This is a genomic window from uncultured Jannaschia sp. (assembly GCF_947494055.1).
Classification (GTDB): domain Bacteria; phylum Pseudomonadota; class Alphaproteobacteria; order Rhodobacterales; family Rhodobacteraceae; genus Jannaschia.
This window is the reverse complement of the sequence record NZ_CANLTR010000005.1, coordinates 223,642-265,321: the sequence shown is the minus strand read 5'-3', so window position 1 is coordinate 265,321 and position 41,680 is coordinate 223,642. Positions and strand designations below refer to the sequence as shown.

Annotated in this window: 41 protein-coding genes and 1 pseudogene (1 of these 42 cut by a window edge); 8 read left to right on the top strand and 34 right to left on the bottom strand. The window is 68.2% G+C overall.

The features are described 5' to 3' along the window. Nucleotides 1–255: 255 nt before the first annotated feature. The 9 genes from Q1A87_RS07725 to Q1A87_RS07685 are packed head-to-tail and all read right to left on the bottom strand — an operon-like array spanning nt 256 to nt 7,083. Nucleotides 256–1,053 (bottom strand): ABC transporter permease, encoded by a 798-nt coding sequence (locus Q1A87_RS07725; protein ID WP_299649242.1) that lies wholly within the window; start codon nt 1,051–1,053, stop codon nt 256–258. Continuing rightward, entirely contained in the window at nt 1,050–1,790 is a 741-nt protein-coding gene (locus tag Q1A87_RS07720; protein ID WP_299649240.1) for an ABC transporter ATP-binding protein, read from the bottom strand. Before Q1A87_RS07720 ends, Q1A87_RS07725 begins: the two co-directional genes overlap by 4 nt. A 39-nt stretch (nt 1,791–1,829) precedes the next feature. Beyond that, nucleotides 1,830–2,420 carry an ABC transporter ATP-binding protein gene (locus tag Q1A87_RS07715; RefSeq protein WP_299649237.1) on the bottom strand — a complete coding sequence of 197 codons (591 nt, stop codon included), beginning with the start codon at nt 2,418–2,420 and terminating at the stop codon, nt 1,830–1,832. Then, nucleotides 2,417–3,163 carry an ABC transporter permease gene (locus tag Q1A87_RS07710; protein WP_299649235.1) on the bottom strand — a complete coding sequence of 249 codons (747 nt, stop codon included), beginning with the start codon at nt 3,161–3,163 and terminating at the stop codon, nt 2,417–2,419. Before Q1A87_RS07710 ends, Q1A87_RS07715 begins: the two co-directional genes overlap by 4 nt. Before the next feature lie 16 nt (nt 3,164–3,179). Beyond that, entirely contained in the window at nt 3,180–4,154 is a 975-nt protein-coding gene (locus Q1A87_RS07705; RefSeq protein ID WP_299649233.1) for an ABC transporter substrate-binding protein, read from the bottom strand. A gap of 51 nt (nt 4,155–4,205) precedes the next feature. Next, nucleotides 4,206–4,463, bottom strand: coding sequence for a PepSY domain-containing protein (locus Q1A87_RS07700; RefSeq protein WP_299649230.1), 258 nt, complete (start codon nt 4,461–4,463; stop codon nt 4,206–4,208). Between the two features lie 11 nt (nt 4,464–4,474). After that, on the bottom strand, nt 4,475–4,909 hold the full coding sequence (locus Q1A87_RS07695) for a hypothetical protein (protein ID WP_299649228.1): 435 nt from the start codon (nt 4,907–4,909) through the stop codon (nt 4,475–4,477). Nucleotides 4,910–4,919: 10 nt separating this feature from the next. After that, nucleotides 4,920–5,891, bottom strand: coding sequence for a YVTN family beta-propeller repeat protein (locus Q1A87_RS07690; RefSeq protein ID WP_299649225.1), 972 nt, complete (start codon nt 5,889–5,891; stop codon nt 4,920–4,922). Nucleotides 5,892–5,895: 4 nt separating this feature from the next. Then, complete coding sequence (locus tag Q1A87_RS07685) at nt 5,896–7,083, bottom strand: ABC transporter substrate-binding protein (RefSeq protein ID WP_299649223.1); 1,188 nt, start codon at nt 7,081–7,083, stop codon at nt 5,896–5,898. Between the two features lie 132 nt (nt 7,084–7,215). Between Q1A87_RS07685 and Q1A87_RS07680 the strand changes: the two genes are divergently transcribed. Beyond that, nucleotides 7,216–7,737, top strand: coding sequence for a DUF3280 domain-containing protein (locus tag Q1A87_RS07680; RefSeq protein WP_299649221.1), 522 nt, complete (start codon nt 7,216–7,218; stop codon nt 7,735–7,737). 62 nt (nt 7,738–7,799) lie between these two features. Then, complete coding sequence (locus Q1A87_RS07675) at nt 7,800–8,624, top strand: quinoprotein dehydrogenase-associated SoxYZ-like carrier (protein WP_299649218.1); 825 nt, start codon at nt 7,800–7,802, stop codon at nt 8,622–8,624. 4 nt (nt 8,625–8,628) lie between these two features. Here Q1A87_RS07675 and Q1A87_RS07670 read toward each other — a convergent pair whose 3' ends face one another. The 7 genes and pseudogenes from Q1A87_RS07670 to Q1A87_RS07640 form a co-directional block, all read right to left on the bottom strand. Beyond that, nucleotides 8,629–9,168, bottom strand: a complete 540-nt coding sequence (locus Q1A87_RS07670; protein ID WP_299649215.1) for a PQQ-dependent catabolism-associated CXXCW motif protein — start codon at nt 9,166–9,168, stop codon at nt 8,629–8,631. Next, nucleotides 9,168–10,007 (bottom strand): substrate-binding domain-containing protein, encoded by an 840-nt coding sequence (locus Q1A87_RS07665; protein WP_299649212.1) that lies wholly within the window; start codon nt 10,005–10,007, stop codon nt 9,168–9,170. The genes Q1A87_RS07670 and Q1A87_RS07665 overlap by 1 nt, the downstream gene beginning before the upstream one ends. Then, nucleotides 9,991–10,419, bottom strand: a pseudogene (locus tag Q1A87_RS07660) (c-type cytochrome, methanol metabolism-related); the annotation flags it as partial. The gene Q1A87_RS07665 and the pseudogene Q1A87_RS07660, both read right to left, overlap by 17 nt. 718 nt (nt 10,420–11,137) lie before the next feature. Then, nucleotides 11,138–12,946: a methanol/ethanol family PQQ-dependent dehydrogenase gene (locus Q1A87_RS07655; protein WP_299649209.1), complete on the bottom strand. Its 1,809-nt coding sequence runs from the start codon at nt 12,944–12,946 to the stop codon at nt 11,138–11,140. A gap of 114 nt (nt 12,947–13,060) precedes the next feature. Next, nucleotides 13,061–13,486, bottom strand: a complete 426-nt coding sequence (locus Q1A87_RS07650) for a cytochrome c family protein (protein ID WP_299649206.1) — start codon at nt 13,484–13,486, stop codon at nt 13,061–13,063. Nucleotides 13,487–13,537: 51 nt separating this feature from the next. Beyond that, nucleotides 13,538–14,383 (bottom strand): S-formylglutathione hydrolase, encoded by an 846-nt coding sequence (gene fghA / locus Q1A87_RS07645; protein WP_299649202.1) that lies wholly within the window; start codon nt 14,381–14,383, stop codon nt 13,538–13,540. Then, nucleotides 14,383–15,495 (bottom strand): S-(hydroxymethyl)glutathione dehydrogenase/class III alcohol dehydrogenase, encoded by a 1,113-nt coding sequence (locus tag Q1A87_RS07640; protein ID WP_299649199.1) that lies wholly within the window; start codon nt 15,493–15,495, stop codon nt 14,383–14,385. Before Q1A87_RS07640 ends, fghA begins: the two co-directional genes overlap by 1 nt. Nucleotides 15,496–15,657: 162 nt before the next feature. On the opposite strand from Q1A87_RS07640, the gene Q1A87_RS07635 reads away from it, so the two are divergent. Beyond that, nucleotides 15,658–16,269, top strand: coding sequence for a hypothetical protein (locus tag Q1A87_RS07635; RefSeq protein ID WP_299649196.1), 612 nt, complete (start codon nt 15,658–15,660; stop codon nt 16,267–16,269). A gap of 4 nt (nt 16,270–16,273) precedes the next feature. Here Q1A87_RS07635 and Q1A87_RS07630 read toward each other — a convergent pair whose 3' ends face one another. Further along, nucleotides 16,274–17,308 carry a quinoprotein relay system zinc metallohydrolase 2 gene (locus Q1A87_RS07630; protein WP_299649193.1) on the bottom strand — a complete coding sequence of 345 codons (1,035 nt, stop codon included), beginning with the start codon at nt 17,306–17,308 and terminating at the stop codon, nt 16,274–16,276. Between the two features lie 99 nt (nt 17,309–17,407). On the opposite strand from Q1A87_RS07630, the gene Q1A87_RS07625 reads away from it, so the two are divergent. Then, complete coding sequence (locus Q1A87_RS07625; protein WP_299649190.1) at nt 17,408–18,208, top strand: quinoprotein dehydrogenase-associated SoxYZ-like carrier; 801 nt, start codon at nt 17,408–17,410, stop codon at nt 18,206–18,208. A gap of 69 nt (nt 18,209–18,277) precedes the next feature. Here Q1A87_RS07625 and Q1A87_RS07620 read toward each other — a convergent pair whose 3' ends face one another. The 10 genes from Q1A87_RS07620 to glgC form a co-directional block, all read right to left on the bottom strand. Beyond that, nucleotides 18,278–18,622: a hypothetical protein gene (locus Q1A87_RS07620; RefSeq protein ID WP_299649187.1), complete on the bottom strand. Its 345-nt coding sequence runs from the start codon at nt 18,620–18,622 to the stop codon at nt 18,278–18,280. Beyond that, a complete protein-coding gene (locus tag Q1A87_RS07615) occupies nt 18,619–19,290 on the bottom strand; it encodes a hypothetical protein (protein ID WP_299649184.1) in 672 nt (223 codons plus the stop codon). Before Q1A87_RS07615 ends, Q1A87_RS07620 begins: the two co-directional genes overlap by 4 nt. 46 nt (nt 19,291–19,336) lie before the next feature. Then, a complete protein-coding gene (locus Q1A87_RS07610) occupies nt 19,337–21,553 on the bottom strand; it encodes a PAS-domain containing protein (protein WP_299649181.1) in 2,217 nt (738 codons plus the stop codon). Then, nucleotides 21,550–22,701: an FIST N-terminal domain-containing protein gene (locus Q1A87_RS07605; protein ID WP_299649178.1), complete on the bottom strand. Its 1,152-nt coding sequence runs from the start codon at nt 22,699–22,701 to the stop codon at nt 21,550–21,552. Before Q1A87_RS07605 ends, Q1A87_RS07610 begins: the two co-directional genes overlap by 4 nt. A gap of 7 nt (nt 22,702–22,708) precedes the next feature. Further along, nucleotides 22,709–23,440 carry a response regulator transcription factor gene (locus Q1A87_RS07600; protein ID WP_299649175.1) on the bottom strand — a complete coding sequence of 244 codons (732 nt, stop codon included), beginning with the start codon at nt 23,438–23,440 and terminating at the stop codon, nt 22,709–22,711. 110 nt (nt 23,441–23,550) lie between these two features. Beyond that, nucleotides 23,551–24,192 carry an S-(hydroxymethyl)glutathione synthase gene (gfa, locus tag Q1A87_RS07595; protein WP_299649171.1) on the bottom strand — a complete coding sequence of 214 codons (642 nt, stop codon included), beginning with the start codon at nt 24,190–24,192 and terminating at the stop codon, nt 23,551–23,553. A gap of 114 nt (nt 24,193–24,306) precedes the next feature. Further along, nucleotides 24,307–26,274, bottom strand: a complete 1,968-nt coding sequence (locus Q1A87_RS07590) for a tripartite tricarboxylate transporter permease (protein WP_299649168.1) — start codon at nt 26,272–26,274, stop codon at nt 24,307–24,309. A 69-nt stretch (nt 26,275–26,343) separates the two neighbouring features. Further along, complete coding sequence (locus tag Q1A87_RS07585) at nt 26,344–27,294, bottom strand: tripartite tricarboxylate transporter substrate binding protein (protein ID WP_299649165.1); 951 nt, start codon at nt 27,292–27,294, stop codon at nt 26,344–26,346. Between the two features lie 102 nt (nt 27,295–27,396). After that, complete coding sequence (gene glgA / locus Q1A87_RS07580; RefSeq protein WP_299649162.1) at nt 27,397–28,803, bottom strand: glycogen synthase GlgA; 1,407 nt, start codon at nt 28,801–28,803, stop codon at nt 27,397–27,399. Beyond that, a complete protein-coding gene (gene glgC / locus Q1A87_RS07575) occupies nt 28,800–30,059 on the bottom strand; it encodes a glucose-1-phosphate adenylyltransferase (RefSeq protein WP_299649159.1) in 1,260 nt (419 codons plus the stop codon). The genes glgA and glgC overlap by 4 nt, the downstream gene beginning before the upstream one ends. A gap of 194 nt (nt 30,060–30,253) precedes the next feature. On the opposite strand from glgC, the gene Q1A87_RS07570 reads away from it, so the two are divergent. Next, nucleotides 30,254–31,252 (top strand): LLM class flavin-dependent oxidoreductase, encoded by a 999-nt coding sequence (locus Q1A87_RS07570; protein WP_299649156.1) that lies wholly within the window; start codon nt 30,254–30,256, stop codon nt 31,250–31,252. 51 nt (nt 31,253–31,303) lie between these two features. Here Q1A87_RS07570 and Q1A87_RS07565 read toward each other — a convergent pair whose 3' ends face one another. From Q1A87_RS07565 to Q1A87_RS07545, 5 genes are read right to left on the bottom strand one after another with little or no spacing between them, the layout of a single operon-like run. Continuing rightward, nucleotides 31,304–32,248, bottom strand: coding sequence for an oligopeptide/dipeptide ABC transporter ATP-binding protein (locus Q1A87_RS07565; RefSeq protein WP_299649257.1), 945 nt, complete (start codon nt 32,246–32,248; stop codon nt 31,304–31,306). A 47-nt stretch (nt 32,249–32,295) separates the two neighbouring features. Continuing rightward, nucleotides 32,296–33,285 carry an oligopeptide/dipeptide ABC transporter ATP-binding protein gene (locus tag Q1A87_RS07560; protein ID WP_299649153.1) on the bottom strand — a complete coding sequence of 330 codons (990 nt, stop codon included), beginning with the start codon at nt 33,283–33,285 and terminating at the stop codon, nt 32,296–32,298. Beyond that, nucleotides 33,285–34,199 (bottom strand): ABC transporter permease subunit, encoded by a 915-nt coding sequence (locus Q1A87_RS07555; RefSeq protein WP_299649150.1) that lies wholly within the window; start codon nt 34,197–34,199, stop codon nt 33,285–33,287. Before Q1A87_RS07555 ends, Q1A87_RS07560 begins: the two co-directional genes overlap by 1 nt. Next, nucleotides 34,199–35,122: an oligopeptide ABC transporter permease OppB gene (gene oppB, locus Q1A87_RS07550; RefSeq protein ID WP_299649147.1), complete on the bottom strand. Its 924-nt coding sequence runs from the start codon at nt 35,120–35,122 to the stop codon at nt 34,199–34,201. The genes Q1A87_RS07555 and oppB overlap by 1 nt, the downstream gene beginning before the upstream one ends. Nucleotides 35,123–35,165: 43 nt before the next feature. Then, nucleotides 35,166–36,788: a peptide ABC transporter substrate-binding protein gene (locus Q1A87_RS07545; protein ID WP_299649144.1), complete on the bottom strand. Its 1,623-nt coding sequence runs from the start codon at nt 36,786–36,788 to the stop codon at nt 35,166–35,168. Between the two features lie 334 nt (nt 36,789–37,122). On the opposite strand from Q1A87_RS07545, the gene Q1A87_RS07540 reads away from it, so the two are divergent. The 3 genes from Q1A87_RS07540 to Q1A87_RS07530 are packed head-to-tail and all read left to right on the top strand — an operon-like array spanning nt 37,123 to nt 39,976. Then, the gene (locus tag Q1A87_RS07540) at nt 37,123–38,106 is read left to right on the top strand and encodes a TRAP transporter substrate-binding protein (protein WP_299649141.1); all 984 of its coding nucleotides are present in this window, start codon (nt 37,123–37,125) and stop codon (nt 38,104–38,106) included. A 56-nt stretch (nt 38,107–38,162) separates the two neighbouring features. Then, complete coding sequence (locus Q1A87_RS07535; protein ID WP_299649138.1) at nt 38,163–38,672, top strand: TRAP transporter small permease; 510 nt, start codon at nt 38,163–38,165, stop codon at nt 38,670–38,672. Next, nucleotides 38,672–39,976, top strand: a complete 1,305-nt coding sequence (locus Q1A87_RS07530) for a TRAP transporter large permease subunit (protein WP_299649136.1) — start codon at nt 38,672–38,674, stop codon at nt 39,974–39,976. The genes Q1A87_RS07535 and Q1A87_RS07530 overlap by 1 nt, the downstream gene beginning before the upstream one ends. A gap of 15 nt (nt 39,977–39,991) precedes the next feature. Here Q1A87_RS07530 and Q1A87_RS07525 read toward each other — a convergent pair whose 3' ends face one another. Next, the gene (locus Q1A87_RS07525; protein WP_299649133.1) at nt 39,992–40,729 is read right to left on the bottom strand and encodes a sulfite exporter TauE/SafE family protein; all 738 of its coding nucleotides are present in this window, start codon (nt 40,727–40,729) and stop codon (nt 39,992–39,994) included. Between the two features lie 34 nt (nt 40,730–40,763). Next, on the bottom strand, nt 40,764–41,680 hold the 3' portion of the coding sequence (locus tag Q1A87_RS07520; RefSeq protein WP_299649130.1) for a trehalose-6-phosphate synthase. It continues 490 nt past the right edge of the window; 917 of the gene's 1,407 nt are visible here — the last part of the coding sequence; its start codon lies off the right edge, out of view; it ends in the stop codon at nt 40,764–40,766.

Genomic DNA, 41,680 nt, shown 5'->3' with positions numbered 1-41,680 from the left:
CCCTCTTCAATGTACTTCTGAAACCGTGTCCGAAGCGCTGACGGCAAAGGTGCTGACATGGTCCATCCTCCTCAAAAAGATGAATCACACCGCCTCCCTCATGGGAATCCCCACGATTCAAGTTTCGGCCGAAAAGCTCTAGGAGGGCAGTCCCCGACCTGGGGGCGGCCGGGGGCTGCCCGGCGTGCCGCCGGGCGGGACGTGCATGGAGTATACAGAACTGACAATTTCCACAGCTCCGACTGCGGCCGAGCGTCAGGGCGGACCGCGGCGCATCCGCAGGCCCTTCGCGGGATCGTAGCCGAGTAGCGCCAGACCGAAGAACGCGACGAAACCGAGGATCACCCATAACAGCGGCCAGAGCGCGAGCTGGCCGTAGAGCGCGAAGCGGATCAGCTCGACCGCCTGGGTGAACGGATTGACGGCGCAGATGTCGCGCAGGAGGTCCGAGCTCTCCGCCATCTTCCATAGCGGGTAGAGCGCGGTGGACAGGAAGAACATCGGGAAGATCACGAAGTTCATCACCCCCGCGAAGTTCTCGAACTGCTTCACGGTGGAGGAGACCAGCAGCCCGAGCGCGCCGAGCATCAGGCCCGACAGGACGAGCGCCGGGAACGCGGCGACGTAGCCCCAGAGCGGCATCTCGATCCCGAAGGCCGCCGCGATGGCGAGGAACACGTAGACCTGCAGCAGCGACACCGCGACGCCGGCCGCGAGCTTGCAGAACAGAAGCCAGCCGCGCGGCAGGGGCGAGGTGAGCAGGAGCCGCATCGAGCCCATCTCCTGATCGTAGACGAGGCTCAGCGACGACTGCATCCCGTTGAAGAGCTGGATCATGCCGCAGAGGCCGGGGACGATGTAGACCTCGTAGGTGATGTAGGTCTGGTAGGGCGGGATGATCGACAGGCCGAGCGCGGCGCGGAAGCCCGCGGCGAAGACCACGAGCCAGACGAGTGGGCGCACGAGGGCCGACAGGAACCGGCCGCGCTGATGCACGAAGCGCTGCGCCTCGCGGAGCGTGATGGCTTGCAGCGCGACGAGGTAGCCCTTCACGGAACGCCTCCGACGCTCGGCGGCGCCTCGGCGGCGGTCATCGCCATGAAGGCGTCGGTCAGGCTGCCTTCGCCGGCCAGCGACCCGGCGGTCTCGCGGGCGCGGACTCGACCGCGATGCAGGACGACCACGTCGTCGGCGGGCCGGATCTCGTCGACGAGATGGGTCGCCCAGAACACGGTGAGCCCCGCCTCCGCCAGATCGTGGACATGGCCGGTAATGGCCAGCCGGGCCGCCGTGTCGAGGCCGACGGTCGCCTCGTCCAGCAGCAGCACCTCGGGCTCGTGGACCAGCGCGCGGGCGATCTCCATGCGCCGCCGGTGGCCGCCGTTGAGCGACCGGACCTTCTCCCCCGCCCGCTCGCGCATGTCGAGACGGTCGAGCGCGGCGTCGATCCGGGTCTGGACCGCGCGCCCGGAGATGCCGTGAAGCGCGGCGAAGTAGCTCATGTTGCGGGCCACGCTCATGTCGAGGTCGAGCGTCGATTGCTGGAAGATCACGCCGATCTTCGACAGCGCGGAACGGGGGGAGGTGGCGATGTCGTGGCCCGCCACCGCGATCCGGCCGCGCCGCGTGACGAGGAGGCGGGTGAGGAGCGCGAAAAGCGTGGACTTGCCCGCGCCGTTCGGCCCCAGCAGCGCACAGAACCGCCCGGCCCCGACCTCGAAGCTCACGTCGTCGAGCGCGGTCTTCGGCCCGTAGGCGTAGCTGACGTTCTGAACGGAGAGCGCGGTCATGGCCTCACCATGCGCGCGCGAGGAACGGGCCGCAACGCGTCACGCGAGCGTGGCGGGCTGGCCGCCGAGGCGCAGGATGCGGTCGGCGAGGCGGGTGGCCTCGGATTCGGCATGGGTGACGAGGAGGGTCGCGGGCCGGGTCTCGGCGATGAGGGCCTCGGTGAGCGCGAGCATCCGGTCGGCGGTCCCGGTGTCGAGCGAGACGAAGGGCTCGTCCATGACCAGCCCCTCAGGGTTGCCGGCGAAGGCGCGAGCGAGGGCCAGCCGGCGCTGCTGCCCGAGCGAGAGCTGGCCGGGGAAGTGGTCGGGCCGGTCGCCCAGTCCCACACGGTCGAGCATGGCGTGGACCTTCATGCGGGAGAGGTCGGGATGGACGAGGCGGATGTTGTCGGCGGCGCTGCGCCACGGCAGCAGGGTCGGCTCTTGCAGGACGATGGCCATCCGCTCGGGCCGCGCGACGCTGCCCTCGAAGCGCGGGTCGATCCCGGCGACGATCCGCAGCAACGTGGACTTGCCCACGCCGGACGGCCCGAGGATCGCGACCGTCTCGCCCGGGCGCACGGTGAAGCGGACAGGGCCCAGCACGCGGCTCGTCCCGAAGGACTTGGACCGGATGTCGGCCTCGATCACGCCAGGCGCCAGCGCCGCACGCGCCGCTCCCACGGCTGCAGGAGGGCCCATTCGATCAGGAGCATCACCGCGATGAAGGCCAGCGCGTAGACCAGCACCATGCCCACGTCGAAGAGCTGGAAGTAGAGGTGGATCTGGAAGCCCACCCCGGAGGAGCGGCCGAGGAACTCCACCACCAGCACGATCTTCCAGATCACTGCGATGCCGGACCGCGCCGCCGCGGTGACGAAGGGCGCGAGCTGCGGCAGAACGACGTGGCGAAGGCGGGCCCAGGTGGACATGCGGAACACGCCCGCCATCGCGTCGAGATCGGGGGAAAGCGACCGTGCGCCCTCGCGGATCACGGTGGTGACGTTCGGGACCTTGTTGAGCGTGACGGCGAGGATCGCGGCGGTCTCGTTGAGCCCGATCCAGAGGTAGCAGAGGACAATCAGGACGAGCGCCGGCAGGTTCAGGAACACCACGAGCCACGGATCCAGCCAGCGGTCGAGGCGCGGGTAGCGCCCCATCGCGTAGCCGAGCGCGATGCCGAGCCCCATCGCGAGCACGAAGGCCGCGATCACCCGCAGGAGGGTGGCGGTCAGGTGATGGAGAAGCTTTCCGTTCTCGATCTCCTGCGCGTAGCGCGGGAGGAGCGTCCAGGGGGCCGGCAGGATCGTGGGATCGTCGGAGATCAGCGCGGCGGCGGACCAGAGCGCGAGCAGGCCCAAGATCGAGAGCCCCCGCGTGGCCGCCGCCGACATCGCGGACCGGCTCCGCTCAGAAGGAGAGGTCGTAGAACACCCCTTCCGGCAGCGTCTCGGCCGCGCCGACGAGCTCCGGCCCGCCAAGCTCTGCCATCAGGTCGAACATCCGCGCGGCCGCCGCCTCGTCGACGGGGCCTTCAGGCGGGATGCCGGCGATCCAGCCCTCCTTCAGCGCCTCGAACTCCGCATCGTCGGCCGCGTTCATCTGCGGCCGCAGGTCCTCCCAGACGGCGTCGTCGGAGGCGAGCAGGTCCTTGGCGGCTCGGGAGGCGCGGGCCAGCCCCTCGACGACCTCCGGGTTCTCGCGCGCGAAATCGCCGGTCACGACGTAGCCCAGGAGCGGCGTGTTCGGGTCGAGGCCCAGCACCTCGGCAGCGGTCGCGACCGAGATCAGCTCGCGCATCCCGGCGGCCTTCATCTTCGCCATGAAGTGCCAGTAATTGATCGCGCCCTGCGTCTCGCCCTGCATTGCGGTCTTCATGATGAGCGGCGGGGCGCCGTAGACCTGCTCCGTCTCGGCGGCGAGGTCCATGTCGTATTCCCGGTGCGCGTAGGCCCTCAGGATCAGCCAGGACTTGTCGACCGGCCCGCCGGCGATGCCGATCTGACCGCCCGCGAGATCCTGGAGTGTTTCCGCCGCACTGTCCCCGGGCACCATCACGCCGCCCACGGCGGTGGAATAGGGGATGAACACGTAGTCGCGGCCGGCGGCGCGCTGGGTGGCGACCCAGAGCCAGTCGGCCACGACCATGTCGGCCTCCCCGCCCGCCAGCGCGACACGGGTGGCGCCGTTGTCGGCATATTCCTGGATCACGAGGTCGAAGCCGTTCTCGGTGTCGAGACCCCGGTCCTCGATCGTCGCCAGCTCCCAGTTCACCGTGCCGATCTGCAGCGTCGCCGCGCGGAGTTCCGGCACGTCCTGCGCGAGCGCGGGGACGGCGAGCGCGGCGGCGAGAAGGCCGCCGGCGAATCGCGTGTTGATGCCCATGTCGTCTCTCCCTTGTCTGCGGCCGCCGTCCCTCCCGGAGACGGCGCCGTGTCACTCGGCGCGGCGGCTGACCTCGTTGAACGCCTGGTCGAGTTCGATGTCGTATTGCTGTCCGCCCTCGCAGATCACGTCGTCGAGCTCGTAGCCTTCGGTCTCGGTCACCTCGATGTCGTCGGGGTCCATCTGGCAGTTCATGTCCGCGAGAACCTCGGTGATCGTCGCGACCACCTCCTCGGACACCTCGTCCTGCGCGAGGACGGGTCCGGTGAGGGCAAGGCTCAGGGCCGATGCGACAAGAAGCCTGTTCATGGCGAAGTCTCCTACTGGATGTTGAAGGTCACGCTCTGCGCATCGCCGGTGGAGCCCGGGATGCGGAGCGTGTGGCTGCCGGGCTTGATGGCGATGAAGGAGATCTCGGCCGTGCCGGCGGCGTCGAATTCGAGGCTGTCGACGGCCATCGGCCGGATCTCGATCTGGTTGATGACGATTTCGTTGATCCAGATCGCACGGAAGAAGTCCGGCCCGGAGATGGCCAGTTCGGCCGAGCCGTCGGCGGTCACGTTGAGCTTGTAATAGGCCCCCGATTGCAGCGTCTGATCCTCGCCCAGCGGCTGGCCCGAGGCCAGGGTGAGCTCGATCGGCTCGCCGCGGTTGCAGGACGCAAGCAATCCCGCGAAGCCGAGGTCGTCGCAGAGCGGTGCGGCGGCGGCCGGGACCGCAAGGGTCAGCAGGGCGGCGGTTGCGATGTGTTTCATGTCGTCTCCCTCAATCCGGCGTGACCGCGACGCCCCAGGGCTGTTGCCCGACCTGGATGGAGCGGATCACCTCCTCCGCCTCGACGTCGATCACGCTCACGTCGTTCGAATTGCCGTTCGTGGTGATGAGATACCGCTCGTCCGGGGTGAAGGCCATCTGCCAGACGCGCTGCCCGACGAGGAGGTAGTCGAGCACCTCGTCCGTCTCGCCGTCGATCACCGCGACCCGGTTCGCGGGGCCGAGCGCCACGAAGACGCGGCTGCCGTCGTTAGTGACCTTCACGCCGACGGGTTGCAGCCATTCCGGCAGGACGCCCGCCACCTCGAAGGTGATCTTGTCGACGATCTCGCCGGTGCGGTCGTCTGAGAGGTCGATGACGCTGACCGTGCCGCCGATCTCGGCCGAGACGTAGAGCTTGGTGCCGTCGTGGTTGTACTCGGCGTAGCGGGGGCGCTGGTCGACGAGGACGTTGTGGACGATCTCGAACGTCTCGGTGTCGATGAAATGCGCCATGTTCGTCGTTTCGGAGGTGTTGATGACGATGCCCGCATCGGGGCTGATCGCCATACCCTCCGGCTCCACGCCGACGGGGATCTCCTCGAGGACGGTGCGGGTCTCGACATCGGTCACGGTGACGAGGTTGTCGTCCTCGTTGGCAATGTAGAGCGGGTTGCCCGACGGGTGCAGCACGAAGAGCTCCGGGTCCGGCCCCGAAGGCAGCGAGGGCAGCTCCTCGTAGGTCTCGGTGTCGAAGACGCGGATCAGGTTGTCGTCCGACGCGCAGACATAGAGATGCCGACCGTCGGGCGAGATGGTGATGCCGCGCGGGCGGTTGCCGGCGTCGAACTCGGTCAGCACCTCCCAGCTGTCGGTGTCGATCACGGTGACGGTGTTGCCACGCTCGTTGGAGACGAACGCCTTGCCCGCGAAGGCGGGACCGGCGAGGAGCGGCAGGATCAGGGCGGTGGTCAGTGTCTTCATGTCGTCATCCCTCGAAGGCCGTGCAGGCCGATTCCGGTCGGTCGATGCCGAGCGAGTCCAGCGGCGAGACCTGATGCAGGAACCCCTCCTGCGGCGAAACGCTCACGGTGATGCGCCCGTCGTAGAGCAGGATGGGCTGTCGGAGCTGTCCGTTCCAGTCCCGGATCGTGACCGGCACGCCCTTGAACGCGGCGAGCTCGAACGCGTCGGAGAGCACGTAGTCGCGCACCTCCGCCACGTCCGCCGCGCCGGTCCGCGTCACCGCCTCGCCCAGCACGCGCAGCGCCAGCCAGGCGTCGTAATCCGCCTCCTGCATGTAGCGGCCGGTCAGCGCTTCGAAGCGGCGCTGGAACTGCGTCGCGCCCCAGGCCTCGTGCGCGGCGTGGAAGCTCACCGGGCGCAGGCCGGCGGAGCCCATCGTCGGCCGGGGCGTCCAGAGATGGAATGGCAGGTAGGGGGCGAACACGTCCGACGCGTCGGCGGCGACGACCACGTCGTGATCTTCCGTGTCCTGCGTGAAGACCGGCAGCTGGCGTTGCACGAGGACGTGTCCGGTATCGGTGCGCCGCGAGCCGCCGGTATCCTCGAACTCGCGTTCCTCGACGATTTCTGCGCCGAACTTGGTGGCGGCGCGGCGGTAGTCGTCGGCCAGCGCCAGGTCGTCGGGGTTGGAGCCGTGGATCAGGAACCAGTCCGGCCAGCGTTTCCAGACCGCGAACTGCGCCACCGCGTCGGTCAGCATCGCGCGGCTCGGCGTGATGTGCAGGACGTTGGCGCGGCAATCGGCGTCGCGGAGCCGCGTGTCGCGCGCGCCGACATTGTAGATGAGCGCCCGGTCGCCCGCCGCATCCGCCAGCCGCAACAGGTCGTCGGCCCGGGCGTGGATGGCGATATGGCCATGGCCCGCCGCGATCAATTCCTCCAGCGCGGCCTCCGCTTCCTCCGGCGGGACGGCGCGGGCGGTCGTCTCGAAGGTATGTCCGAGGAAGCCACCGGTCGTGGCGTTGTCCTCCGTCGCTAGCGCGGCGCCGGCGAAGGCCAGATCGTCGGGCACGAGGTCGTAGCGCGAGATCGGGGCCAGCGTCGGGTAATCCAGCCGCAGCACCGCGGCCGTCACGTCGACGGCCCACGCGGCCCCGGCCACGTGGAGCATCGTCAGGCCGAGGGCCAGCGCATGCGCCAGACGTTTCATTCTTCCTCCCATGCGGCTCCTCCGGCCCCGAAAGGCAGCGAGCCTGCCAAAACAAGATGACAGATGAAATGGCAGCCGGAACCGATACTTTCGGCGTATTGCGAGGCCGCGGACGGGCGCTATCCTCCGGTCATGTCTGCCAGACACGTGTTCCTCGCCGCGCTCCTCGCATGCCTGCCTTTGGCCGGGATGGCGCAACCCGTGACCGATCGCGATCTCCCGGAGGACGCGACGGTGGCGTTCCTCGGGATCACGCTGATCGACACGTCCACGGAGGGCGACTATTTTGGCGCTCGGGAAGACGAGGCGGCACGGATCGATCTGATCGAGCAGGAGGTGCGCGACAGGTTCGAGGCCGAGGGCTATACCTTCGTCGACACTGCCCCCGTGGCCGAAGAGCTTTCGCGGACCCGGAATCCCGCGCATTGCAACGGCTGCGAAATCCGCATGGGCGAGACGCTCGGTGCCGATCTGGTGCTGGTGGGGCAGGTGCAGAAGGTATCGAACCTCATCCTCGCGATCGACCTGGCGCTGCGCGAGGTGGAGACTGGGAATTTCCTTCGCGGGCAATCGGTCGATATCCGGTCCAATACCGATGAAAGCTGGCGGCGCGGGATCGACTACATCCTCAAGTACAACGTGTTCGCGGAGTAGGCCATGCAAGCCCGGCCCTGCTCGCGATCAGTCACGACGTTCGGATATCGGAGCCTGCGCCCATGAAATTCGCAATCCTCGCCGCGCTTCTCGCCGCGACCGCCCTTCCCGCCTCCGCGCAGGCGAACCGCGATCCGGCCTGGCCAGACATCCGCGCGGCGGTCTGGGGCGAGACGACTTTGCAGGACGGGGCGCACCTGATCGCCATCGACAGCCCGACGCGCACGATGGACGATGCCCGCGCGCAGATTGCGGCCCGGATCGTGGCGCCCCAAGGCGATGCCCTGACCCGGGTGTCGCTGGTGCTGGACGAGAACCCGATGCCGGTCTCCGCCGTGTTCGACTTCGACGCACCGCAGCCCGGCTTCTTCTTCGACGTGACGATGCGGGTGAACGGGCCGACGCCGCTCCATGTCGTGGTCGAGACGGCGATGGGCGACAGCTTCGTGGCCGAGACCTTCGTGAAGACGTCCGGCACGGGCGCGTGTTCGGCCCCACCGGGCACCGACCCGAAGGCCGCGCTGGCGACGCTGGGCGACATGGACCTGACGATCTCGCAGGTCGGCGGCGATGCGGCCGACCCGATGCGGACGCTGCAAGCGATGGCGGCCGGGGAGCGGCAGGTCAATCTCGACGTCATGCATCCGAGCCATTCGGGGATGCAGATGGACCAGATCTCGCTCCTCTTCATTCCGATGCGCTACGTGGAGACGCTGGATCTCGACCTCGATGGCGCGGACTTCGCCACGATGACGGGCAGCATCTCGTTGTCGGAGAACCCGAGCCTGTCGGTCTCGGTGCCCGGCGACACGCAGGCGGTGGACGTGACGATGACAGACACCGACGGCACGACCAGCCACGCGCGGGCGACGGTGGCGGGCTACTGACCGCTCAACGCCCGCCCGGTCGCGGCTTCAACACTTCGGTCGGGTAGTCGTAGAACACCCAGCCGTCGGTTCCGTCGGGAAACCACATCACGTCGGTATGGCCGTATTCCAGCGCCCGCCTGGCCGCGTTCCAGGACATCCAGCAATCGATAAGGCAGAAGAAAACAACGGGCCGATCCATGTTCCCGCCCGTCGCTGCCGCAAGCCCGTCGCGGAAATACGCGTGGTTCACCTCCGCGAGCGCGCCGTAGCCCACATTGGGCATCCATGTCGCGCCGGGGATCGAATGCCGCGGCGGCTCCCGCCAGACGGTGCCCGCGGGCAGACCCGCCGGCTTCGGCGCACGCGGCAGGACGTCGATGAACACTGCCTCCCCCGCCTCCCACAGCGCGTGCGCCGCCTCGGTCGAGAGGACGCGTGCGCCCGCGAGCGTGTCGGGCACCGGGGCGCGGTACTCGTCCATCCGGTATCCCGCCGGCTCGGGCGTGGCCGGCGCTGCCAGTGGCCAGAGGATCAAGGCCAGCGCGACGACCGCGCCGCGCATCAGCCGCTGTCCTTCGGCGCGTCCCCCATATCGTTGACGAGCGGCACGCCGGCATCGCGGAGGAGCGCGTCGATCTCCTCCTGGTTGCGGCGGATGAGGGAGTTCAGCTCGCGCTGCCAGACCTTCTCGCCCTGCCGCACGCCCATCGTGATGCGGAAGAACAACCGCGGCGGCAGCGTTTCCTCCAGAAGCGGGATGACGGCGAGGTCCGGATGATCCGACTTGACCAGCGGTCCGGCCAGCGGCCCCCAAACGATCGCGGCGTCGATCTCGCCCGTCTCGAGGTCGTCGAGCATGTCGAGGACGGGCGATTCCACGCGGCGATCGACTACGAGGTTGTAGGCCCGCGCCTTCCCGATCAGACCGTTGCGCGCCATGTGCGTGGCCGGGGGCGAGCCGGCGACGATGCCGATCTCCAGACCCTGGAGCGCCGGGTCGGACAGCGTCGTGACCTCCGCGAGGGGGCCGTCGGCCGGGACGACCAGGGTATAGGCCGACGTCATGTAATGGTTGGTGTTCAGGACGAGTTCCTCGCCCTGCGCGTAGCCGACGATGACGTCGCACTGGCCCGCGAGGAGCGTGTTCCGGACGAAGCCGGTCGCCATCGGGTACCACGTGTACTGAACCGGGCGGTCGAGCTTCGCCGCGAAGAGTTCCGCCAGCGCGTTCTCGTAACCCTCGCCCGCTTCGTTCGACATCGGCAGGTTGGCCGGATCGGCGCAGACGCGGAACGCCGTGTCCGAGACGAGGTCCGAGGTCTGCGCTGGCGCCGCCGTCCCGAAGGTCAGCAGCGCCGCTAGACAGGTGGCGAGGCGCCGGAGGTCAGCCAAGACAGGCATTCTCTGCCTCGCGGATCGCCTCTGACTTCTCCTCCCGGCTGCCGGGACGGCCGCGCGGGACGATGCCCTCGCCGCGCGCGGCGAGATAGACGTAGATGTCGTCAAGGTAGCACATCACGTTGGCGTTGTCGCCGAAGGCCGGCATCACCGAATTGTCGGACGCGCCGACATGCTTCCGGCCATTCACGACGACGTCGTAGAAGTCGTAGTAATCCATGTCCACGGCCGAGTTCTTGATGGCCGGGGCATAGCTCGAGCCTTCGCCGTCCGGGCCGTGGCAGACATGGCATTCGGAATGGTAGCGGCGGAAGCCGGAATAGGTCAGCCAGTCGACCGTGCCGTCCTCGCCGACATGGAAGGTCGGCGTATCCTCGGCGGTCCAGTAGCGGCCGCCATCCTCGTAGGCGACGGCGAACGGGCCGTCTCCGCCCGCCGCGTCGCCGGCATCGGCATCCTGCCCGCCGGTCGCGTCCGGCTGCTCGGTCTCGCCCTCGGGGGCTTCGGGATCGGCTTCCGGATCGGTCATCTCGACATCGCCGTCCGTCTCACCTTCCGTCGGTACCGGAGCGGTCGCCGCGCCCTCGACTGGGCCACGCTCGGAAGTCTCGCCTTCCAGGCTGCAACCCGGCTCGGTATCCATGTCCTCGGGGCAATCCTCGCCTTCAGGCGTGTCCTCCGCGTTCACCAGGTCTTCCGTGGAATCGTCGGTCCCGCTCTCGGTGCCCGTTGCGCCGATATCCTGTGCGGTCTCCTCGGTCGCGTCGTCGCCCGTGGACTCGCCCGTCCCGGCCGTCGCGTTCGCATCGCCCTCCAAGCCTTCCGGCGAGGCCAGCGACTTCGAATCGTCGCCTTCGGCCACTTCGGGGGCGACCGGCGCCGTCGCGGCACCCTCGATCGGCCCGCGCTCGGACGTCTCGGCGCCTTCCATCTGGCAGCCGGGCTCGGTGTTCATGTCCTCGGGGCAGTCGGCCTCCGACGTGTGCTGCTCCGCCATCGCGAAGCCCGACAGCGCCAGCGTCATCGCGCCGGCCGCCAACAGTGTGAAACCGTTCGTTCGCATCGCTCTCATTCCTCCCTAAGCGAAGCGGCCGGCGCGCAGGTCCCGCGCGCCGGCCTCGTTCATCGCCCGATCACTCGGAATCGGGCAGCTTGAAGACCGTCAACTGGCCGCCGAGCGCGGTGTAGTCGCTCAGCGCCGCATAGCCGCCGACGGCGCCCAGGCCGTCGTTCGGGTTGGTCAGACCGGCCGCGAGACCGATGCCGGCCCAACCGCCGACACCCGACAGGATGCCGATATACTGCTCGCCGTCATGCTCGTAGGTCATGAAGTTGCCGATGATGCCCGACGGGGTCTTGAAGCTGTAAAGCTCCTCGCCCGTCTCGGCATGCACGGCCTTCGCGTAGCCCTCGAGCGTTCCGTAGAACACCACGTCGCCCGCCGTCGCCAGCGCACCCGACCAGACCGAGAATTGCTCCGGCAGCGACCACTTGATCTCGCCGGCCTTGTTGTCCCAGGCGATGAAGTTGCCCATGCCGCCGTGGCTGTCGGGCGCCGGATACATCGCGAGCGTCGCGCCGACATAGGGCTGACCCGCGGTGTAGCTCACCCGGAACGGCTCGTAATCCATGCAAACGTGGTTCGTCGGCACGTAGAACAGTTCCGTCTTGGGCGAATAGGCCGCCGGCTGCTGGTCCTTGGTGCCGAGCGCCGCCGGGCAGATGCCGGTCGAGTTCACGTCCTCGCCGTTCTGCTCGGTGGAGTATTCCGCCACGACCATGGGCCGGCCGTAATCCTCCGATTCCGGGTCCATCTCGACGCCGGAGGTCCAGTTCACCGCCGGGTCGAACTTCTCGGCCGAGAGCAGCTCGCCCGACACCCGGTCCATCACGTAGGCCAGACCGTTCCGGTCGAAGTGGGTCAGCAGCTTGCGCTCCTCGCCTTCCCATTCCTGCTCGGTCAGGATCATCTCGTTGACGCCGTCGTAGTCCCACTCGTCGTGGGGCGTCATCTGGTAGAGCCACTTCGCCATGCCGGTATCGGCGTCGCGGGCCATGATCGTCATCGACCAGCGATTGTCGCCCGGGCGCTGTGCCGGGTTCCAGGTCGAGGGGTTGCCGGTGCCGTAATAGACCAGGTTCTCCTCGGGGTCGTAGGCATACCAGCCCCAGGTCGTGCCGCCGCCGATCATCCACTGATCGCCTTCCCAGGTGGCGGTGCCGGAATCCACGCCCACGGCTTCGCCCAGATGGGTGGTGTTCTCGGGATCCATCAGCGTGTCGCTGTCGGGACCCATCGAATAGGCGCGCCAGACCTGCTCGCCGGTTTCGATGTCGTAGGCGGTAAGGTGACCGCGGACGCCGAACTCGCCGCCAGAGATGCCGACCATGACCTTGTCGCCGACCGGCATGACCGTTGCGGTGTTGGTCTCGCCCTTGGACGCGTCGCCGTTCTGGACGCTCCACTCGACCTCGCCCGTTTCCGCGTTCAGCGCGACGACGGTGGTGTCGGCCTGGTGCAGGAAGATCTTGTTGTCGGCATAGGCCACGCCGCGGTTCACGGTGTCACAGCACATCACCGGGATGACGTCCGGGTCCTGCTGCGGCTCGTAGCGCCAGATGATCCGGCCGTTGTCGGTCAGGTCGAGCGCGTAGACCGTGTTCGGAAACGGCGCATGCACGTACATGACGTCGCCCACGACGAGCGGTCCGCCCTCGTGGCCGCGCAGCACGCCGGTCGAGAAGGTCCAGGCGACCTGCAGATCGCCCACGTTGTCGGCGTTGATCTGGTCGAGCTCGGAATAGCGCTGGTTCTTGTAGTCGCCGGTCTGGATCACCCATTGCGAGGGGTCGTCGATACCCGACATGACCGACTCGTTGGCGAATGCGGAGCCGGTCGCGCCGATCCCGATCGCCGTCGTCAGTGTAAGTAGCTTTCTCATTGCTCTCTCCCTTATGTCGACCGACCCGGCGACCAAGACGCGGCCACCTGCCGATCCATTGTGCCGGACGACGGGCGCTCGGGCCCAGCCGGCTTCAACTCCCTTGCGAAGGCTCTAGGAGCCTTCGCCCGTGGACGACCCGTCCTCCGAGAACGTGGCGAGATACGCGATCACGTTCGCCCGGTCCTCGTCCTTGCGCAGACCGGGGAAGGCCATCTTGGTGCCCGGCACATGATCCTTCGGCGCGAGGAGGTAGGCGTCCAGCTCCTCGGGGGTCCAGGCCATGCCGTTCGCCCCGGCCTCGATCATCGCGTCCGAATATTCGAAATCCGCATGGGTGCCCGCGGTGCGGCCGATGACGCCGTTCAGGACCGGCCCGACCTTGGTCTTCGCGTCGGGCCCGACGGCATGGCAGGCCATGCAGCGGCGGAACACGCGATCTCCGGCCTCGGCGTCGCCGGTGATTTCGGCGTCCTGCGCGAGGGCCGCGCCGGCCGTTAGGGCGAAAAACCCGGCGAGGGCGAAAGTCTTCGCGGTCATGATGTCTCCCAATGTCATTTGCTGGCTTTCTCCTCGGAGCCGCGCCGAACCTCAGCCCGCGTCACGGTGCAGCCGCTCCGCATGCCAGGCCACGTGATCCCCGGCGAAGGTGGATACGAAGTAATAGGAATGGTCATAGCCGGCCTGCATGCGCAATTGGCCAGATTGACGCTTCCGCGCCATTGCGGCGGCGAACGCTTCGGGCATCAGCAGGTCGAGGAACTGGTCGGCGGCGCCCTGGTCGATCAGGATGTCGCCGTGCCATCCCCGCTCCTCGATCAGGAGCGTCGCGTCGTGGCCGCACCAGGCGGCCTCGTCCTCGCCCAGATAGGCCGCGAACTGCTTGCGGCCCCAGTCGGACCGCGTCGGATGCGCGATCGGCGCGAAGGCCGACAGCGAGGCATAGGCGTCGGGAGCCTTCATCGCGATCGTCAACGCCCCGTGCCCGCCCATCGAATGCCCGGTGATCCCGTGGCGGCCGGTATTGGGCACCTGCTCCTCCACGATCGCACGCAACTCCCGGGTGACGTATTCGTGCATCCTGAAGGTCGATGCCCAGGGATCGCGCGCGGCGTCGATGTAGAACCCCGCCCCCTGCCCGAGATCGTAGGCCTCGTCGTCGGCGATCTCCTCGCCGCGCGGCGAGGTGTCGGGGAACACGACGGCGAGGCCGGCCTCCGCGGCATAGGCCTGGAAGCCACCCTTCGTCATCGCGTTCTCGTGATTGCAGGTCAGGCCGGACAGGTACCACAGCACCGGCACCGGGCCGTCCTCGGCCTGCGGCGGCGTGTAGACGGCAAAGGTCATGTCGCAGCCGCAGGCGTCGGAGGCATGGCTGTAGACGCCCTGCACCCCGCCGAAGCACCGGTTCTCCGACACGACCTGCAGGTCGGCCATCAGTAGATCACCACGCTGCGGATGCTCTCGCCGGAATGCATGAGGTCGAAGCCCTTGTTGATGTCCGACAGCGGCATCGTGTGGGTGATCATCGGGTCGATCTCGATCTTGCCGTCCATGTACCAGTCGACGATCTTCGGCACGTCGGTCCGGCCGCGCGCGCCACCGAAGGCCGTGCCGCGCCAGACCCGGCCGGTGACGAGCTGGAACGGCCGGGTGGAGATCTCCGCCCCCGCCGGCGCCACGCCGATGATCACGCTCTCGCCCCAGCCCTTGTGCGCGCTCTCGAGCGCGGTGCGCATCACGCCCACGTTGCCTGTCGCGTCGAAGGTGTAGTCCGCGCCGCCGCCCGTCAGCTCGACGAGATGCGCGACGAGGTCGCCGTCGACCTCCTTCGGGTTGACGAAATGGGTCATGCCGAACCGCTCGGCCATTTCCTTCTTGTCGTCGTTCAGGTCGACGCCGACGATCTGGTCCGCCCCGGCCATCCGCAGGCCCTGCAGTACGTTGAGGCCGATACCGCCCAGGCCGAAGACGATGGCGGTGGAGCCGATCTCCACCTTGGCCGTGTTGATCACCGCGCCGATGCCGGTGGTCACGCCGCAGCCGATATAGCAGATCTTGTCGAACGGCGCGTCCTCGCGGACCTTCGCCAGCGCGATCTCGGGCAGGACCGTGTGGTTCGAGAAGGTGGAGCAACCCATGTAGTGCAGGATCGGGTCGCCATCGAGCGTCTTGAAGCGCGAGGTGCCGTCCGGCATCTTGCCTTGCCCCTGCGTCACGCGAACCTTCTGGCAGAGGTTCGTCTTGGGGTTCAGGCAGTATTCGCATTCCCGGCATTCGGGCGTGTAGAGCGGAATGACGTGGTCGCCCTTCTTCAGGCTCGTCACGCCGGGGCCGACATCGACGACGACGCCCGCACCTTCATGGCCGAGAATGGCGGGAAACAGCCCCTCGGGGTCTGCACCAGACCGGGTGAACTCGTCCGTGTGGCAGATGCCCGTGGCCTTGATCTCGACCAGCACCTCGCCCGCCTTCGGGCCTTCGAGCTCGACATCCATGATCTCGAGCGGTTTGCCCGCTTCGATTGCGACGGCGGCTTTTGTACGCAAGTTTCCCTCCAAAATCCGGTGATTGAACCGGGGACCCTTCTAGGCGATCTTGGAAAGTATGAAACCCGCTCCAAGGCATGCCAACGCATACCTTGGTGGGTGTCGCCCCCCGTGGACAGCTCGACCTCCTCTCGGCACACTCGGCATCGGGGAGGATTCGCGATGCGCGGCACTACCGTGATGACGGCGATCGGCGGGCTGTTCCTGACGGCCGCCACCGCCTTCGCGGCCGATTTCTCGGACCCGACCTGGCCCTGCATACAGCGCAAGGTGGACCGCCTTTCCGTCGGCCTGATGTGGCCCGATCCGCCGGCTGCCGCGCCGGACATGTCGGACGACACCGCAGCTGCGGTGGACGACCTCGTCGCGCGCTTGTCGCTGCGGCGCATTCCGGTCGAGGATCTGGCGCCCCGTGTCGAGGCTTTCACCGAGGCGCACGGGACCGACCGCGCCCTTCTGGGCCACGTCTTCGCGGAGGTGTTCGACCGCCTTGCCCGCACCCGGTCGGAGGTGGTCGCGGGGATCGAGGATTACTCGCTCGAGCAGATCGCGCTTTCCGAGCGGATCGACGCGGCGCGGGGTGAAATGGACACGCAGATGGCCGGAGACGAGCCGGATTTCGACCGCGTGGACGCGCTGGAGGAGCAGATCGACTGGGATCAGCGCATCTATACCGACCGTCAACGCTCGCTCACCTATGTCTGCGAGACGCCCGTCCTTCTGGAGAAGCGCCTCTATTCTATCGCGCAGATGCTGGAAGGCGCGGCGGACTAGCCGTTCATTCCCATTCGAGCTCCGTGAAGGCGACCGTGGCGTTGCGCGCGTTGTAGGCGTCGAAGAGCGCCCAGTCGTCCGCCTCGGACGCGGCGATGCGCTCCACCGCATCCGCCATGCGGTCGCCCTCCGCGATCGCTGCCTTGGTATCTCGCGCCAGCGTGTCGAGGTAGCGGCGCATCGGTTTCGCGCCGACAGGCCAGTCGAGGCGCGGGCCGCCGTGACCGGGCACGATCGCGGTAAGCTCCATTCCGGTCAGCGCGTCGAGCGCGTCCTGCCAGCCGCGCAGCGATCCGTCGAGCGCGGGGACGTGGTCGTCGAAGACCAGATCGCCGGCAAAGACCGTGCCGCTCTCCCGGTCGAGCACGGTGACGTCGGTCCCGGTATGCGCCGTCGCCCAGGCTCGCAGCTCCAGCACGCGGTTGCCGAGATTCACCGTTTCCGTCGAGGCGACCGCGATGTCGGCGGCGACCGCGCCGCTCCCGATGACGGCCCCCGTGCCGAGGGACGCCTCAAGGCTTTCGAGGTAGTTCGCCTGCCGGTCGGCCAGCGCCCGGTCGAGCGCGGCGTGGCCGATCACCTCCGCCCCCGCTTCCGCGAAGAACGGTGCGCCGAGCGTGTGGTCGGGATGGACATGGGTCAGGATCAGGTAGCGCACCGGCAGGTCGGTCCGCGCCCGGATCGCGCGCCAGACGCCCTCGGCCACCCCGCGCGTCGTGCCGGCGTCGATCACGGCCACGGCGTCCGACCCGACGACGAAGCCGATATTGGCGACGTCGCCGCCATTCGCTTCGTCCGGCTCCGCCACCATGCCCCGGTGGGCGTAGAGGCCGGGCGCGAGTTCCGTGAAGGCGAGCGGCGCCGGCGCCTCGCGGCAGGCGGGCGGCGACGTCGCGACGAGGCCCGCCGGCGGGGCGTAGGTCCCCGGCAGCCGTGTCTCGCAGGACGCGGCATCCGCGCCAACGATGTCGGGCAGGAGCGTCTCCCGGCATATGTCCGGCGCGCCCGCGAGGCACAGCGTCACGACGGCTTCGAACATGGCGCCCCTCCCGGCTCCCTACGAAGGTGTGCGTATCACGGGCGGCGCGGATCTGTCATACTTCCCCGCAAGCCGTGTGTCACGGAAGGGAGACGCGTCATGAAAGCCCTGCACCTCGCCGCCATCCTCGCCAGTCTCGGCCTGCCCGTACAGGCGCAGGACAACCCGATGACCGAAAGCGAGAGCTGGGAGATGATTTCGGAGGCCGTGCTGGGCGGCACGACCGCCCCCGCCGACGGGGCCGCGCTCTTCGAGGTCGACGCGCCCTATCGCGCGCACGAGGCGGCGACGGTGCCGATCGAGATCCGGCAGGTCGACGATGCCGCCGTGATCGAGCGGGCGACGATCGTCATCGACGAGAACCCCGCCCCCGTCGCCGCCGAGATGACGTTCGGCCCGGCCATGCTGCCCCTCGACATGGAGCTTCGGGTCCGGGTCAACCAGTACTCCAACGTGCGCGTCATCGCGGAGACGGCGGACGGGGCCTACATGAACGGGCGCTTCGTGAAGGCCTCCGGCGGCTGCTCCGCGCCCGCGACGCGCGATCCGGAACTTGCGCTCGCCGCGATGGGCCGGATGCAGCTGCGCAGCTTCGATGCGACGGCGGATCTGCCCGAGGGGCGCAGCGAGGCGCAGGTGATGATCCGGCATCCGAACTATTCCGGGCTTCAGCGCGACCAGATCACGCATCTCTTCATCCCGGCGCATTTCATCGACGAACTCACCGTCTGGCAGGGCGACGAGATGCTTTTCACGATGACCGGCGGCATCTCGATCAGCGAGAACCCGGCCTTCCGCTTCCGCTACGACGACAACGGGTCGCCCGACCTGCGCATTCGCGCGAAAGACACCGAGGGCAACGTGTTCGAGCAGAGCCTGCCGAAATCGGTCGAAAGCTGAACGTTGCTAGATGCTCGCCGGTAAACCCGGACATCTTGCAGGATCAGGACCAGACCCAGTCCCGAAGCATCAGAAACAGCGGATCTCGGCCTCGGCCTGGGCGCGGCGCAGATCGGCCACGATGCTGTCCGTCGCGGCCCCGCGGAAGACCGACATGCGCTCGCCCCCGGTCTGGCGCAGCGACAGGACCGTCTCCGCCTCGACGTATTTCCCGTAGGGCAGGATCTCCGCGATGGTGTCGATGGAGCAGGCACACTTCTCGAGCACATCCCGCCCCTGTCCGTTCGCCGCCATGCATCCGAACACGTAATCGGCCCGCGTGGCGGTCGGGTAATCGTTGAACCGCTCCTCGAGATCCTGCGCCGACGCAGGCAGCGCCAGGACGAGCGCCGCGGCGAGCAGACGGCCGGTCATTCGTCCGGTTCCAGCGTGATGGTCGAGCTGTAGACCGGCGCGTCGCCATCGGCCGCCGGCACAGTCGCGTCGAGCGAGGCGTACCAGCCCGGCACGTCCTCGGACATCGTCACCGTCAGTTCCATCCGGTCGAAGCCCTGCATCTTCTCCGCGTTCGGGTCGCCCTCGAACGGAAGCAGGGTCACCGTGCGCGCCGCCACCGTCTCGTCGCCCACCGATACCTCGCGCATCTCGATCTCCGCGGGCTCGACCAGCGCGGCCTTCACACGGTTGCGGATGTAGAAGCTGCTGCCCCCCGCCGCCTCGGCCATGTCGCGCACGACGGTCTCGACGAAATACATGATGATCGGGTTCCCGACGCTCGCCGGAAAGTCCCCGATCCCCTTGAAGCGGTCGCCCTGCAGGAAGCGCAGCTGCGCCGCCTCGGGCTCGCCCGCCTCGAAGGTCAGCTCGATCCGGCCGGTGTTGCGCTCCGCCGCATCTGGCGCGAGCGCGCTCTCGACGACCCGGTCGTAGACCAGCGTTTCGCCGCGCGGCAGGTCGTCGAGAGTGCCGGTCCGGAACAGGAGATCGTAGGTCTCCTCCGCCTCGGTCATCGTGGTCTCCTGCGCGGTCCCGACCCCGCCCAGCAGCAATGTCGCGGCGCAGATCGCCATCAGCAAACGCATGTCATGTCTCCTCCGGCCCACACGCTCCGCCATGCGCGCGGGAGTGTCAAAGTCGACTTTCGTCTGAGCCCGCCTCCGCCTCGTTCGCGCCGCTGCTGCGCGCGATCGTGCGTCGGAGCCGGGCGAGGTCGACGGGCTTCGGCAGGACGGTGACGTTCTCGCGGGCCCCCTCCACGATCAGGACCGGGCTCCGGTCGGCGGTGACGATGATCGCAGGCACGTCGTGTCCGGCGAAGTCGCGCACCGCGCGGATCGTCTCGAGCCCGTTGTCCGCGCCGTCGAGCTGATAGTCGGCCAGCACGATGTCGGGTGCCATCGCCGCATCGCCGAGGAGATCGAGCGCCTCCGCCGTGGATGCCGCGGCGAAGACGCTCGCCCCCCAACTCTCGAGCTTGCTCACGGTGGCGAAGAGGACATCGGGGTCGTTCTCGACGACCAGCGCCAGCACGTCGAGCTCGCCCGCTTCGGAGACGGCGGGCCGGCGGGCCGGGATCTCGCCCGCCTCCGTCGTGGCCATTTCGATGGAGAAGACCGACCCCTCTCCCGGGCTCGACCGGACTTGCAGGTTGTGTCCGAGATGACGGCAGGTCCGCTCGACGATGGAAAGGCCCAGGCCGATCCCGGTGTCGGGCGCCGCGTTGCCGGCGCGGGTGAACTCCTGAAAGATGCGGGCCTGGTCGGCGAGCGAGATGCCGACCCCGGTGTCCCAGACCTGCAGCACCACCCGGTCGCCCCGCCGCCGGCAGCCGACGAGGACGCGACCCCTCTCGGTGTATTGCAACGCGTTGACGACGAGGTTCTGGATCGAGCGGAGCAGGTAGCGCTGGTCGCTGCGCACCCAGACGCTGCTCGGCACCACGTCGAGGCGGATGCCCTTCTTCGCCGCCAGCGGCGCCTGATCCTCCGTCACCGCCTCCATCAGCGGGCCGAGGCAGACGTCCTGCGGGGTCAGCGCGGCGTCGGTGCTCTCCAGCCGGGAGATGTCGAGAAGCGCGTGGAGCAGCGTCTCGACCGAGGTGAACGTGTCCTGCAGGCGCGTGACCATCCCGGCGAGCTCGCCGCCGCGCGACATGTCCTCGAGCGTGGAGATCAGGAGCTTGGCGGCGTTGATCGGCTGCAACAGGTCGTGGCTCGCGGCGGCGAGGAAGCGGGTCTTCGACGAGACCGCCGCCTCTGCCGCCTCCTTGGCGACGCGCAACTCGTCCTCCACCCGGCTCTGGGCGCGAGACTGCTCGGTCAGACGGCGGTTCGCCTCGGTCAGGTCGCGGGTTCGGGCCTCGACCTCCTTCTCGAGCACCTCGGTCGCCCTGTGTTCGAGCGTGACGTCGGTGATGTCGACGAGGAAGCCGCGATCGGGGAGGAGATGCACGTGCAGGTCCAGCACCCAACCCCCGGCGTGACGCAGCCGCGCGCGCAGGCCGGACCGCTGCCGCAGCTTGAGCGGCCAGCCGTCGATCCCCTCGAGCTCCATCTCCGCGATCAGGCCCTTCTCGCGCAGGAATGTCAGGATGTCCGCGAAGGGCGTCCCCGTCTGCATCAGCCGCGCCGGCAGACCGAGCAAATCGCGGAACCGGTCGTTGCGGATGGCCATCCCGCCGGCCCGCGAGAAGGTGGCGATGCCGATCGCCATGTTGTCGAAGGCCGCCTGCAGGTAATGCGCCTGCATGTCGATCAGCGCGTCCTTCTCCAGCCGGTTGGCGCGGACGATGCCGGTGATCTCGGTCAGCAGGATCACCAGCGAACTCGTGGAGGTCCGCTGCCGGCTGAACTGGAACCAGCGGTCGCCGCTGAGCTCGACGACGAAGGTCGCGAGATCGCCGGCATCATCGGACCGCATGCCGTCGCGCCCCTCGCGGCCTACCAGATGGTCGCTGCACGCCACGAGATCGAGATAGGTCTCGAACGGCAGGCCCGGCACGATCCGGTCGGAGATGTCGGGTAGAAGCCGGGCGAAGAGGTCGTTGCAGACGTGCAGCCGCCCGTCCTCGAACAGCGCGAACCCCCCGTCGAGCACCGACAGCGCGTCGGCGAGGTTCTTCTGCGTCCGCGCCCGGTCGAAGCGCAACGTCTCGAGCTCGCTCGACGCGCGCTCGAGGTCGCGGGTCTTGGCCCAGACCTGCCCCTGCAACGCCACCGCGGATTGAAAGGCGGCATAGGCGGAGGTCGAGACCTCGTGCTGGCGGCCCGCGCGACGGATCAACGCCTCGATGATCCGGGCCTGCCTCCGGATCTGGACCTCCGGCGGTTCGGTCGGGTCGATCAATGCAGTGCCCGCTCCCCCGGCGGGAAGAAGGCGACGCCGACGAAGGTCTGGTTCACGTGCACGCCGCAATGCTGCTCGCCGTAGGTGTTGAAGCCCACCACCCCGGCCCGCGCGATGATTTCCGAGGCGGCCTCGGTCATCCGCTTCTCCTCGATCTCGAGCCGGCGAAGATAGCAGTCGAAGCCGAGGATCAGGTCCGGCGGCTGCCCGGAGGCGTCCCGCACGGCGAGGCCGTCCTCAAGCGTGCGCAGGATCTCCGTCCCGCGGCCGAGGGTCAGGACGAGGCCGTCGTCGATGGCCGACAGGAAGGCGAGCGCGAAATCGTCGCGCACCGAACCGATGGCACGTACGTGATAGAGCGCGTTGGTCCGTACGAGGACCGGGTTCTCCGCGAAAACCCGCGGCGACAGCGCCTCGACCGGACAACCGACAAGGCGGGCGTATTCCTCTGCGGCGGGGGCGCCGTTCAGCTCCAGCACGATGCGTTCCTCGGGGATCGCGTCGGTCACGACCATCTGCTTGTCGGTCGGCAGGAAGTGATCGAAGCCCAGACCGACGAAGTCGTGGTCGGTCTCGAGGATGAGCAGGAGCGCCGCGCATTCGTGGAAGCGCCCGCCATGCAGCACCCGCGTGTCGCGGAACGCCCCGCCGTCGCCCGCCGAGCCACCGAAGACCGGCATGTCTGGCAGCGCCGCGGTCAGGATCGCCGCCAATAGATCCTCCTGCTTCGACAACCCGTCCGCGAAGGTCAGCGCGAGCCGCTTCCACCCGGCGGTCCGCCGGAACTGGGCCTCGAGACGCCGGGCCTCCGACGTGATCTTCTCTATGGAGAGCGGGACGAGCGGCTGGATCAGCAGCGAGGCGCAGTGGAAATGCGCGCGCGGGAAGGCGATGACGAGAAGCGCGCCGGCCTCGTAGCCGTCCGGCGTGATCTGACCGGCGGTGGTGCAGCCGAAGACCGGTATTCCCGGGAACCGCTCCGCCAGCGCGGGCGCGAGCTCGGCCAAGTCGAGCCCGTCATGCGGAAAGACCAGTAGAAAGCACAGGCCCGTCGGCGCGATCGTCGCGGCGATCTCCGCCACCGCTGGCCGCGCCTGCCCGGCATGGGACACCGCGATGCGGATGCCGGCCGCGGACCCTGAATGCATCACCGGGTCAATGCGTGAGGAAGTTGCGGGCTTCCGCCTGTTCCGGGCGGTCCCGGTCGGTGAGCGTCGCGCTCTCCATCATGAGGGCGGCCTGCGTCCGGTTCTGCACGTCGAGACGACGCAGGATCGCGGTGATATGCGCCTTCACCGTCGCCTCGGCGAGCGAGAGCTCGTAGGCGATCTGCTTGTTCGGCATCCCCTCGCAGATCAGCTTCATGATCCGGGCCTGCTGCGGCGTCAGTTCCGCGATCTTGCGTCCGACCTCCCGCGAGGTGTCGCGACTGCATTCGGGCCGGCGCCCCGCCGAGGCCCGATACTCCATCGGCAGATACCGCCGCCCCGCCCGGACCTCGCGCAAGGCGGTCTGCAACACCCCGATCGAGACGTCCTTCGGCACGAAGCCCGCCGCACCGGCCTCCATCAGCGAGGTGACGATCTCCGGTGACGTCATCGCCGAATTGATCAGGATCGGCACCGGGTCCACCGCCTCCTTGAGGCGCAGGAAGCCGCTGATCCCCGTCACATCGGGCAGTTTCAGATCCAGCACGATCAGATCCGGCGCGAAGCCCGATCTCAACGCGTCGAGCCCTGCCTCCAGAGTCGTCGCCGTCCGGATCGTGCTGTCCGCGAAGACCCGCGTGAGTGCCGAAGCGAGGGCGTCGCAATACAATGGATGATCGTCGATCACCAACGCGGTGCCGACCCGGCTCGCACGGTTCCCTGCCCGCTGAACATTCATCCCCAATCCTCCCTGTCGGAAGGTTAGCAACGAAATTCGCGGCAAGACAACACCCCGCGGCGCTCCGCAGCAGCGGAACGCCGTAAGGTTCGATCACGATCCCGAGCGGATCAGGCCGGCTCGGGCGACTTCGACTTGGCCACATGCGTCGCGATCGCGTCCATCAGCGGCGGCGAGAGGCAATCGTAGGGTTCCAGCCCTAGGTAGTCGAGCCGCCCGCGCACCTTGTCCATCCGCTCGGGCGGCGTGCCCGACTCGATGATCGACGACACAAAGGCGGCGAATTCCGGCGGCGCCCAGCCCTGTTCGGACGACAGCTCGACATGCACGAAGTCGAGCCCGTGAAACGGGTGGTCCTTGTTCTCGATGCGGCCGAACATGTGGACGCCGCATTGCTTGCAGGCATGGCGCTGGATCGCGGCCGACGGATCGACGACGTGCAGCTTCTCGTCGTGCGCCGTCACCTTGACCTTGTCGCGCGAGACGACCGCGACCTGCGAGAAGTCGGCGCCCTTGGGCTTCCAGCATTTGCTGCACCCGCAGACGTGGTTGTGGGCGACCTGATCGCCGACCTTCACCTCCACCTTGTCGGTGGCGCAATGGCATTTCAGCGTTCCGCCGGAGAAACCGGGCCGTGCGGTGCCCAGCCCGTTATCCACGTCCGGATGGATACGGACATCGCTATGTGATGGTTTCGTCTGCGGCGCAGCGGCATTGCCGCCTCCGCCGAACAAAGATGACAGCAAACTCATTCCCGACTCCCCCTTGATCGGGACCGTGCGTGGCCCCGCTGCAAAATGCGTCCCGGTCAGCCTGCCCCGACGACGACGCTGCGGCAATTCGTCCGTTGGTCTAGGGTGACGTCGTCAGGGAAGCGGCACGTTCAGGCCGAGGTCGAAGAGGAGGACCACGCCCAGGACCACCGCCAGAACGCTTCCGAGGAGGAAGATCCAGCCCCGTCGCGAGAACGACTCGTGCTGCGCCGGGACGGTGAGGACGGCTCCGAGAAGCGCCGCGGCGAGGGCGAAGCCCGCGAGCGGGATCAGGGCGGCCGCGAGCAGCATCGCCGCGGGGACCGACGCGCTGCGGATCAGGGACCCCCGCACCGGCTCGCCCGTCACGTGCCGCGTCAGCATGAGCTTGGCGACGGAAGCCACCACCACGACGACCATCACCGTGGCGATCGTGCGCGGGAACACCGCTGCCTCGGGGTTCAGCCCGGCACTCTGCACGAGGACGAGGGCGGCCACGGCACCGAAGACCGCGAAGCCCAGCAGGTCCCAGGCCACCATCCGACCCCCGGCACGCGGCCGGTCGACCATGTCGGCGGGCGTCGCGTCGTCGCTGCGCCCCGCAATCCGGCGGATCTGCGGCCAGAACGGATAGAGAAAGCTCAGAACTGTCAATGCGATGATGACGAGCGAGATCGGCCGGCCGAAGAACTGACCCCAGAGATCGCCGATGGCGCTTCCGATGGTCCAGCTCTGCACGAAGCCCTGCTCGGCAATGCTGCCGAGGATGAGGCCGAGCACGATGGGCGAGGCGCCGAAGCCCCGCTTGGCGGCGAGCCATCCGACGACGCCGAGGACGATCATGATGTAGATGTCGGAGACGTTGTTGCGGATCGCGAAGGTCCCGATCACCGTCATGAAGGCCACGACGGGCACGAGCGCGGCCTTCGGTGCCTTCAGGATCGCCCCGTAGGCGAAGCGGCCGATCAGCAGGCCGACCGGCAGCATCAGGACCGTCGCGAGCAGCAGGCCGAAGATGAAGGTATAGACGATGTCGGCGCTGCCCTGGAACAGGGTCGGGCCGGTGCGCACGCCCTGCACCAGAAGCGCGCCGAGGATCACCGCGTCGGGCGGCGTGCCCGGAATGCCCAGCACCAGCGTCGGGATGAACCCGCCGCCTACCGTCGCGTTGTTGGCGGATTCGGTGGCGACGATACCGCCGGGATTGCCCTCCCCGTATTTCTCGACGCCGCGCCCGTTCCGCCGCGCCTCGGAATAGGCCACCAGACCGGCGATGGAGCCGCCCGCCCCGGGCAGCGCGCCGACCATCGTGCCGATGACCGAGGAGCGCAGGACGTTCACCCCGTTCTGCAGCATCACCCGCCCCGCCTCCAGGAGCCGGAACCCGCGCATGCCCCCGCCCGCTTCGTCGAGATGGCGGTCGGGGGTGGCGACGAGGTCGATGAGGACGGGAATGCAGTAGAGCCCGATGAGTGCGGATACCGTCTCCACCCCGCCGAGCAACATGCGCGAGCCGAAGGTGAAGCGCACCTCCGCGCTGGTCTCCGACACGCCGATCGTGGCGATCAGGAGGCCGAAGCAGGCGCCGATCACGCCCTTGAGGAAGTCGCCCGTCGACACTGCAGCGATCAGCGAAAGGCCGAACACGGCAAGCCAGAAATACTCGACCGGCCCGAAGGCCAGCGCCGCCCGCGCCAGCGGCGGAGCGAGGAACAGGAGCGCCAGCGCACCCACCAGTCCGCCGAACACCGAGCTCAGGCAGGCGATCGTGACGGCGAGATCTCCGTCACCGCGCTTGGCCATCGGGTAGCCGTCGAAGGTCGTGGCGATGGCTGAGGGCGTGCCCGGCGTGTTGAGCAGGATCGCCGCGTAGGCGCCACCGTAGATCGCCCCGGTATAGATCGCGCCCATCAGGATGAGCGCGCTGTCGGGCGACATCGTGAAGGTCAGCGGCACGAGGACCGCGACCGCCATCGTGGCCGTCAGGCCGGGGATGGAGCCGATGATCGTCCCCGCGGCGACGCCCAGCAGCGCGAGCAGCAGGTTGAACGGCGAGATCGCGTTCGCCATGAAGTCGAGCACGGGTTCCTCCGGTTCTGAGCTAGCGGACGGCGCGGGACGCGCGCGTGTCGAACACGTCCCGGCCTTCGGTCACTCGATGATGCCGGCCTCGCGGGCGGCGGGCAGATATTCCTCCGCCTTCTCGGCCATGAAGGCGTCCATCTCCTCGCCGTAGGGCACGTCGGCCATCGCGAACCCGCCGTCGATCATCTTCTGCTGGAACTCGGGATCGGCATTGATCGCCGCGATCGCGTCCGAAACCTGTTGCTTGACCTCTTCCGACGCGTCCTGCGGCACCGCGATGCCCCGGTAGGCCCCTGAGACGAGATCGTAGCCCTGCTCCTTGAAGGTCGGCACGTCAGGGAAGGCCGGATGCCGCTCCTCCATCGCGACGGCGAGCATCCGTACCTCGTCGCCCTGACCGCTGCCGACGGTGGTATAGCCCCATTCCGCCGTCACCTGACCGCCCAGCAACGCGGTCACCGCCGATCCGGTCCCGTCGAAGGCCACGTAGGTCGTCTCGATATCGGCCATCTCGTCGAACTGAAGCTGCGCGAGATGGTTGGCGGAGCCCTTGCCGGAACCCGAGAAGATCACCTGCCTGGGATTCGCCCTGGCCTGCTCGATCAACTGGTCGAGGGTCTCGATCTCGCTATCGGCGCGCACGAGGATCGCGTCGGGCGTGTAGTGGAACCAGTAGACCGCGGCGAGATCCTCGGTCTCGAAGCCGACATTGCCCTGCTTTGGCTTGACGATGATGTGGGGCAGGTTGATCCCCATGATGACGGTGCCGTCCTCGGCCATCCCGTTGAGCTGCGCCCAGCCGACCGCGCCGCCGCCGCCGGGCTGGTAGGAGATGACCATCTGCTCGCCGTAGAGGTCCTGGAAGTACGGTTGCTGGAGCCGCGCCGTGATGTCGGATTCGCCCCCCGGCCCGAACGGGATGATGTAATCGACGCTGCCCGCCGGGAAGTCCTGTGCATGGGCGAGGCCGGTGGCGAGGATCGCCGCGGCGGCCTGAGTCAGAATGGTGCGTATCATGTCGTCTCTCCCTTGTTTCTCCCCGTCCGCCCCGCACGCGCGACGACGGACTGCCCCGCCACTTTCCGCAAATCGCGCTGCGATGGCTACAGATTCCTCGGATCACCCTTCCGACATCGCGCGATAGAGCGCCGCGTATTCCTCGGCCGAGCGGTCCCAGCCGACGGGCTGGCGCATCGCGTTGCGCTGCATCCGGCGCCAGACCTCCGTCTGGGCGTAAAGCGCGCAGACCTGCGTTAGCGCGCGGCCGAGCGCGTCTGCGGTGATCGGATGCACCTGAAGCCCCGTGGCGACCCCCGCGCGCAGGCCGGCCGGCGTGGCCGGGATCACCGTGTCGGCAAGCCCGCCGGTCAGCGTCACGACCGGGATCGTGCCATGCAGCAGGCCGTAGAGCTGGGTCAGGCCACAGGGCTCGAACCGGGAGGGCACGAGGATCGCGTCGCCCCCGGCGATCAGCATCCGCGACAGCGCCTCGTCGTAGCCCAGGCGCACGGCGACGTTCGGATGCGTGGCCGCCCGCTCGAAGGCCAGTTCGAGATCCGCCGCGCCGCTGCCCAGCAGCGCGAGCTGACCGCCGCCGTCCAGCAGCGCGGGCAGCGCCTCCAGCAGGAGGTCGAGCCCCTTCTGCTCCGTCAGCCGGGAGACGACGACGCAGAGCGGCCCCTCCGCCTCCGGAAGGCCCATCTCCGCACGCAAGCGCGCCTTGTACTTCACCTTGCCGGAGGCGAGGCGGTAGGGTGGCGCCCAATCCGACAGGTCGACGCCGTTCAGGATGCCCGACAGCCGGTCCCGCCGCGCCCGCAGAACGCCGTCGAGGCCCATCCCGAACTCGGGCGTCAGCAGTTCCGCCGCGTAGGTCGGGCTGACCGTGGTGATCCGGTCGGCCCGGACGAGACCTGCCTTCAGCGCGCTGATCTGGCCCCAGTATTCGAACCCGTCCGGATGCATCCCGGATTGCGGCAGACCCAGCGCATGGAGGCGGTCCGCGGGCGCAAGGCCCTGGAACGCGACGTTGTGGATGGTCTGGACGATGCCCACCGACGCATCGGGGAACCGGTCGCGCAGGTAGACGGGGGCGAGCCCTGCCTGCCAGTCGTGGCAATGCAGGATGTCGGGCCGCCAGCCATCCGCCCCCCGCCCCGCGATTTCCGCCGCTGCGAGGCTGAGGCCAGCGAAACGCTCCGGGTTGTCAAGCCAGTCCCGGCCGTCCGGGCCGAGATAGATCTGCCCCGGCCGGTCGAAGAGGTGCGGCGCGTCGAGGACGAGCAGGTCGAGCACGCCCGCCATCGTCGCCAGCACCCGCGCCGGGCCGCCGAAGAGGTCGTCCGACCGCCAGACCTCCGCGGCCTCCCGCGTTTCGGCCATCACCTGCGGATAGCCCGGCAGCAGGGTCCGCATCCGGATGTCGAGCGGGCGCAGCGCCCCGGGCAAGGCACCGGCCACGTCGGCGAGCCCGCCGGTCTTGACCAGCGGGGCGCATTCGGATGCGACGGACAGGATCTCCGTCATCCGGCGGCGCGCCGGTCCAGCATGGATTGCGTGATCAGCGTCACGCCCGTGTCGGTGACGCGGAACCACTTGCTATCCTCCTCCGGGTCCTCGCCAACGACGAGCCCCTCGGGAATGACGACGCCGCGATCGACCACGCAGTTGGTGAGCCGGGCCGAACGCTCCACCACCACGTCGGGCAGCGCGACGACGCGGGTCAGCGTGGCGTAGGAATTGGTGTGGACCCGCGTGAACAGCAGCGATTCCCGCACCTCCGTCCCGGAAATGATGCAGCCGCCCGAGACCATCGAGGATATGGCGAGGCCGCGACGGCATTCCTCGTCGTGGATGAACTTCGCGGGCGGGACGGATTCCGAATAGGTCCAGATGGGCCAGTTCTTGTCCCACAGGTCGAGATCGGGGTTGAAGTCCGTCAGGTCGATGTTCGCCTTCCAGTAGGCGTCGACCGTGCCCACGTCGCGCCAGTAGGCCGGCGCCTCGGGCGTGTGCTTGACGCAACTCTCGGTGAAGCGGTGCGCCATCGCCTTGCCGTTCTTCACGATGTAGGGGATCAGGTCGCCGCCGAAATCGTGCTTGCTCTCGGGATCGTCGGCATCCTTCCGCAGGAGATCGCGCAGAAAATCCCAGCGGAACACGTAGATGCCCATCGAGGCCAGCGTGATGTCCGGGTCGTCCGGCGTGCCCGGCGGGTCGGCGGGCTTCTCGAGGAAGCTCGTCACCCGGTCGGTCTCGTCGATCGCCATGACCCCGAAGGCCGAAGCCTCGTGCCGTGGCACGGTCAGGCAGCCCACGGTCACGTCCGCGCCGCTCTCGACGTGCTGGCGCAGCATGACCTCGTAATCCATCTTGTAGATGTGGTCGCCGGCCAGCACCACGACGTAGTCGACGTCGTAGCTGTCGACGATGTCGGTGTTCTGGAACACCGCGTCGGCCGTGCCCTGGTACCAGTGCACCTCGTCCACCCGTTGCGACGCGGGCAGGATGTCGAGATACTCGTTGCGCTCCGCCCGGAAGAAGTTCCAGCCGCGCTGGCAATGACGGATCAGGCTGTGCGCCTTGTACTGCGTCGCGATGGCCATCTTGCGGATGCCGGAATTGAGCGCGTTGGACAGCGCGAAATCCACGATCCGGGCCTTGCCGCCGAAATGCACCGCCGGCTTGGCGCGGATGTCGGTCAGCTCCTTCAGGCGGCTCCCCCGTCCGCCGGCCAGGACGAACGCCATCGTGCGCGCCGTCAATCTCTGGGATGGTCCCATCTCGTCTCTCCCCCCTTGTCGGGCCGTGGCCCGCTTCCGGGTTCAGCTTGGCGCAGGGAAGCCCGCCGCGTCTAGGTGCGATGTGACATGCGCAGGGGACACTTCGGGCCTGTGCCCTGCCGCACCGGAGAAGCGGTTGAAACCGAGGGTCGGGAGGCAGAGATTCAGGAACAACGTTCAAAGGAGCATCGGACATGCGTTATTCCGTTCTCGACCTCGCGCCGGTGCCCGAGGGGGCCGATGCCGGCACCGCGATCGCCAACAGCGTCGACCTGGCGCGTCACGCCGAGCGCTGGGGCTATGGCCGCTACTGGCTTGCCGAGCACCACAACATGCCCGGCATCGCCTCGGCCGCGACGTCGGTGCTGATCGGCCATATCGCCGACGCCACGTCGACCATCCGGGTCGGCGCGGGCGGCATCATGCTACCGAACCACGCGCCGCTCGCCATCGCGGAGCAGTTCGGCACGCTCGCGACGATCCATCCCGGCCGCATCGACCTCGGCCTCGGCCGCGCGCCCGGCGGCGACCTCGCCGTGGCCCGCGCGCTGCGGCGCGGTCTCGAGGCGGACCGGTTCCCCGAGGACGTGGTCGAGCTGATCGGCTATTTCGGTGAGCCGCAGCCCGGCGCCCCGGTTCGCGCCCATCCCGGCGAGGGAACGCAGGTCCCGATCTGGATCCTCGGCTCCAGCCTCTACGGCGCGCAGCTCGCCGCGCATCTGGGCCTGCCCTACGCCTTCGCCTCGCATTTCGCGCCCGACGCGCTGGAGCAGGCCGTGGCGATCTATCGCGAGCGGTTCCAGCCCTCCGCGCAGCTCGACCGGCCGCATTTCATGCTCGCCGCCAACGTCTTCGCCGCCGATACCGATGCCGAGGGACGCCGCCTGCGCACGTCGATGCAGCAGGCCTTCGCGCGGCTCCGCACCGGTCAGCCGGGCAAGCTGCCCGCGCCGGTGGACGACATCGCGGCGGAGATCGGCCCGGACATGACCCGCGCCGTGGATCACGCGCTGCGCGTCTCGGCGGTGGGTTCGCCGGAAACGGTGCGGAGCCAGCTCGACGCGATGATCCGGCGCTACGCCCCCGACGAGTTGATCCTGACCGGGCAGATCCACGACCACGCGGCGCGCTTGCGCTCCTTCGAGATCGCCGCCGAGGTGCTGGGCGATCTGGCGACGGCCGAAGCGGCCTGACGGCGGCCCGAGGGCCGCACGTCGGAGCAATCCGGGAGCCGCCGCCTGCCGTCAGACCGGCCCGCCCCGGTCGTGATACGGACAGGCGACACGGTGGCCCGGCACCTCCTGCACCAGCGGGGGTCGCGCCTCGGCGCAGTCGGGCCGCGCGATCGGACAGCGGGTGCGGAAGACGCAGCCGGAGGGCGGGTTCAGCGGCGACGGCAGTTCGCCTTCGAGCACCGGCCGCGACCGCGCGCGTTCGCGGACCGGGTCGGGGATCGGGACGGAGGCGATGAGCGCCTTGGTGTAGGGGTGACGTGGATCTGTGACGAGCGCCTCGGCCGGGGCCGTCTCCACGATGCGGCCGAGATACATGACCGCGATCCGGGTCGAGATGTGCCGCACCACGCTCAGGTCATGGGCGATGAACAGCATCGACAGGCCCATGTCCCGCTGCAGTCCGGCCAAGAGGTTCACGACCTGCGCCTGCACGCTGACGTCGAGCGCGCTGACCGGCTCGTCGCAGATCAGGAGTTCCGGCTCGGTGACGAGCGCGCGGGCGATGCCGATCCGCTGGCACTGGCCGCCGGAGAACTCGTGCGGGTAACGGTTCACGAGGTTCGGCAGCAGGCCGACGCGCTCCATCATCTCGCTCACGCGGGTCCGCCGTTCCTTCGCGGACAGGTCGGTATGCGTGGCAAGCGGCTCGGCCACGATCTGGCCCACGTTCATGCGCGGGTTCAGCGCGGCGAGCGGGTCCTGGAACACCATCTGCACCTCGCGCCCGAGCTTGCGGCGGCTGGCGGGTCCGAGCGCGGTGATATCGCGGCCCTTCCACATCACCCGTCCGTCCGTCGCCGGCACGGTGCCGATCACGGCGCGGGCGAGCGTGGACTTGCCCGACCCGCTCTCGCCCACGAGGCCCAGCGTTTCGCCCCGCTCCAAGGTCAGGTCGGCCTTCGACACGGCCTGCAGGCCCGCGGGCCTGGTCCACGGCCACGCGCCGCGCGGCATGACCGGGAAGGTCACGTCGAGCCCTTCGACGGCGAGGAGCGGCGCGCTCACGACACCTCCTCCGGATCGGCCCAGCAGGCGCGGAGCCGGCCCGCCCCGTGGGGCGCGAGCGGCGGCATTCGCACGCATTTGTCGTGTACCAGCGGGCATCGCGCCTGGAACGGGCAACCCTCGGGCAGGTTCGACAGGTCCGGCGGGTCGCCCGGGATCGTCTCGAGCGCGTCCTGCGGCACGTCGAGGCGTGGCACCGCGGCCAGAAGCCCTGCCGTGTAAGGGTGCGAGGGGTCGGCGAAGACCGCGTCGGTCGGACCGGATTCCATCACCCGCCCCCCGTACATCACCATGATCCGCTCGCAGGCCCCGGCCACGACGCCAAGATCGTGGGTGATGAGGATAATGGCGGTGCCGAACTCCGCGCGGATGTCGGCGAGCAGATCCATGATCTGCGCCTGCACCGTCACGTCGAGCGCCGTCGTCGGTTCGTCCGCGATCAGCAGGGCGGGGCGGCAGAGCAGCGCCATCGCGATCATGATCCGCTGCCGCATGCCGCCGGAGAACTCGTGCGGATACATCCGCAGCCGCCCCTCCGCGTCGGGGATGCGGACCGCCTCCAGCATCCGGGCGCTCTCCGCGAGCGCGGCGCGCTTCGACAGGCCGCGATGCAGGGTCAGCACCTCCGCCATCTGCGTGCCGACGCGCAGGTAGGGATTCAGCGAGGTCATCGGGTCCTGGAAGATCATCGCCATCCGTTCGGCCCGCATCTCGTTGAGCCGACGCTCGGGCAGGCCGAGGATCTCCGCCCCCTCCAGCCGGACGGACCCTTCCGCTCGGCCGTTCCGCGCCAGAAGCCCGAGGATCGCGAAGGCGAGCTGCGTCTTGCCGGACCCGCTCTCGCCGACGATGGCCAGCGTCTCGCCGCTCCGCAGGCCGAACGAAATGCCGTTCACCGCATTCACCGTCCCGTCCGGCGTGTCGAAGGCGACGTGCAGGTCGGTCACGTCAAGCAACGCGGCGGTCTTGTCTCCGGGCATCGACATCAACGGTCCTTCGGGTCGAGCGCGTCGCGCAGCCCGTCGCCGATGAAGAAGAAGGCGAAGAGGCCGGCCACGAAGAAGCCCAGCGGGAAGAGGAGCTGCCACGAGGTGCCGTTGCGCATCTCCGCCGCGCCGTCGTTGATGAGCGCGCCCCAGGACGTCAGCGGCTCCTGCACGCCGAGGCCGAGAAAGGAGATGAAGCTCTCGTAGATGATCATCGAGGGCACGAGCAGCGTCGCATAGACGATGATGACGCCTAGAAGGTTCGGCACGATGTGGCGCAGGATGATGCGGAAGGGATGCACGCCGGTGGCGATGGCGGCCTCCACGAACTCCTTGCCGCGCAGCGCCAGCGTCTGCCCCCGCGCGATCCGCGCCATGTCGAGCCAGGAGATCAGCCCGATGCCGACGAAGAGCATCAGGATCGAGCGGCCGAACACGACGAGGAGCAGGATCAGGACGAACATGTAGGGGATCGACATCAGCACGTCGACGACGCGCATCATCGCCCCGTCGACCCGACCGCCGAAATAGCCCGCCACCGCGCCGTAGAGCGTGCCGACCACGACCGCGATCAGCGCGCCGACGATGCCGACCATCAGCGAGATCTGCGTGCCCTGCACCGTGCGCGCGAAGAGGTCGCGGCCGAGCTGGTCGGTGCCGAACCAGTGCCCGGTCTCGAGCGAGGGCCGGCCCATCGTCTCCACCGAGCCGAGGACGGCCCAGTCGATCTCCTCGTAGTCCCACGGCGCGATCCACGGACCCACGAGCGCGAAGGCGGCGATGAGGGCGAGCACGACCACCCCGCCCACGGCGGCGCGGTTGCGGAAGAACCGGCGGCGCGCATCGGCCAAGAGGCTGCGCCCCTTCGGCGCGGTGGCGAGCGCGCTCGCATCTGTGAGGGTGGCGGTGCGCATCAGTACCGGATCTTCGGGTCGATCCACGCATAGGCGATGTCGACCAGCAGGTTGAACAGGATGGTGAGGGCGCCGAGCAGGACGGTGATCCCCATCATCACGCCGTAGTCGCGGTTGAGCGCGGAGGCCACGAAGAACTGCCCGATCCCGCCGGTGGAGAAGTAGATGTCGATGACCACCGACCCGGTGATCATGCCGACGAAGGCCGGTCCGAGATAGGAGATCACCGGCAGGAGCGCGGGCTTGAGCGCGTGCCGCAGGATGATCCGCCGCCCGGGCAGGCCCTTGGCGCGGGCGGTGCGGATGAAGTTCGACGACAGCACCTCCAGCATCGAGGCGCGCGCGATCCGGGCGATGGAGGCCATGAAGCTGGTGCCCAGCGCGATCACCGGCATGATGACGAATTGCCACTGGCCGCCCTGCCATCCGCCGCCGGGCAGCCAGCCGAGCCAGAGCGTGAAGATCAGCACGAGGATCGGCGCCAGCACGAAGTTCGGCAGGACCTGCGCGCCGATCGACACGCCCACGGCGAGATAGTCGAGCCAGGTGTTCTGCCGGATCGCCGCGACGATCCCGAGCGTGCCGCCCACGAGGACGGCCAGCATGAAGGCCCAGAACCCGTAGGTCAGCGTCACCGGGAAGCCCTGCGAGATCAGGTCGTTCACGTCCTGGTCGCGGTAGATGAAGGAGGGGCCGAAATCGAAATCGCTGACGATGTTCCAGATATAGGTGCCGATCTGCGCGAGGAACGGCCGGTCGAGCCCGTATTCGCGCTCCAGATTGGCCAGGACGGCCGGCGGGATGCCGCGGTCGGAGGCGAAGGGGCTGCCGGGGGCGGCGTACATCAGCACGAAGGTCAGGACGACCAGCAGCACGAGGACCGGGATCGCGACCAGCAGACGTCGGAGGATGAAGGGGATCATGCGGGAAAGGAGGGCCGGGACGGGAACGCCCCGGCCCCGCGCCTCAGCCTTCGGACGCGCGATAGATGTCGCGGACGTACCAGTTGTTCTCCACGTTCTCCATCGGCCAATGCCGGATGCTCGGGTCGAGCACGAAGTTCTGCGTGTAGTGGTAGACCGGGATGATCGCCATGTCCTCGGCCAGGATCTCCTCGGCCTGGGTATAGAGCGGCTGCGGATCGTCGGCCTGCGCCGCCTCGGTCAGGAGGGCGTCGTAGTCGGAATTGTCGTACTTGCCGTCATTGTTGGCGTTCCGCGTGGTCAGAAGATCGAGGAAGGTCGACGCCTCGTTGTAATCTCCGCACCAGGCCGAGCGGGCGAGGTCGAAGTTCTGCTGACCGCGGATGTCGAGATAGCTCTGCCATTCGTAGTTCGACAACGTGACGTTCACGCCGAGCGGCTTCCACATCTGGCTGACCACGGTGGCGATCTGCCGGTGGTTCTCCGAAGTGTTGTAGATCAGGTCGAGCTCGAGCGGATTGTCCGGCCCGTAGCCCGCCTCCTCGAGGAGGGATCGCGCCTGCTCCATCCGCTCCTGCTGCGTGAGCTGGGCGTAGTCGATCTCCGGAAGCTCGAAATCGGCGGTCGCCCAATGCGTGAAGCTGTAGGCCGGGGCCTGACCCGCCTTGAGGACCTGATCGACGATGACGTCGCGGTTGATCGCGTAGCTCAAGGCCTTGCGGACGCGCGGATCCTTCAACGCCTCGTGACCGCTCTCGGACTGGTTGACCGTGTAGTAGTACGAACAGAGCCGCGGCACGGCATGGGCGATGTCCGGGCTCTCCTCCTCGAGCGTCGGGTAGGAGCCGGCCGGCAGATCGTCCATCATGTCGAACTCGCCGGCCTGGAACCGGCTCAGCGCCTGGTTGGCGTCGTTGATGACGTAGCCCGTCACCTCCTCGATGATCACGTTGTCCGCGTCCCAGTATTCGGGGTTCTTCTCCAGCCGGAAGAACTCGTTCACCGCGATGTCGGTCAGCACGTAGGCCCCGTTGGAGACGATGTTCTCCGGCGCGGTCCAATCCGATCCGAACGCCTCGATCGTGGCCTGCGGCGTGGGCATCAGCGTGTAATGCACGGCCATCTGCGGGAAGTACGGCAGCGGCTGGTTCAGCGTCACCTCGAGCGTATGGTCGTCCACCGCGCGCACGCCGAGCTCGGACGGCTCCATCTCGCCGGCGACGATCTCGGCGGCGTTCTGCATCTGCGTCAGTTCGACATACCAGGCATATTCCGAAGCGGTCGCCGGATCGGCCGCGCGGCGCCAGGCATAGACGAAATCCTGCGCCGTCACCGGCTCGCCGTTCGACCAGCGCGCGTCGTCGCGCAGGGTGAAGGTCCAGACGCGGTTGTCGTCGCTCGACCACTCGGTCGCCACGCCCGGGCGCAGCGTGCCGTCGGCGTTCTGCGTCAGCAATCCCTCGAAGACCTGCCGCGCCACGTGGCCGCCGGCCGTCTCCTCGATGAGCTGCGGGTCGATGGTCGGGAACTGGTCGAGCAGGCGGTAGGAGAAGCTCTGATCCTCGGCCAGCGTGTCGCCCTCGGCCACCTCCGCGGCGAAGGCCGTCGTGGCGAGCGGCGCGGCGAGGAGGAATGCTGTCGAAGCCAGAAGCGTGAAGCGGTTCATCTCGTGTCTCCCTGATAGGATATGCCCGGGGCTCGTTCTTGTCGTCGTTCGAGCGATGCGGGTCTGTGGGTCCAAGTCTTTGCGGAGGATGCCGGATTGGCAAGGGCGGATCGTCACGACTCGGCAGCGCCCAAGGATTGGGCATGGCGGAGGACGGCGCGCATCCCGCGCGCATTCCCGTGCGATCGGACCGACCCGCCGTGGGAGACGGCGCTTGTCAGCGGTTCCCCACGGTGTCTTGATGACCCCACGAACGGCGGACGGGGGTCAATCAGCCGACGCGTCAGAAACGGTTTTCCCCGGCCGCGACATGATCCGACAGGAGGACACCATTATGACGATACGTGCCAGACTCGGACAGGCCGCCCTCGCGCTCTGCCTCGCCGCCACGACCGCTGCCGCACAGGAGACATGGGTGATGGCGTCGGGCTATCCCGAGGACAGCTTTTTCACCAAGACGATCCGCCAGTTCATCGACGAGGTCGAGAGTGCCGCCGACGGCGAGCTGACCATCGACCTGCGCCCGAACGGCGAGCTCATCAAGCTCGACGCCATTCGCAGGGCCGTGCAGTCCGGTCAGGTGCAGCTGGGCGAAATCCGGTTCGGCGTCTACGGCAACGAGAGCCCGATGTACACGCTCGACAGCCTGCCCGGCCTCGCGAGCGACTACGAGGAGGCCCATCGCCTGATGGAAGCGCAGGATCCCTGGTTCGACGCCGCCTTCGAGGAGATGGGGATGGAGGTGCTCACTTACATGGCCTGGCCGGGACAGGGCTTCTTCACCAATTTCGAGGTCACGGACGGGTCGGAGTTCGACGGCGTGTCGCTCCGGATCTACTCGCCCGCGACGCAGCGCCTGGGCGAGCTTCTGGGCTTCGACGCGACGATCCTGCCCTTCGCCGAGGTGCCGCAGGCCTTCTCCACCGGGCTGATCGAGTCGCTCTTCACCTCGGCCCAGACCGGTAACGACATCCAGGCCTGGGACTACGTGGACCACTTCACGTATACCGGCACCTCGCTCAGCAAGAACGCCATCATCGTGAACGCCCGCGCCCTGTCGCGCCTGTCCCCCGAGTTGCAGGAGGCGATCCGCGAGGCCGGCGCGCGGGCGACGGAGACCGCTTGGCAGCTGAGCCAGGAAGCGGCCGACGCCACGGTGCAGGTGCTCGTCGACAACGGCATGTCCGTCGCCGACGGAAGCCCGGAGCTGCAGGCCAAGATCGATGAGATCAGCGGGCAGATGCTCGAGGAGTTCCGCGGCGAGGCCGCCGAGGACGAGATCGCCGTGCTCGACGCATATCTGGCCACCTCCGAATAATCCGATCACGGCGGCCGGACAGGCCGCCGCCACCGCTCCCACGAAAGGGTGCCGCAATGCTCCGCAAGGCCCTGCACGGCCTCTATCTCGCCTGCGGCTACGCGGCCGCCTTCTTCCTCGCGGGCATTGCCGTCGCGACCCTCTGCCAGATCGTCGCCCGGCAGATGGGCATGGCGGTCGAGACGACGGAGATCTCGGGGTTCTTCCTCGCGGCCTCCACCTTCCTCGCCCTGGCCTATACGTTCGTTAACGGGGGTCACGTCCGCATCACCCTCATCGGCCAGCTCTTTCCGCAGGGTCGCAACCGCTGGGTGGAGCTGTGGTGCTGCGCGATCGGCGCGTTCGTTACCGGCTATGCGGCCTGGCAGATGACGCTCTTCACGGCGGAGAGCTACCGCTTCGGCGACCTGAGTCCCGGCATGCTCGGCGTGCCGCTCTGGATTCCTCAAAGCGCGGTAGCCTTCGGACTCGCCGTCATGTGCCTCGGCATCCTCGAGCAGGCGACACTCGTCTGGCGAGGTGAGGAAGCCGGCTACGAGACCAACGTCGACAGCACGGCCGAGTGATGGACACGGTCACCCTCGCTGGCATCGCGCTGCTGCTCTGCCTTCTCGTCCTGCTGGGCAGCGGCGTCTGGATCGCGCTCTCGCTCTTGTCCGCCGCCGTCGTCATCTTCGCGTGGTTCACGCCGATCGCGCCCGGCTCGATCCTGTCCTCGACCATGTGGGACGCGAGCTGGAACTGGGCGCTGACCGCGCTGCCGCTCTTCATCTGGATGGGCGAGATCCTGATGCGGTCGGGCCTGTCCACCAACCTCTTTCGCGGGCTGTCGCCCTGGGTCGGCTGGCTGCCCGGCGGATTGCTGCACGTCAATGTCGTCGGCTGCGGGGTGATGGCAGCCGTCTCCGGCTCCTCCGCGGTGACCTGCGCGACGGTCGGGCGGATGACCGTGCCGGAACTGCGACGCGGCGGCTACGACCGGTCGATGATGGTGGGCTCGCTCGCCGGTGCGGGGACGTTCGGCCTGCTGATCCCGCCCTCGATCATCATGATCGTCTACGGCGTCGTCGCGCAGCAATCCGTCGCCCGCCTGTTCGTCGCGGGGATCGTGCCGGGGGCGCTGCTGATCCTGCTGTTCTCCGGGTACATCGCCCTCTGGTCGTGGCTCAATCCCGACCGGCAGGGCGACCCCGTACCGCGGACGACGTTCGCGGAGAAGATCCGCGCCTCGAAAGACCTGCTGCCCGTCGTCGCCCTCATCTTCGCGATCATCGGCTCGATCTACCGCGGCATCGCCACGCCGACCGAGGCCGCCTCCATCGGCATCGTCGGTGCGCTTCTCCTCGCGCTCCTGAACGGCACGCTGAGCCGTGCGATGTTCATGGACAGCCTGCTCTCGGCCACGCGGATCTCCTGCATGATCTCGTTCATCATCGCGGCGGCCGCCTGCCTGTCCATCGCCGTCGGCTTCGCCGACATTCCCCGCGTCGCCGCCGCCTGGGTCGAGGAGATGAACCTGTCGCCGGTCGCGCTGATCGCGGTGCTGACCGTGTTCTTTCTGATCCTCGGCTGCTTCCTCGAAGGCATCTCGATCCTCGTCCTGTCGAGCTCGGTCGTCCTGCCGATGGTCGAGGCGGCGGGGATAGACCTGATCTGGTTCGGCATCTTCGCCGTCATCGTCATCGAATGCGCGCAGATCACGCCGCCGGTGGGCTTCAACCTCATCGTCCTGAAGTCGATGACTGATCGCGGCATCGGCGAGATCGCGCGGGACACGCTGCCCTTCCTCGGGCTACTGCTCCTGTCGATCGTGATCTTCGTCGCCTTCCCCGGCCTCGTCACCTTCCTGCCGGACCTAATGTACCGCTGACAGGCGCCCCCGGCGTCAAAGGAGGCCCAGAATCCCCTTCGTCACCAGTACGACCGACAAGAGCAGCAACAGCGCCTTGATCGCGGTCCGGTAGGCGTCCTCCGGCAGGATCTCGACGATCCGGCGACCGAGGAACGTCCCGCAGATCCCGGCCGCGATCAGCAGGGCCGTCAGGCCCCAGTCGAGCCGGTCCAGAGCGCCGATCACCCAGTAGCCCGGCAGCTTGGCGAGGTTGCCGACAGTGAAGGCGATGGCGATCGTCCCGGCGAAGACCAGCTTCGGCAGGCGTTGCGGGAGCAGATAGGCCTGCGACGGCGGGCCGCCGGAATGGGTGATGAAGCTGGTGATGCCGGTGATCGTGCCCCAGAACAGGCCCGGCAGGATGCCGGCCGGCGTCGGCACGGTCACCGCCCGGTTCATCCAGTCCCGCGCCAGGAACCAGAACCCGATGGCCCCCGTCGCCAGAAGCAGCGCGGCCTCGGGCAGGACCGGCGTCAGGAGCGTCGCGAGGACGACGCCGAACAGCATCGCAGGGACCAGGATCGCGAGGTTCCGCCGCGAATAGTCCCGCCGGTAGAGCCAGACGCTGACCCAGTCCGTCACCAGATAGACCGGCAGCAACGTGGCCGCCGCCTCCACCGGGCTCATCACCAGCGCGAGCATCGGCACCGCAACGGCCGCGGCGGAGGCGAGTCCGCCCTTGGACGCGCCCACGACGATGGCGGCGAGGATCAGGAGAACCCAGTGGTCCAAAAGAGGGGTCCTCGCCGGCGGGCCGCGTCGGCTCTCAGGTCAGTTGCCGGACCGCCCGGTCGAAGGACCGGGGCGCCCGCCGCAGCCAGTTGAGGAACGCGTCCGTCCACCAGCGGATGTCCTCCTCGAACACGCCCTGGCGCAGATCGTTGTATCGCTGCTTTCGCTCCTCCAGCGGCATCCGCATCGCCCGGTCGATGGCCTGCGCGAAGGCACGCTTGTCGAACGGGTTCACCATCAGCGCTCCGTTCGCCATCTGCTCGGCGGCGCCCGCGAAATGCGACAGGATGAGCACGCCGGGACTCTCGGGGTTCTGCGCCGCGATATATTCCTTCGCCACGAGGTTCATCCCGTCGGCGAGCGGCGTCACCAGTGCCACGTCCGCGCGGCGGTACAGGCCCGCGATGATGTCGCGGTCGATATGGTGGCGGATATAGCGGATCGGCGTCCAGTCGAGTTCGGCGTGCTCGCCATTCGTGGAGCCCGCCGTTCGCTCAAGCTCCTCCCGAATATCCTGATAGGCAGAGACGTCCTCGCGGCTGACGGGCGCGATCTGAATGTAGGTCGGCTTCGGGTCGTGCGGTTCTCGCATGCCGAGATAGGCTCCGAACGCCTCGAAGCGCTGGACGAGCCCCTTCGAGTAGTCGAGCCGGTCCACGCCCAGCAGGAGCGGCGCGCCTTCGGGCACCTGGAGATCGACGATAGGTGCCTCGGCCGCCGTCCTGGCAAAACTTTCCGCGTCGATCCCGATAGGAAAGCTGCGGACCGAGAAGATGCGGCCGTCGCGAATCCAGGACCCGTTGTTGAGGATCTGCGCCTGCGGATCGCGGCGCAGCACGTCCTGCGCGGCGGAGACGTCGCGGGATGTCTGGAGACCGACGAGATCGTGGGCGGCGAGCCATCCACCGATCATGTCGACCTGGGGCAGCGCCATGACGTCCGAGAGGTTCG

Bases quoted from the DNA above. Each gene is read 5' to 3' on its own strand.
- Q1A87_RS07720 (WP_299649240.1), bottom strand. From the start codon at position 1,790: ATGACCGCGCTCTCCGTTCAGAACGTCAGCTACGCCTACGGGCCGAAG.
- Q1A87_RS07710 (WP_299649235.1), bottom strand. From the start codon at position 3,163: ATGTCGGCGGCGGCCACGCGGGGGCTCTCGATCTTGGGCCTGCTCGCG.
- Q1A87_RS07705 (WP_299649233.1), bottom strand. From the start codon at position 4,154: ATGGGCATCAACACGCGATTCGCCGGCGGCCTTCTCGCCGCCGCGCTC.
- Q1A87_RS07700 (WP_299649230.1), bottom strand. From the start codon at position 4,463: ATGAACAGGCTTCTTGTCGCATCGGCCCTGAGCCTTGCCCTCACCGGA.
- Q1A87_RS07695 (WP_299649228.1), bottom strand. From the start codon at position 4,909: ATGAAACACATCGCAACCGCCGCCCTGCTGACCCTTGCGGTCCCGGCC.
- Q1A87_RS07690 (WP_299649225.1), bottom strand. From the start codon at position 5,891: ATGAAGACACTGACCACCGCCCTGATCCTGCCGCTCCTCGCCGGTCCC.
- Q1A87_RS07685 (WP_299649223.1), bottom strand. From the start codon at position 7,083: ATGAAACGTCTGGCGCATGCGCTGGCCCTCGGCCTGACGATGCTCCAC.
- Q1A87_RS07680 (WP_299649221.1), top strand. From the start codon at position 7,216: ATGTCTGCCAGACACGTGTTCCTCGCCGCGCTCCTCGCATGCCTGCCT.
- Q1A87_RS07675 (WP_299649218.1), top strand. From the start codon at position 7,800: ATGAAATTCGCAATCCTCGCCGCGCTTCTCGCCGCGACCGCCCTTCCC.
- Q1A87_RS07670 (WP_299649215.1), bottom strand. From the start codon at position 9,168: ATGCGCGGCGCGGTCGTCGCGCTGGCCTTGATCCTCTGGCCACTGGCA.
- Q1A87_RS07665 (WP_299649212.1), bottom strand. From the start codon at position 10,007: ATGCCTGTCTTGGCTGACCTCCGGCGCCTCGCCACCTGTCTAGCGGCG.
- Q1A87_RS07655 (WP_299649209.1), bottom strand. From the start codon at position 12,946: ATGAGAAAGCTACTTACACTGACGACGGCGATCGGGATCGGCGCGACC.
- Q1A87_RS07650 (WP_299649206.1), bottom strand. From the start codon at position 13,486: ATGACCGCGAAGACTTTCGCCCTCGCCGGGTTTTTCGCCCTAACGGCC.
- fghA (WP_299649202.1), bottom strand. From the start codon at position 14,383: ATGGCCGACCTGCAGGTCGTGTCGGAGAACCGGTGCTTCGGCGGGGTG.
- Q1A87_RS07635 (WP_299649196.1), top strand. From the start codon at position 15,658: ATGCGCGGCACTACCGTGATGACGGCGATCGGCGGGCTGTTCCTGACG.
- Q1A87_RS07630 (WP_299649193.1), bottom strand. From the start codon at position 17,308: ATGTTCGAAGCCGTCGTGACGCTGTGCCTCGCGGGCGCGCCGGACATA.
- Q1A87_RS07625 (WP_299649190.1), top strand. From the start codon at position 17,408: ATGAAAGCCCTGCACCTCGCCGCCATCCTCGCCAGTCTCGGCCTGCCC.
- Q1A87_RS07620 (WP_299649187.1), bottom strand. From the start codon at position 18,622: ATGACCGGCCGTCTGCTCGCCGCGGCGCTCGTCCTGGCGCTGCCTGCG.
- Q1A87_RS07615 (WP_299649184.1), bottom strand. From the start codon at position 19,290: ATGCGTTTGCTGATGGCGATCTGCGCCGCGACATTGCTGCTGGGCGGG.
- Q1A87_RS07605 (WP_299649178.1), bottom strand. From the start codon at position 22,701: ATGCATTCAGGGTCCGCGGCCGGCATCCGCATCGCGGTGTCCCATGCC.
- Q1A87_RS07600 (WP_299649175.1), bottom strand. From the start codon at position 23,440: ATGAATGTTCAGCGGGCAGGGAACCGTGCGAGCCGGGTCGGCACCGCG.
- gfa (WP_299649171.1), bottom strand. From the start codon at position 24,192: ATGAGTTTGCTGTCATCTTTGTTCGGCGGAGGCGGCAATGCCGCTGCG.
- Q1A87_RS07585 (WP_299649165.1), bottom strand. From the start codon at position 27,294: ATGATACGCACCATTCTGACTCAGGCCGCCGCGGCGATCCTCGCCACC.
- glgA (WP_299649162.1), bottom strand. From the start codon at position 28,803: ATGACGGAGATCCTGTCCGTCGCATCCGAATGCGCCCCGCTGGTCAAG.
- glgC (WP_299649159.1), bottom strand. From the start codon at position 30,059: ATGGGACCATCCCAGAGATTGACGGCGCGCACGATGGCGTTCGTCCTG.
- Q1A87_RS07570 (WP_299649156.1), top strand. From the start codon at position 30,254: ATGCGTTATTCCGTTCTCGACCTCGCGCCGGTGCCCGAGGGGGCCGAT.
- Q1A87_RS07565 (WP_299649257.1), bottom strand. From the start codon at position 32,248: ATGCCGCGCGGCGCGTGGCCGTGGACCAGGCCCGCGGGCCTGCAGGCC.
- Q1A87_RS07560 (WP_299649153.1), bottom strand. From the start codon at position 33,285: ATGTCGATGCCCGGAGACAAGACCGCCGCGTTGCTTGACGTGACCGAC.
- Q1A87_RS07555 (WP_299649150.1), bottom strand. From the start codon at position 34,199: ATGCGCACCGCCACCCTCACAGATGCGAGCGCGCTCGCCACCGCGCCG.
- oppB (WP_299649147.1), bottom strand. From the start codon at position 35,122: ATGATCCCCTTCATCCTCCGACGTCTGCTGGTCGCGATCCCGGTCCTC.
- Q1A87_RS07545 (WP_299649144.1), bottom strand. From the start codon at position 36,788: ATGAACCGCTTCACGCTTCTGGCTTCGACAGCATTCCTCCTCGCCGCG.
- Q1A87_RS07540 (WP_299649141.1), top strand. From the start codon at position 37,123: ATGACGATACGTGCCAGACTCGGACAGGCCGCCCTCGCGCTCTGCCTC.
- Q1A87_RS07535 (WP_299649138.1), top strand. From the start codon at position 38,163: ATGCTCCGCAAGGCCCTGCACGGCCTCTATCTCGCCTGCGGCTACGCG.
- Q1A87_RS07530 (WP_299649136.1), top strand. From the start codon at position 38,672: ATGGACACGGTCACCCTCGCTGGCATCGCGCTGCTGCTCTGCCTTCTC.